Genomic DNA, 56,953 nt, shown 5'->3' on the forward strand with positions numbered 1-56,953 from the left:
TCCACAGACGCCTCACTGTCGCCCTCGATGAACTCGGTGCCGTCGGAGAACACGAAGCGGTCACCCGGTTTCATCAGGACGGGGAGGACCTGGGTACATCGTCCGCCCCGAGCGGAGAAGAAGGTGAACCCCACACCGGCGTCCCAGTAGCGCCACGCCGTCGCGTACTCGCCCGCGTCCGGGGACGATGCGGTACGTTGAGCGAACAGGCCAGTCGTCTGCCCCACATCCTCCGGGCTCAGACCCGGAGCTCTCGCATCGCGGCCATCGAAGAATGTGCTGCGAGAACTCGAGCGACGAGTGGAGAAGTCTCCATTCGGCCCGACTGTATCCCATCCCTCCGCCGCCTCGGGGTCATTAGTGCCCACGAGTACCGTTCCCATCCGGGCCCCCCAAAGGGTGCCGAGCTGGCGCGTCGACAGACCCTGGGGGTGCAAACCGAACACACCTACGGTGTAGTACTCCGGCCGCCGGACGAAAAGGTACAAGTCGCCCTTGGAACCATCATCGAGACGGGTGAAGCGTCGGCTCGTCACCACCGGGAGGTTATCTTCCACCGACCTTCGTTGCTCGCCCGTCGGTCCCTCCGGCGCGAGCGTGCCATACATCCAGGTCCGAGGAGACGTATGAGGCTTGTCCAGTGGTGCTATCGGCTCCCGGCCCGCACGGAAGGCATTTCGCGCCTCGGACTTCTCTTCTGCGGTCGGAAGGAAGACGGCGATCTCGGGCACCTCTTTCAGGAACGCCTTCGCTAGCGCCGCACGATCCCTCAGATCCGCGACGGGGCGCTCGAGGGCGCTCGTCACGTTCCGATTGTGGAGGGCGGGTACATGGGACAGGTGCCGCCCATCCGGCTCCGGAATCAGGGCGTAGCGCATGAATTGCATGTAACGGCGCACCAACGGCACCAAGTCCGGGTGTGCGGTATGCGTGTGCAGCCAAGCCAGATCCGGCATGGCAACGTCGAAGTTGTAGCTGAAATCGACTCCGTATGGTTCATGCATGAATCCGGCGGGAGCGACACCGTGTTTGCATAGGTAGGTGATCCGCTCGTCTATCTGGTCCCGCGACACACCCGCCTCACCCAGAACCTGCAACGAGCGCAACACCCCCACCAGCCCCGCCGCCACCTGGTTGAATGCCCTGATGGGCGTTTGCCAATGGGCAGCTCGCGGGTTCATGAACCACGTGACCGACCGTTTCATGCTGCTGCTGAGCCCGGTCTGACTGGGTCGCGAAACCCCCGCGGCCTGCAAGGCTTCGAGTGTGTGCGCCTGCGCGACCATCCCAAATGTCGTTGCCGCCAACGAGGACTTGCCGTCGTACTCCGGATAGCTGCCGTCGGGCAGTTGCAGTCCCGTGTAATAGCCGACGGCCAGTTCGAGGCGCGAGAGCAAAGCGGCATCTCCGAAGAGCTCGTGACCCGGGCGGTTCCACGGCCGCTCGTTCGCGTAGAACCACGCGAGGGTGGCGACGTGCTCCATGATCCGTGCGTTTGTCGGGCTTCGAGCCCAGGCGGGCCGCCACCAGCCACCGCCCATGAATCCGCGCTGGGAACCCCTCATGACGATATCGTTCGCCATCGGTCCGGCGCTCATCAAGTAGCGGGCGAGCACCTGCTCGTGGTCGGCGAACAAGTCACGATGAGGTGGCGGGAAGCCCTCGACGCGGGGGACACCTGAGCCCGAGGGCGCCGGCGACAGGGGTGCGAGGAACGGGATGGCGGCTACAGAACCGAGCCCGAGCAGCGCTCGCAAGAACGCACGGCGGCCGAAATGAGGGGTAGCGCCGGCGGCTCCGAGCGTCCCCTCAGACCGCTCCATGCCGATTCCATTGAGGGAAACAGGCATTCGGGCCCCGAGAAGGCTCAGTCACCGCAGCCCGGTGTATCCAACGCGACGGCTGTCTCTCGGACCATCGGCGTGTGCCAAACCTCCAGAGGACCGTACTCACGACCGGCCGCACCGGCGAACACCGCGCTCACCGTCCGCGATGTCGCCGGCTCGTTCACGACATTTACCTTGACGGCTGGTCGTCCGAGGTGCTCGACGGGCGCGAACTCGACAGGCTCACCATCGACGGTCACCGATGTCAGCGCCGCTCCGACGGGTCCGTACAGGACGAGATCAGTGCTAATCACGCCCTTCGGGAAGTAGCGACCGGGAGATATGTAGCTCGCGAGGCCGCTGACCTCGCCCGGCTCGAGCGTCGACGTGAGCGTCGACGACACAGTGAAGGAGGGAGCAGCGTCGGCGGACACGGAGCAGACATCGCTCGACACGGCGACAGCGGTATCGATGTAGTAGTCGAGCTTGCCCTCAGTGACGTCGTTCACGTACGAGCCGATCATGGTGACTTCCGCGTTGTCTTCCGGGAGGGCGCCGGCCATTCGGCTGCCCTCTACCACCTCGGCTTCCGCAGGCGAGTTGGGGACATAGAGGATCCGCCCCTCCTGAGCTGCGTGAGCAACCTTATCGACCAGCAGCTTGGGGTCGCGCACTGATGTGACCGAGTCGAAGACGGCCGCGGCTGCCGCAGCGAAGAACGCGTCCTGGCGGCGGTTATCGATCAGACTGTTTCCCGTGTCGAACCGGAAGTAGACCTCGTTCAGAAGAGTGGAGACGACATTGGATGAGTCGAGAGTCGACCCGTCCGGCAACGCAACCGGGCCGGTGGCTTCCATCAGGTAGCTCAGAGCGACAGGATCGATGGAAAGCGTGCCGTCGATGGGAGTGCCGAATTCCTCGGCCCAGAATGCGCCCATGATCCGGGCAGAGTCGGCAAAATCGGGGGTGGTGGTGACATCCTGCATGTACCGGCCAACTTTGTCCCCATAGAGCGAGACGACTGCGGGGTCGAGTTCCACGATCGGGTCGGGGCGCCCGTTGTCGAAGTCGGTGCTCGATGCCTGCTGGGTGATGCTGATCTCCCCGTTGTCCGCGGTGATGAGCACCAGCGCCGCGGGGTTGCCTCCCGTCCCCCGGGACTCGGCGTTGTTCTGCACGAGCACGAGGTAGTTTCGAGGCCCATCGGCGCCAAGCATGCCGGGAAGAATCGCGAGAGTCTTCTGAGCCGGCACGACGATCGGTTCGACCTGCAGTAGCGCGTCGTCCAACTGCGCAACCCCTGACGAGACCTGATCGATCAAACCAGATCTGTCGATCCCGTCAACGGTTGAGCGCGCCCGCGCCAGCGCCGCAGCAGCACGATCGATGACTTCCGAGGCGACGGCGATCTGCCCGACATCGACGCGCCCGTCCACGGGCGTCAAGCTGGCCAGGCTGAATGAAGTAGCGGGCTCGAGCGCTTCGAGGACAAGATCATCGATCGTCTCCGCGACCTCCCGGACGGCCGCGAGGTTTGCGCCCGCGACGGGCACTCCTTCGACGAACCTCCACAAGTCACCGCCTGCTTGCTCTCGAGCCTCGGCGGACAGTTCTCGCAACCGAGCCACCGATGCACGGGCGCCCTCCGTGTCACCGGCCAGAACCTGTTCCTTTGCCGTGGAGGCCAAGGGGATTGCCGATTGCAGAGCATCGCGCGCCGCGAACGCTCGATCGGCGATCGCCTTTCCAACGAGACTCGACACCACGGCGACGGCAACGATGACGAGAAGGATGCCGATAGGCACCCAGAAGCGGAAGCTGCGCAACAGCGGCCGCCTGGGGCGACGGCTTCGTCGGGTCTGTTCGGGCACCCGCCCATCCTAGTTGGACGTTCCTGCCCAGATGAGTGGGCATCGGGGGGGGGCGAGTATCGGCCACGGCTGGGAAGTCCCGGTGGGTCACGTCACGCACGAGCGTGAACATCGACCATCCATCATTGCCACTTTTAACACACTGGACACGCGCTGAAGGTAGCCTGAATGTCCGTCGAGTACCGGACGAGAGGGGCGGTTTGTCGTCTGAAGCGAGCTATGCGGTCCTGCCAGCCGACGAATCGGCCGCCGCCGAGTCGCGCGCGGCCGCCGAGCAGCGACCGCCCTCCCCCACGTCGCCCTCCGCGACCGTGCCGACGCCCCGCGACTGGCGCCCTGCCTACGCTCGGAGGCTACGCATCACGGATTTGATCGTTCTGGTGGCCGTTGTCTTCGGTGCTCAAATCATCTGGTTCGGAACCGGCAACGCGCAGGTTGACATACGGTCCGATGTCCGCCTGAGTGAGCTGTCCTACTGGTACTTCTCCACCGGTTTGGTACTCGCGTGGATGGCCGTTCTCCACCTCATCGATTCCCGAAGCCATCGGATCGTAGGGACCGGGATGGCCGAATACAAGCGAGTGGTCGACGCGAGCTTCCGGCTCTTCGGGTTCATCGCGATCTTCGCGTTCCTGCTCAAAGTCGACCTAGCTCGCGGCTTCCTTCTGATCAGCCTGCCCGCCGGCGTCCTCGCGCTCGTCGTCGAGCGCTGGCTGTGGCGCCAGTGGCTGATCCGCCAGCGGCGGCGGGGCGACTATTCAGCCCGTGTTCTCCTCGTGGGTTCCGAGCAATCGGTGGCGCACATCGCCCGAGAATTGCAGCGAACGCCGCAGGCTGGCTATACAGTTGTCGGCGCATGCGTACCAACCGGGCGTGTCGCGGACACCATCCGAGACACCGCGATTCCCATCATGGGGAACGTCAACACAATCGATCGAGCACTGAGAGTGACGGGTGCCGACACCGTCGCCGTCACCAGCACTGACGATCTGCCTGCGATGAAGGTGAAGCAGATCTCATGGCAACTGGAGTCCGGCCGTCAACACCTCGTCCTCGCGCCGAGCATCGTGGACATCGCCGGTCCGCGCCTTCATACCCGGCCCGTCGCTGGGTTGCCCCTCATACATGTCGAGACGCCGCGCTTCAGCGGCGGGCAACGACTTGTCAAGCGCATGGTGGACCTATCCGTTAGCACGGTTGGGGTCATCCTGATCAGTCCCCTGCTGGCGTTGCTCGCGATCACAGTGCGTCTGACGTCGCCGGGCCCGGTTCTGTTCCGACAGAAGCGGGTGGGCCTGCGCGGTCGTGAGTTCACGATGCTGAAGTTCCGCTCGATGGTAGTGAACGCGGAGCAGATCCTGCCAGATCTGAAGGCCGAGCAGCGGGATGCTGGCAACGAAGTCCTTTTCAAGATGAAGAACGACCCGCGGGTCACTGCGGTCGGACGCGTGATGAGGAAGTTCAGCCTCGACGAACTGCCACAGCTCTTCAACGTCATCGCCGGATCGATGTCACTCGTAGGCCCGAGGCCTCCTCTTCCTCGTGAGGTCGAACAGTACGCCGACCACGTGCACCGCCGCTTCCTCGCCAAACCGGGTATCACGGGGCTGTGGCAAGTGAGCGGTCGGTCCACCCTGTCGTGGGAAGAGTCCGTCCGCCTTGACCTGTCCTATGTCGAGAACTGGAGCCTTTTGGGTGATCTTTTCATCATCATGAAGACAGCCCGCGCGATCATCGCTCCCGGAGGGACGGCACACTGAGCCAGAATCGCTCGGCGTGAGCGCGGTCTCCGCGATCCACGGAGACCGCGCCTTCAGCCGCTACAGCGCCTTCTCGAGCTCGACGAACTCATCGCGTAGCTTGGATCGGAGGTGTTCGACACGGGCGTTCTGCAACGCGAGCTGTTCGCGGCTCTTCGCCAAGAGTTCGTCCCCCACGGCTTCGACCAAGTCCCTCTCCAACTGATCCACGCGCAAGCAGTATCGTTCGGCGTTCACCGAGGCCATGAAGTCTCGACATTTCGGCCGGTACTCGAGGCTGAGGGTCGGTACTCCTGCTGCGACACCCAGCACACACATGTGAAGCCTTGTACCGATGACGAGACGCGCCCCGCCGAGGAGAGCGAGAAGATCATCCGTTGTTTCCGGCCGGTGGTGGCGGAGGGTCGTGTCCGCGAGTTCTCGACGCGCCCGATCGTTGATCGCGACATCATCCGCCTCCATGGAGACGAACTCCACGCGCCGGCCGTCATGGATCAGCCGCCGGAGATACTCGATCACAGGGCCGGACCAGTCAAGCGCGGTTCCACCCCACTGATCCTCACCGTGGGTGAGATTCACGAGGACCGGGCCGTTCTCATCCACCGCGTCGGAGAGCTGGCCCCGCCCGAGGAGGAGCGCCGGGTCCCCTACGAGTTCTGCGGCGACGCCGACCCCGGCAAGCAACTCTTGTGAGCGCGGACCGCGGACCGTGACGCTTTCGAACTGATCCAGAATGAGCGGCCAGCGCGACAGCTCCTCCGCTGAGGTGTAGCTCCTGTCCCCCACGAACTCGGGATCCTCGACACCAGCCCCGAGAAGGACAGCCGTCGACGGGCTCATCCACTCGACGGTGCGTTTGATGTGGTGGCGCCAAATGGTTCGCCCCAGGACCGTGCCGCCCCCGAGGAGCAGAGGTGCACCGCGGTGACGTAGCAACCTCCCCGAAAGCGCGCTCTTGGCTATGTCCGCCTTCCGCACGGGCATATTCCACAGGCGGTGCTCGGGCAGCCTTCGCTCATACACGTCGCGGATCGCATCGTCTCCAAGGTTCCCGTGTCCGGCAAAACCGAGGTAAGTGATCTGTTGAGGCAATTTTCTGTTCCGCTCGTAGATTTCAAGACCCATATGCGAGTACGCGGACGAGGTCTCGCCAGGCACCGCGGCCGCTTTCGTGATAGCGCGCGGCATGACCGAACAAGATGCCCGGATCAGCGCGCATTGCTGCGTCGATGCGCTCGCCCCAGTCGGAAACGTCGGCCTTCTCTCCGACCAGGAGCCGTGTGTCGTCCCCGTACAACTCATCCAAGAAGCCGCCGCTGACGCCGACGACAGGGACACTCGCCTCCAGCGCGCGAACAGCGATGCCCGACTGCCAATAGCGCCGATAGGGGATGACGATCGCGCCGGCGGAGGCGATGAGGTCGGCAAGCTTCTCTTCACCGACGAACTCGTCGCTCACCCGCCACCCGTTGACGTCCGGCCAACCGCGTCCGACGATCTCGGTCTCATAGCCCAGCCTCCGCAGCTGGGGCCCCAGCGACTGCAGAAGCTCGAGATCGCGTGCGGGCTTGAACTGCCCGAGAACCCGGACCACAGATGTGCTCTTGGCGAGACGCTCGACCGGGGGCAGGATCGGATGAGGCACGGCGAAGACGCGTCGATATCCGAACTCCCGTAACTGACGTTCGGCCGCACGGGAATGCGCCACTGCGACCATACCCACGCGGTTGGCCTGCAGAACGCCCGTCCGCACTGCTTTCGCCCCATAGCCGGCCTGCGCACGGATAGGTACAGGGTCGTGATGGATCACCGCGGTCTGCGGCCCGCGGACTCCGAGGGACTCGAGATGCCCGAGCACCGGCCACAACTCGATGGAGGGGCCGCTTACGCGCCGAAGAAGACGAAGATGTCGCACAGCAGCGCGTAGCTTCTGCACCTTCCCCAGCGCCCCGACCTCCGCTGACCGAACAGGCACGTCGTCCCATCGAACATCCGGCAGCGAATCGAGAAGGACGTGGAGCTCATGCGCGTAATGGTGCAGCGCTCGCGGTAGAGGGTTCACCACGTTCAAGGCCGCGCGCTGCCTCGGCTGTTGGGTCATCGGGGGCCTCCAGAACGACGTTGGCGTACGAGCGCCCGAAGCTCTCGGGCAGAATCACGCAGGAAGATAGCCCCGAGAGCGCAGATCAAGGTGCCGACGATCACCGCCCCCACCAGGACGTAGAGGATCGGCGCGGCAGAAAGATCCCACACGCGGTCTACAAGCACATATGCCACAGCGGCCGCCGCTGTCGAGACGAGCGCCGGCCGCATCCAGATCGAGAGGTAACGCATCGGGCTGACCCCGAGCGCGTGCTTCAGTGCGACGAGGCGGACCGGCCACCACAAGATCTGCCGGGCGGCGACGGCGACGGCGACACCGGTAACGCCCGCCGGAAGCGCGGCGACGACGAAGCCGATACCGACGAGGGCCTGCCCGAAGGTCAATGAGAACGCCAAACGGTTTCGGCCGACTGCGAGCAGGGCGCTCCGATCGAATACGGCGATGGCGTTGACCGCGCCAAGTACACAGAGAATCTGGACCAGTAGGACACTTTCGGACCACTGGGGACCGAACACCAAGGGCACCGCCTCCTGTGCCACAGTCGCCAGACATGCGAAAGCTGGTATGGCGATAAGGCAGCTAACCGCCGATAGGCGATAGAGCCATGTACGCAGCTCCTCCCTATCGTCCTGGAGCCGCGAGAAGGTTGTTAGCGAAATGGATGACATCACTGTCGAGAAGAGCTCGATCATGATCGAGATAATCCGCATCGCGAAGAAGTAGTATCCCAAGGCCGTCGCATCGAGGACAGCCCCGACGATCAGCTTGTCGGACTGCGAGTTGAGGAACCCTACGAACTCGATGCCGATGACGCTCAGCCCGGTCGGCCAGAGGTCGCGCGCCGAGTTGAGCGAGAACATGAAACGGGGGCGCCAAGGCGAGGCACGCCAGAGGACCACAACGCCCACCGCTGCGGTAATGAGCACCTGGAGCACCAGACTCCAGACGCCCCAGCCCGCCAGCGCGCCGAGGACAGCTGCGATACCACCGAACGCTGTGGCGACGACGCGACGACGGGCGAGTGCTCGAAACCCGAACTCGCGTTCGAGTAGAGCCTGGGGGATAGAGGACAACGCGTAGAGGACCAGCCCGATCGACATCACCTGGATGACCGGCGAGAGATCAGCCTCGCCGAGTGCGGCCGCGACGAAAGGAGCGCCGACGATCAACAAGGCGGCCAGGACGACAGAACCGACAAGCGATACCCAGAAAGCAGTGCTTGTGTGCGAAGCGGTGATATCCCTTCGCTGGACGAGCGCGCGGCCGAAGCCCTGATCGACGAATATGTTCATGAAAGTCATGAACACGGTTCCGAGCGCCACGAGGCCGAAGTCTTGCGCTTCAAGAAGGCGGCCGAGGACCAGTAGGACGATCAAGGACACCAGCCGGGTCGACCATTTCTCGACGATGGCCCACCCCATGCTCCTGGCGGCGCTACCCCCGACGCTCAACGGTGAGCCTTCAGCGATGGAGATCTCACGAGACGGGCCGCGCCGATCGTCGCGTCGTCATCGATTTTCGCCGCGGGCGCTACCCAGACGAGCGCCAATGCGCCACCGAAGAGGATCATCATTGAGGGGTTCGATTCGAGAGCGTTGAATCCGGCGATGCTGACGCCGAGCGAAATGAGCGCGCCCAGTGCCCCATAGCGATGACGTCTGATGGCCACCGCCACACTCGCGATGAGGAGAACTACGAAAAGCCCTGCCCCGACGATCCCGATACTGACCAGAAGCTGAAGATAGCCGTTCTCGACCAGGATCTGGTAGCTGTCAAGAGCGCGCACCGCGTCCGCAGACGTACCCGGGCCGGTTCCGATCCAACCGCTTCTCGCAGCCGCTTCTAAGGCCAGGGAGATCACCCACTCGCGCGCGTCGGAGGAGGACGATGCCTCGCCCGAGCTCGATCGCTCGGCGAAAGCTCCCGAGGTGGTCGCGAGAGCAACCCCGACCGTGGTCGCCGCGACGAGACCGAGTTTTGCGATGCCCGGAATACTCCGCGCCCTGACGACTGCAAGCATCAGGACGGCGGCAGCGGCGACCACCGTCGCGGCGAGCCCCGACCGGGAGACCGTCGTGACCATGGCAGCGCCTGAGATCGCTGCGACGATGGCGAGGCGCTTCCCCGGTCTCTCGACGAATCGCCCGAGGGCGAGCCCGAAGGCGCTGCTGAAGAACAAGCTCGCGTAGAGCGGATGACCGAACGACGCGTTGACCCGATACACCGACCACCGCTGCGCCTCCTCACCGTCCAGTGATGGGAGGAGCCGTCCATACACGACGTTCTGCTGCAACGCGGCTTCGACGAAGGCGTACAGTCCGAGGAGTACAGCGAGACCCAGCCACGTTGCGACCAGAGCATCGACCGCGTTCCGATCGGCCAACATCGCAGGCGCGGCGAGCAAGAGGAGGAACGCCACAACCCACGTCAGGCTTTGCCCCCACTCTCGCCCGACGAGCGTGACGAAGGCGAGCCATACAGCCAGGAGCACGAGAACAGCCGACAGCCATGCGCGTGATCGACGCTCGCTCGGCTCCGAGGGCCGCGTCAGGAGCATCCGCACCACCCAGACTCCCATGACGAAGGCGAGCGGATACACGATATCGACGCCGAGCACCTCAACTGCGAGCCTGCGCGGCACCAGAGCCCAGACCGCCAGGCACAGCGCCGGCAGGATGTGGATGGGGATGAGGGACAACACGAGCGCCCCGGCGAGGCCGAGGACGACGATCAGCCCCAGCCGACCCATGCCCAGCGCGACAACGACGAGGACGACGACCGCGGCCCCCAGACCCCCATAGATGGTGAGGCGCTTGATCATCGTCGGGACCGGTCGCCCGGGCCTAGCAGCGCCGGGTACCGCGTCTGCGCGTCCTGCGCCGCAGCGAGCAGCTGAGCCTGGAACTCAGGGGAGCGCGTAGCGGGCTGCGGCGTCGGCCGGGCAACCCTGGCTCGCGCGAGTCGGAATTTCAGCTCATCGATGAGGTTGCGCTTGTACGTCGATCGCAACGGGCCGGTGTAATGCCGCACATGATCGTCCAGATCCGGGTCGGCCGTGTTGTTCCAACGCTGGTCGAGGACCTCGACCCCACCGATCTGGTCGGTGACGTAGATCACGTTGCCGTTCTCGTACTTCAGGTTCGCGCGCGCCTCATCCGGAATCTCCTCGACGATGCTCTCCATGACTCGCCGGAAGTACTCGAGCGCCCCGTCGCCGTTTCTCGCCAGGATCACCCCGGAGTTCATGCGGCCGCTTCGCCCAAGCGCCATCGCCACGTCGGCATCGCCCGTGAGCTCAAGCCTGAAGTCGGGCGCGGTCTCCCGGACCTCGGCATCGGCGTCGATGAAGGCGACATGCTCGTATCCGGCTTCGAGGGCCTGCAGCAACAGGGGGATCTTCAACCAAGCGCTGATGGCCGTATCGGGCATACGCTTCGGCTCGGTCACGGCGGCGTACGTCACTCCGAGCCGTGCCGCGTAGGATCGTTGCGATGCGATGCACCGCCTGTAGGCGATGTCGTAGCCGTTCTGGCCGACCGTGTAGATCAGTGCGCTCATGATCACTTTCCTTCCGGGTTGGTGGTGCACCACAGGTCGCGGGGGAAAGCCTCGACCAGCGCGTCCGGCGACCAGAACAGCTCGGGACGCGCCTTACGAACGAGCCGCAGGGACTCCTCGAGATCGCGCGCCATGGCGAAGTCCCCGACGCCCCGTCCCGTCCCGGCGAAATAATCCTGATACTTGAAGGGCAGCTCCACGCCGGACGCGAATCCCACCGTGGGTATACCTAGCGCCTCCGCCAGAACCAGTGCGTGAAGCGACGACCCGACGACCATCTCGCTCGCCGCGATCTCCCTGATCACCTCGAAGGGCTCACCCAGCGGGTCGACGAAACCGTTCACTTTTCTGTACGTGTCTCGCTCGTTGAAGTTCGGAACGACCGCGATCGCTCGACGCTTGTCCGCCGTCCACGCTCTCATCTCCGGCACGAGGTCCGGCAGCAGCAGCGCCGGGTCGCCGAAAACGTCGGGCACGTCGATTCCCATGTCGCGAAGGTACTTCGCAGTGAGCGGTCCCCGGACGGCGCGCACATCGAGGTACGAGAAGTCGTGCTGTTCGCGGCGCTTCTTGCCGTTGACGCCAGATCCCCACACCACGTCACCGTTTCCCGCTTCGTGGAGGACGGAACCGACCGAGAAGAGAGTCGTTGAGCCGCCGCCTGTCGCCTCGTCGGTCAACTCGAACTTCTCTCGCAGCTTGCTCACGACGATTGGCCCGAGCAGGTCACCGAAGTTCGACAGCCGCGGGCCGAATCGACTGACGCGGCCGAGCCGACCGGGCAACAACGACCTCCGAGGATTCCACGCGTACACCTCAATCATGCTCGCGGTCCCCAACCGTCGCGTCTCTGCGGAACAGACGCGAATAGTCTGCACCGATGTTCTTCCAATCGCGGCGCGCGTTGAGCGGCCCAGGGGGTTGCTCGGGGCTCTCGTCGGCAGCTTCAACGGCCGACGCCAATGTGTCCGCGCCGAGCGGTGTCTGATAGGTCAGAACGCGGTCGGCACCGAATTCCTTCTGCAACTCCCGCGCGGTCGCACTGTCCGGGATCAAGAGGCAACGACGCATCGTCAGCGCCAAGAGCGCTGCGCCGGAGTTGTAGAGGTTCGGGTACGGCAGCACGACGAGCGCGGCGCGTCGTATTCGGTGTGTCAACGACCGGTCGTCCATCTCGCCGATCTCGAGTGAGACGTTCGCCGTACCCGCAACACGTTCTCGCAGAGACGACGCATATGCCTCGTCAGTCGGGCGCCCAGCGACTTCGAGGTGCACATCGGGAAGGGACCGGACCGTGTCGATCAGCGACTCGATGCCCTTGTACGCGCGCAACGCGCCGAAGACCAGAACGCGCGACGGCTCGCGTTCCGGTTGAACATCCAGGAGATGAGGTGACACCACCGCAAAGTAGTCGCCGTGAGGAATCACGACATCCCCGGCATGGAAATACGGCGCCGCGGAGTCGAAGTCATTGAGGAAGACACGGTAGTCGGCCACTCGGACGAACCAGTCGAACGCACGTGTAGCCGCTCCCGAGGCCGTCTCGTGCGCCTTGCGATTGTGCACGGTGAGCCCGACTGGCCGCTTCAGCACGCGGCACCGTGCGACTGCCAGACGCAGCAAGACCAGCCGAAGCACCCGCTCTATGGGATTCTGTGCCCGCAGAAGGTATTCGGGCCAATGCGCATGGAAGACGTCGTAGCGTCCGACGAGAGCGCGCGCCCAGGAGAACGGGACTGTAGCGATGTCGGGGTCGAGGCTGTCGACGAGCAGGCCGACGAAGGGGTTCCCCCCAGGGCGCGACGCGTTGGGCAGCATCATCACTGTGGTGGTGCGAGCCCCGTGGCTTCGTTGTCGTGTCACTGCGCGTCCAGATTCGCCTCGATCCACCAAAGCCGATGGCGTCGACCAATCGGTCGACGCCATCGCCGTTTGGGTTCAGCTTAGACCGAGGTCCCGCCCGATCGCGAACATGATCGTCGTCGGCTGTACCGAATCACGGCACGCATGTGACACCGAGAGGCACTTGCTGCGGCGACACGGTGTTGTCGCATTTGACGACGTTGTCCGACTTGGCGAGGTAGACCATGCCCGCCGCCCCCGCTCGCAACGTGACCGAGTTGCCCGCGAGAACATTACGGAACCCCCAGTCCTGCGCGGTGAACATCACCCGAAAACCGTAGGCCCGATCGGTCGTTACGTTGTTGGCCATCACCACGTTGTCGTTTCCCTTGATCTGCAGGGCGGACTCTACCCCCGCTGGCGGTGCACCGGTCGTACTGATCGTGTTCCCGTAGATGGTCGCCCCCGACACCCCCTCCTTGACTTCGATCGCTTCGGCCGTCGCCCCACGGATGACGTTCGAGACGACGGAGACCCCGTTACTTCGGTCCACAGCACAGTCGTTGTACGCACACCAGTTGGCGGAGGAGGTCCCGATGTACACGCCTTCTCCGAAACCGGGGTTTGTGAGACCGGTCCGTGCGATCGTCGACCCGATGAGCGCTCCATCCGTGCTGCTGTTGCGGAAGTGGACTGCCTCATCTCCGATGTCCGAGATCGTCATGTCGGCGAGTGTGACGCGATGCCCCCCGACGACCATCACACCTTTGAGGGAACGGGAGATCGACATGCCCGCGACGACGACGTCTGAACCGGATATATAGAGACCCGTTCCCCGCACGAGCGTGTTCGGACTGATGACAGCGGATGCCGTCCCGCAAATCCAGATCGGGCGAGTCGATGTGCCGCTGGCATCGATTCTGAAACTGCCCTCGTAGGTGCCCGGCGCCAGCCAGATACTCGCGCCCGGAGCGGCTTCGGCGAGCGCCGCCTTGAGCTGCGTCGCCGTTCGAACGGTGACGGTCGCGGCGGGGCAGTCCGCTGCACGTGGGATGTTCGTCGGAACGCCAGCCGTCCCCGTCACGGTCGCGGAGATGCCCCTGGCGGATTCGAGGCCGAACGTGTCGATCGCGGTCACCGCATAACGGAACGACTGGTCGATCGGCAAGCCTAGATCGACATACTGCGTCTGGGTGCCCGGCAGCTCCGCCACCTTCACCGCCGCATCAGCCCCCGTCAGGCGGTACACCCGATACGTCGCGGGGTCCGCGCTCCCCGAACGCTGCCACGTGATCCTCGCGCCGCTCTCGAACGGTTCGGCCACCACCGACGTCGGCGGGCTCGGCGCCTGCGCGGGCGGCACGACGATCGCATCGAGCACAAGTGAGTTGCCCGTGGAAGCGGCGTTCCGGTCCGGCGTCCATCGGATTTCAAGACGATGGGTCCCCGCGCTCAGCGAAGAAGTCTCCCACACGACCTGCTGATATTGATTGGACGCCGAGTAGCGGTCGACGCGCGCGACGCGGCTCCCATCGATGTAGACATCTGCGATCCCAGACTTCGGGCCGGTGCGAGATATCCAACGCACGGAGGTCCCCGAGAAGGAGACTGACACCGAGGCATCGGCGGTGGCGTAGGAAGACGCTTGTCCCGAATCGGCCGAGTGCGCCGTGCGAGTCCATGCACCCGAGAAGGCGAGCTGAGGTGAGTCCTCCTCATATGTGCCGACCCCGACAGCGGCAACCGACTCCGGAACGACAAAGGCATCCAGTGAGAGGGACGGAGCCGATGTTGACACAGCGGAATTGCGTTGCGACGTCCACTGCACCTCGATCGTGTGATCCCCGGCACCCAGGTCAGTCGCCGACCACAACTCCTGTTGGTAGAGAGTGGTCGGCGCGTACCGGTCGATCGTGGCAACGCGACGACCGTCGACGATCACGTTCACGAATCCTGATGAGGGTGTCTTGCGACCGATGACGCTCACGGCGGGGCCCGTGAACCTCAAGGACGCGCTGCCCGATGAGGTGAGGTACGACGATGCGCCGCCGAGGTCGCGGCTGTGACTGGTGCGAACCCAGCTGCCACGGAGAAGCACGTTCGGGGAGTTCTCCTGGTACACCCCGACACCGGCGGCCTGGCCGACCGTCACGGGAACGCTCTGAGCCGGCTGCGACTCGTTGCCGATGTCATCTCGAGCAAGCACCGCGTATTCATAGGTCGACCCCGCTAGTACCTCCGCATCCGAGAAGCCCGCCTCGTCTCCGGCCACGGTACCGATACTCGCCCACTCGCCGCCCGATCTCCGAAGCACCCCGAAAGCGTCCGCGCGATAGCCGGAGGCGGGCTGCCAACTGACCGCGACCGAAGATCCTATGGCGTCGACCTGCACATCCCGGGGCATGGTCGCCTCACCCGAATCGAACACCACGAACCTGTCGATCACCATGGACGGGTTCGTCGCCGACACCAGCGGGTTCTTCTCACCGGTCCACTGCATCTCAACCCTGTGGCTACCCGGCTCCAGCGAGGCCGAGCTCCAGAGAACGACCTGATACTGGGCAGCGGCCGCGTAAAGATCGACGCGTGCGACTTCGGCCCCGTCGACGAGGATGGATGCGACCCCCGCGCTCGGGGTCTTGCGTCCGACGACCGCTATCGCGGTGCCTTCGAAGTCGAGAACTGCGCTTCCCGCAGTCATCGTGTAGGCGGAGCCTCCCCCCGAGTCGCGGGAATGCGACACACGCTGCCACCCCGTTCCAGTCAACGAGACGACGGGCGAGGACTCTTGATAGGTTCCGGGGGCAGCTGATGCCGGCGTTCCCACCGCTGCCCTCGAGGGCGCCGCCATTGCGGGGCCGCTCATCGACCCGACCAGAATCGACGAGAGGAGAACCCCTACTAGGGCCATCGATCGACGCTTCATGTCACTCCGCTCGCTCGCCACGCGGATGCCCGAACTCGCGTGGGCTCAATGCTGCGAGGACCTAGGCGATGAAGCTAACCCGGCCCCGGGAATCGGTCACCATCCTCTCAGACAGGGTTGATCCGATCCAGAGCTAGGCGCAAAGCGGCTCTCTGCGACAGGAGGTCAGCGGCCGATGAGCGACTCGATCGCACTCCGATACGCCGAATTGATCCCCACCCAGGTGTACATTTCGCGAGACCGGCGCAGCGCCCGCTCCGACAGCCGCGCCTGGCTCTCGGCGTCAGTCATGAGTCCCGCAACGCTAGCTGCTATCGACGCGGGCGTCGGATCGCAGAACAACGCATCGTCCCCGAGGACCTCGCGATTGTAGACCGTGTCGCGCGCGACGATCGGCGTGCCGGTAGCCATCGCCTGCACCAGGGTCGGGTTCGTACCGCCGACGCTGTGCCCGTGGAAGTAGACACCAGCGTGCTGCCAGAGCGAGAGCAGACGGGCATCATCGCTGATATGACCGAGGACATGCACATCGGGGTGCTCGGCAGCCAGAGCATGGGCCTGCTCGTCCAGCGGCCCACCATAACCGGATGACCCAACGATGACGACCGGGTACTTCTCTGCGATGATCTCCGCGGCGTCGAGGAACTCCGGGATCGTGTTCTCGGGAACGAAGCGGGCGACGACGAGAACATAGCCGCGGTGTTCGAGGCCGGGCTCGATCGGTAGTTCCGGTGGCACATCACCGCCGTACGGGATGAAGACGCCCTCGCGCCCGAACTCGCTGTTCCAGCGTCTTTCGATCTCACGCGAGTCGAACACCAGGTTGTCAGCGAACTTTGCCGTGAACTTGGCGCCCATCTTGAACATGAACTTCGCCAGGCGCCCCCACTTCGCGCGGTCCCACTCGATTCCGTCCACGTTGACGAGGGTCTTGATGCCGCGCATTTTGAGAAGCGGCAGAAAATAGCCATTGGCGACGTTCATGACCAGCGCAACATCGGGCTTATCTTTCAGCGCGTGCAACGATGCGGTCAGGCCGTAGGACAGGGTGCTAAGCGACTTGCTCTCGACCCCGCCGGTGACCACGGTGCGGATCCGCGCGTCACGTTCGGGGTCATCGTCCTTCGTCGCACCTTTGCGGCCGTAGACGATCACGTCCCAGCCCTCATCAGCAAGATACGGCGAGAGCTTCCGGACTGCGGTTTCGAACCCGCCGTAGTAGCTCGGGTACCCGCGCGTACCGATGATCGCAACAGATGAAGCCATGCCGTTCGATGCTCCCACTCATGCTCGGATGAAGTGCACCGCTGCCGTCGGGATGCCCGCCAACCCTACCGTGCGCTCGCTTACACCGCTCGGCATGCCACACGAATCGCGCTGCTATGCGTCGTGTTCACGGCTCGCCCGCCGCACCTACCTTGCTAGCCTGCCGCGCAGGAGGCACCCCCATGACTGACGAGCTAGACCACGACCTGCTCCAGGCTGTTTCGGCGTACTTGAAGCGCGTCGCGGCATCCGATCGGGATGAACACGCGGTACGGCGCACACCGCTCGGAGACACGATCTCCGAGCACTTGGGCGCAGATGCCTCGCAAGTCGCGGTCGTCTCCGAGTCCATCGCCGACCACCGTCTCGTCGACGCCGATATCGCTCTCGAGACGCTGACCGGCACCCACGGCTCGTTGATCGGAATCGGTGGTGGCGAGCAACGACTGCATCAGAGCTTCGCCGAACTCATCGCAAACCCGTACGCGCGTTTTCAACCTGGGCCGGTTGACTACTCAGAACGTGCCAGCGGCCCCGACAGCACTCGTCGTGTCGTCGCGATGGGCATCTGGCTACTGACATTCGCCGGCGAACCGCTCGCGATCCTGCAGCGTGCGGCATCTCCCCGTTCCGGACGCGACTCGGCGGCGCTCGAGATCGTCGCCAACGATCACGAGGTCACGGACGCGTTCCTCAGACGTCTCCGAGAGCTGATGATCGAAAAGAGCGTGCTGCGCGGCCAGGTGCTCTCCTTCCAGCCGACGCAGTTCGGGCGCGAAGCGGGGGCGACCTTCCTGCCGCGACCGAGGGTCTCGGCAGACGAGATCGTCCTGGCGGACGGTGTGCTCGACGAGGTCGTGCGCCACGTCGTCGGCATCGGCGATCACCGGGACGAGTTACTCCGCAAGGGGCAGCATCTCAAGCGCGGCGTACTGCTGTACGGCCCTCCGGGAACCGGCAAGACACTCACCATCCGGCATCTCGCAAGCCGCGCGACGGAAGCGACCGTCGTGCTGCTGACCGGCGACAGCATCCGGTTCATCCCATATGCGACAGAGATCGCGCGCACATTCCAGCCCTCGATCGTCGTTCTCGAAGACATCGACCTCGTCGCGATGGAGCGACACACGTCTCCGCAGCCGCTGCTGTTCGAAGTGCTCGAAGCGCTCGACGGGCTTGCGGGCGACGCGGACGTCACGTTCGTGATGACGACGAACCGGGTCGAGGTCCTCGAGCCCGCTCTCGCGGAGAGACCGGGACGCGTCGACCTCGCGGTCGAGATCCCCCGCCCCGGTCGCCGTGAGCGCGAACAGTTGCTGCGCCGCTACGCCGGAGGTCTGCCCTTCTCGGATGCAGCGATCAGCTCGGCCGCTGCCGCCACCGATGGTGTCACGGGGTCCTTCGCGAGGGAGCTCATCCGCCGTGCTGTGCTCGCCGCCGCGATCGAAGGCCAGCCTGTGACGGATGAGCATCTCACTCGCGTGCTCGACGAGCTCATGGATTCACGCCAGCACCTCACACGGCGGATGCTCGGTGCCGAGGCGGGCGGCTGAAGAGGCCGTCGATGGGCCGGCCACCGGTCAGCGCACCTCCGCCTCGAGCCGTGCGGTGGAACGCGAGCGACGTCAGCGCGCGACCGCTCCGGGCGACCAGCCGTTCCGGTTGCCCGAGACCTGTCCGCTCTGCACGATCAGCCGCTCGACGAGCGGGATCTGCGCGGTGGGGATGCTCACCCGGCTGCGCAGCATCGCGATGCCGACGAGCGCGATGAACCCCGAGAGCATCTTGTCGATGACCGACGTGAGGATGTTGGCCGAGAAGGCCGCGGCGACGACGGGCAGGCCGAGTCCGGCGATCGACGAGGTGACGTTGTCGGAACCGTGGCCGGAGTACCCGCCGAACATGAGGACGCCCAGCGGAGCACCCACCAGCGAGCACGCCACCGCCACGAGCAGAGTGAGGTTGACGTAGCGGAAGAGGTCGGCTCCCATGCCGAACCGACGGATGCCGTACCCCCATACGAGCGCTCCGGCGACGTTCACGAGCGCGAAGGGAGCCGCCCCCGGAGCGCCCACGACGAAGCCGAACACGTTCGTGCTGAGCCCGACGACGACTCCCGCCCAGGGACCGAAGACCATCGCCGCGACCGCGGTGCCCGCCATGTCGAGGTAGATCGGCAAGTGGAGCAGCTGCACCGTCGACATGCCGATGAAGTTGACGATAAGGCAGCCGAACATGATCAGCGCCTGCGTCCGCCGGGAGACGAGCGGGGGCGGCGCTGTCAGCGAGGTCGGCGCGACCGGTGATTCGCTCGCGGGGCGGGGACGCCGCGGCGGCGAGACCCGAGGAGCCACATCATCGGGCCGGCGTGCCTTCTGATAACGACGGATCCAGCGGTCGGCCTCGTCTGAATCTGCGCCGAGCGCCAGCACGATGTCGCGCAGCAGCCCGATGTCGACCCGGGCCCGGCCCGGCCGGAACGCGTCGTACACCGTGGTACGCGGAGGCGTGGCAGCCGCCGGGTTGACGCCCCTCTCGACGCGCAGTTGTGCGATGCGACGGACGAGTTCGGCGTACGACACCGGCCCGGCGGCATCCTTCAGCGCGAGCAGATCCCGCGCGATCGCGTCAAGTGAATCGGGCTCGCCGAATCGCGTGTCATCGTCCTGCACGTGCGCTCCCCCGCCCTCGAGCGGATGCATGTCGCAAACCGCATACGCGCGGCGGATCCCCTCGCCCCGCGGCGATCACTCTATCGACACTGGCCGCCGGGGTGTTCGGGATTGTTCGCACACGCGCGTTGCGGGGCCGAACGGCCCGCGTCGTCGGGCGACCGATGCCAGCGTAAGAGCGACGGCTCGCCGACTGGGGCGCGGGTCGCGATTCGCTCTCGATGAGGATCCATGAAGAGAAGACATCCCTCCCTCGCCGCGGCCTCGGCCGCCCTGATCGCAGCGACGCTCGTCGTCGCCGGTATAGCGCTCCCGGCGCATGCCGACGAACCGGCCGGAGGCGTTGATCCGGCGGGGCCGACCGCGGCAGCCGAAATCGAGGTGGCAGGTGCCGAGGTGGTGGCTGAGGCGCTGGTTGCGGACCCGGAAGCCGCGGAGCCGGTTGGGGAACCGGATGCCGCGGAGCGCGTCACCGCCGAAGCATCCGCATCCGCACCCGCACCCGCACCGGAGTCCGCTGAGCCCGCGGCAGCCAGTGCGGTGCCCGGCTACGTGAATGACGACGGGTCCGGCGCTGGCCACGATGACGACGACAGTGTCGCCGATCTGCCGCCGCAGACGGGAGTCACGATCAGCATCCGGGTCGATGGCGCAGAGATCGGCGTCGGCCCGATCGGCGAGCGCGGACCGATCGAGCGATACGAGCTCATCGTCCGTCCCATGGACGGCGGCGAGCCGATCACGCGCACCTCGACGACCCGGACCGTCTTCATCCTGACCGGGCTGAAGCCGGGCACGTACGAGATTGAGGCGAGCCTGCACAACAGTCACGGCTCGACGGGCGCCCGCGACATTCGGTTCGCGGTGCCGGAGGTTCCCGGCGAGCCGACGGTGACGATCCGTGACAGTAGCCCCACGGCGCTGCTCGGCGAGATCTGGGCGGCCCCGCTGCAGAACCCGTTCCCGGAGGGGGTCTGGCCGTTCTATCTGCCCACCACCTACACCGCGACCCTCACGGGCGGCGGCCGCACCGAAACGCGCGAGGTCGACGACGTGCAGGGTCTCGGACGCTTCGGGTTCACCGGCCTCGAGCCCTCGACGACATACACGCTGACGGTCGTCGCCCGGAACGCCGCGGGGCAGAGCGCGCCCGTCTCGGTGCAGGCATCCACGAGTCCCGTCACCGGACCGGCCGCGCCCGATCCCGACGCGCTGACCGGCGATAACCGCGGCGGGGTCGTCGTGAACGGCGCATCCGTCCCCGGCACCACGGTGACGGCGAACGTCGGACGCGAGCTGGCGGGTATGGCGGTCCACGGGTGGCTGTTCTCCGAGCCGCGATATCTGGGCGTGGCCACGGTCACGGCAGACGGCATCGCGACGTTCGCCCTTCCCGCCGACATCCCCACGGGCGCCCACCGCCTCGCACTCACCGCGGACGACGGCAGCACGCTCGGCTGGAGCCCTGTCGAGGTGCGCGCCGCTGAGGTGACCACTCCGCCCGCGACCGGTGGCCCGGGTGGGCCTGGCGCTGGGGCCGGAGCGGGTGCCGGGTCTGGGTCTGGCGCTGGGGTTGACGGGTCTGGGGCTGGGGTTGACGGGTCTGCGTCGGAGGGCCGAGACGGCGCGAGCTCGGCTGCGGGTTCTGTCGCGTCGGCGGCGAAGACGCGCGCTCTGGCATCGACCGGCGGTGCGGCGCCGTGGGAGCTCGCTGTGTGGGCTGCGGCGCTTCTCGCGGCCGGCGGGCTGGTGATCGCGAGACGACGAGTCGTCGACTGACGCTCATCGAGAGAACGATGTGCGGGGCACCGACCATGGGGGGCGGTGCCCCGCACATGCTTTCACTGCGCCCTTTCGCTTCGCCCGCATCTCGCTGCGTGCGCCGTCCGACAGAGGCCGCCGATTCCTCCACAATTCGACAACGAGAAAGTTCTCCACCGATGTACGGATATTCGATGTTAATGTCCGACCCCCTGGGCAGAATGGGAACATGGCATCGAACGGCGACAACTCATACGATCCGCAGGCCGGCTCGTCGGCGTCGCCATACGCCGGTGTCGTCGACCGGGTCTCCGAAGCAGACGAACTGCTTCACGCGGCCCACATCGCGATGACGCGCGCTCTCGCCGAGGCGGGGCGCAGCGCCCTCCGGCAGGCAGCGCGCTCGCGAACGCGGCCGCGCGGTATGGGCTCCGACATGGAGATGCGCTCGATCGCCGCCGAGGTCGCCGGGGTGCGACGCTCGCACGACCGCCGCGCGCAGATCGAGATCGACCACGCACTGACCATCATCGACGACTACCCCGCTGTCTTCGAGGCGTGGGAGCACCAGCGCATCACGCGCGACCATGTCGATGCGGTCGTCCGGATGGGATGCGGCCTCGCCGACGACATCCGCGACGACTACGCGCTGCAGGCGATCTCGATCTGCGAGCGTGACATCGCGTCACGGGTGCGCGAGGCGCTCCGCAACCTGGCTGCCCGGATGGGATCCGAGTCCTTCGCCGAGCGGCACCGCACGGCAACGGCGAAGCGACGCGTCTGGGTGACCCACGGCACCGACGGCATGTCCGAGCTCGGCGCCACCCTGCCGACCGTCATCGCCGCAGGCATCCACGACCGCCTCACCGCCATGGCTCAGTCCGTCAAGGATGCGCGCGCCACCGACGGGTCTCCACCTGCGGATGCTGCGCCGGGAGATGCCGTTGCGGGTGATGGTGCCGCGGGTGCGGAGTCTGCGGATGCCGCGGCGCCCGACGTTCGCACGATGGATCAGCTGCGCGCCGACATCCTCGGCGACCTGCTGCTCGGCGGCGCTCCGGCCGTCGACGCCACCTCTGGCAGCGACGCCGCGGGGCCGCTGGGTGCGATCCGGGCGCAGGTACAGGTGACGCTGACCTCTGAGACGGTGACCGGCGCCGACGAGGCCCCCGCCGAACTGGTAGGCGCCGCGCTCATCGACGCCGACACCGCCCGCAAGCTCGCCGGCCGGGCGAGAATCTGGAACCGGCTCTTCATCGATCCCATCACCCGCACACGGGTCGAGGTCGACACCTACCGACCCACCGCGGCGATGAGCAGACTGCTCAAGGCGAGAGATCAGCACTGCCGGTTCCCCGGATGCCGGAGGGCGGCGATCCGCTGCGAGCTCGACCACACCATCGACTACGCCCTCGGCGGGCACACCCACATCTTCAACCTCGCCCACCTGTGCCAAAGACACCATTCGATGAAGCAATTCACGAAATGGGAAGTCAGACAGATCGGCGGCGGGGTTCTCGAATGGACCTCACCCCTCGGCCGGATCTACCGAGAAGACGTGCCGGTTCCGTCCGTGTGCTTCGTTCCCGATCCCGCCGGTCCGCCACCCGGGGCAGGCAGGGACGAGCCACCGCCCTTCTGACCCGGGCTCTTCACAAACTCGCCGGCGCCGCTCGGCGCGGCCGTCTATGCGATCCGGAGGCGCTCCGCTTCAGCAAGCACGACGGGATCCTCGCATCCGCGCGCGAAGCCGGCGATCCGACGGTCGATGTCGCGCTGCAGGATGACGCTGCCGATGCGCTCCGCGAGCGGCGCGAGCCACGCGGGGCGGCAGGCGAAGTTGTAGCGCCACACGGCCAACGAACGCGATGGGTCGCCCTCGACCGGACTGAACCGCCACCCGCCGCCCATACGCGCGAAGAACCACGAACCTTTCGTCATCTTCATCCCGACGTTCGACGGCGGGTTGTACGAGACGTACTCGCTCTCCATTGCCAGCCCGAAGCGCTGCACCGTGTACGTGCGGACGCCCTTCGCGGGCCGTTCCGCCCCGATCAGGTGCTGTCGCCGGATGAATGGATCCCACCGCTTGCGCACCGCGCCCTGCGTCTGCGACACCGCGAACGCGACGTCGGCGGGCACAGGCACGACGCAACGCGACTCGACGACCGGCACTCTCCCACCGTGGCACGGTCCGGCGCGCATACTGATAGAGCAGCACCACCGTCCCGCCCCTGAATCAACGGAGAATCATGCGCAGCGTCCCCCTCGGTCGGAGCAACATCCAGGTCCCCAACGTCGTCGCGGGCATGATGAGGATCGAGGAGCTCGCCGACGACGACATCCGAGCCCTCTACGACCGCTGCCGCGAGGTCGGTGTCGACTTCTTCGACCACGCCGACCTCTATGGCTCCTCGCGCCACGCGTGCGAGCGGCGCTTCACCGAAGCGCTCAAGCTCACGGCATCCGAGCGCGACGAGATCACGTTGCAGACCAAGACCGGCATCGTCGCCGACGACTGGCACTTCGACCACTCGTACGAGCACATCGTGACCTCCGCCGAGGAGTCGCTCGAAGCGCTCGGCACCGACCGCATCGACGTGCTGCTGCTCCATCGTCCCGACGCTCTCGTCGAACCCGACGAAGTCGCCCGCGCGTTCGACCACCTCGAGTCATCGGGCAAGGTGCGCGCCTTCGGCGTCTCGAATCACACGCCCCGTCAGATCGACCTGTTGAAGACGGCGGTGACCCAGCCGCTCGTCGCGAACCAGGTGCAGCTGTCGATCACCCACTCGACGATCATCGCCCAAGGGCTTGCGTCGAACATGGCCGGCGAAGACGACTCGATCACCCGTGACGGCGGCGGACTCGTCGACTACTCGCGTATCAACGGCATCACGCTCCAGGCGTGGTCGCCGTTCCAGAAGGGCTTCTTCGACGGCGTCATCTTCGGCGCTGAGGAGTACCCCGTGCTCAACGCCAAGCTCGACGAACTGGCCGCCAAGTACGGCGTCACCCCGACCGCCATCGCGACCGCATGGATCACCCGCCACCCCGCCGGGATGCAGGTCGTGCTCGGCACGACGAATCCTCAGCGCGTCGCGGATGCCGCCGAGGGCAGCGACATCCCCCTGACGCGGGGCGAGTGGTACGGACTCATCCAAGCCGCCGGGCACAAGGTGCCCTGAGCCCGGGGAGCCCTGCCTACTCGCAGCCGATGCCGTCGCCGTCGCGGTCGAGGTGCCGCCCGTAACCGGGGTCACCCGCCCGGACGGGGGCGGCACCTGCATTCCGGGCCGCCGTGCAGTTGTCGTAGTACACGGATGCCGGCGCCTGCGCGGCGGGCGCCTGAGCAACAGGCGCCTGAGCAACGGGTGCCTGCACCGTCCGGGCCGACAGCTGACCCTCGAGATCCGCGATCCGCGCGGCGCGGGCGTCGAGCTCGGTCTGCGACGCCGTCGCCGCGGTCTGCATCTCGGTCACCTGGTCGGTGGCGGTCTTGAGCGACGCAGTCGCCGTGGCGAGGTCCCCGAGCGCTCGGTGGAGATCCGCGCGGGCCTCGGTCAGCGCGGTGTCGTTCTCGACGGCCACGGTCTCGGCGTCGGCGACGTCCGTCTCAAGCGAGGACACCTGATCCTTCAGCGACGTCACCTCGGACTGGGCTCCGGCGCCGCCGGCCCCGCCGCCGAGTAGCAGTCCGGCGACCAGCGCGGATGCCGACGTGATCAGCGCCGCCTTGCGCGACATCGGACGCGCCAGGAACGTCGGCTTGCTGTCGGTACGCAGGCTGGATTCGGACATGTACTTCTCCCCCATCGCCGCGCCCCCGCGCAGCCCCGCCGTCATCATCGCGGGCCGAGCGTCACTGCACCACGGCCGCTCGCCCGAGCGTCGCAATGCGGATCGGCGGCGTCGCGTTACGCTCCGGTCAGGTCCCGCAGAACGTCTGGTAGCCGGCCGCGAAGTCCGGACCTGCGGGCTGAGCGTACCGCTCCGCGCCCGGGCGCGCTGTGAACGGCGTCGACAGGACCGTCGTCAGCCAGCCGAGCGGCTCGAGGTCCCCGGAGGTCGCCGCGGCGAGCGCCTCCTCGACGAGGTGGTTCCGCGGCACGTAGATCGGATTCGCGGCATCCATCACGTGGGCGTCGGGATCGTGGGCCCGCCACCGGCCCAACCAGCCGGCCAGCGCCGCGTCCCCGCCGAGCGCCGCCTCGAGACCGGCGGCGTCGCCTCGCGCGGCATCCGCCAGCGACCGGAACGTCGAGGTGTAGTCCGCGCGCTTCCGCTCGAGCATCTCGTGGAAGTCGCCGGCGAGCGCCTCGACGTGCTCATCGGAGATTCGCGCTTCGGCGAGGCCGAGCTTGCGCCGCATGCCGGCGGCCCGTGCCTGGGCGAACCGGGGCCGGAACTCCGCCAGCACGCCCTGCGCCAGCTCGACCGCGCGTTCGAGCTCGTCGTCGAACAGCGGCAGCATCGCCTCGGCGAGCCGGGCGAGGTTCCACTCCGCGATGTACGGCTGGTTGCCGTACGCGTAGCGCCCGCCGGTGTCGATCGAGCTGTAGACGGTCGCCGGGTCGTACGCGTCGAGGAACGCGCACGGACCGTAGTCGATCGTCTCGCCCGAGAGGGTCATGTTGTCGGTGTTCATCACGCCGTGGATGAAGCCGACCAGCATCCATCGGGCCACGAGGTCGGCCTGTGCTCGAACGACCGCGCGGAACAGCCCCAGCGCGGCGATCTCCTCGCCCGCCGCCTCGGGGTGGTGCCGCGCGATCGCATAGTCGACGACGGAACGCAGCACCGCGATGTCGCCGGTCCCCCGCGCGAACTCGACGCTGCCCACGCGCAGATGACTCGATGCGGTCCGCACCAGCACGGCGCCCGGGAGCGCCGTCTCGCGCTGCACCTCGCGCCCGGTCGCGACGACGGCGAGCGAGCGGGTCGTCGGGATGCCGAGGGCGTGCATGGCCTCGCTCATGACGTACTCGCGCAGCATCGGGCCGACGGCGGCGAGCCCGTCACCCGCGCGCGCGAAGGGCGTCGGCCCGGAACCCTTGAGGTGCATATCGCGGAACGAGCCGTCGGGTGCGGTCAGCTCGCCGAGCAGCAGCGCCCGGCCGTCACCCAGGCGGGGCGAGAACCCCCCGAACTGGTGACCGGCATACGCCTGTGCGACCGGCTGCGCACCGTCGGGCAGCGCGGCGCCCACGAGGAGGTCGACCCCCGCGGGGCTGCGCAGGAACCCGGCATCCAGTCCGAGCTCGCCGGCGAGCCCCTCGTTGAGCACGAGCAGCCGCGGTTCCGGCGCCGGGTCGGCCGACCACGGCCGCGCGAGCGCGGGCAACGCGTCGGCGAAGTCGTGCGACAGCGTGAGCGTGACGGGATGCATGCACCGAGGCTACGCGCGCTGCGACGACCGAGGGCCGCGCTGCGACACCGTCGTTCACGGGAGCGGTTTACACATCCGTCATGCGTTCTTGATAGGAATGTGTGGCGGTCCGCTCGGGGCCGCGGAGAGCGAGCACCATGCGTCTGTCGGTCATCGGTTGCGGTTACCTCGGAGCGGTCCACGCCGCGGCGATGGCATCGATCGGGCACGAGGTCGTCGGGATCGACGTCGACGAGCGCAAGATCGCCTCCCTCTCGAACGGAGAGGCACCGTTCTTCGAGCCCGGTCTGCAGGAGATCCTGAGCGAGGGTCTCGCGTCGGGCCGGCTCCGCTTCTCGACCGACATGGCGGATGCCGCCGGCGCCGCCGTCCACTTCATCGGCGTCGGCACCCCGCAGCAGAAGGACGGCTACGCCGCCGACCTCACCTACGTCAACGCCGCCGTCGACGCGCTCATCCCGCACCTCGCCGAGGGCGACATCGTCGCGGGCAAGTCGACGGTCCCCGTCGGCACCGCCGCCACGCTCGCCGAGCGCGTGACCCCCACCGGTGCCACGCTCGTCTGGAACCCGGAGTTCCTGCGCGAGGGCTGGGCGGTGCAGGACACCGTCGACCCCGACCGTCTCGTCGCGGGGGTCCCCACCGGCGCCGAGGGCGAGCGCGCCGCCGACATCCTGCGCGAGGTGTACCACCCCTCGGTCGCCAAGAACACGCCGTTCATCGTCACCGACCTCGCCACCGCCGAGCTCGTCAAGGTCGCCGCCAACGCCTTCCTCGCGACGAAGATCAGCTTCATCAACGCCATGGCCGAGATCGCCGAGGTCACCGGCGCCGACGTCACGACGCTCGCCGACGCGATCGGGCACGACGCCCGTATCGGCCGCCGCTTCCTCGGAGCGGGCATCGGCTTCGGCGGCGGCTGCCTGCCGAAGGACATCCGCGCCTTCTCGGCCCGCGCCGAGGAGCTCGGCCGTGGCGAGTCCGTCGCGTTCCTCCGCGAGATCGACGCCATCAACATGCGCCGGCGCGATCGCGCCGTCGACCTCGTGGTCGACGCCTTCGGCGGATCGGTGTTCAAGAAGAACATCACCGTCCTCGGCGCCGCCTTCAAGCCGCACAGCGATGACACCCGCGACTCCCCTGCCCTCGACGTCGCCGTCCGGCTGCACGGCCTCGGGGCGTGGGTCACCGTGACCGACCCCGAAGCGATCGAGAACGCCCGCCGCATCCACCCGCAGCTCAACTACGTCGAGGACCGCGACGAGGCGCTGCGCGCCGCCGACGCCGTCATCGTCGTCACCGAGTGGGATGAGTACCGCCGTCAGCTCGACCCGGCCCACGCCGCGACCCTCACCTCCGGCCGGCTCATCGTCGACGGCCGCAACTGCCTCGACGCCGCCGCCTGGCGTGCAGCCGGCTGGGACTACCGGGGTATGGGGCGCCCCTGATCCGACGTCGCACGGCCCGATGTTCCCGGGACGCCCAGCAGTCGCCACCCGTTGCGTCGCGGGTTCTCGACGCGGATGTCGGAGTCGCGCAGCTCCGTCGGCGAGGGCAGGTTCTCGATACGGAGCGCACGGCGAAACGCATCGATGCTGTGGAAGCCGGCCCGGCTGGCTACCTCGGCGACCGTGAGCGCGCGGTCGCGGTCGGCTCGCAGCAGCTGCACCGCGAGGTCCAGTCGGAGCCGCCGCAGCTCGCCCGAGGGCGATGTCGCGTGCGCCTGGAAGGCGCGCTGCAGGTGCCGCATCGACACCGCCAGGTGCGCCGCGATCGACTCGGGCGTGACGGACGGGTCGGCGCGGGTCGCCGCCATCATCGATGAGGCCTGCGAGAACAGCGACATCGGTATCCGTGAGCGCACCCATTCCCGGGCCGCGCGCTCGGCGAACAGGCTGTCGATCATGTGCTCCGCCGCGCAGGCGAGAGAATGCTGCGTCGCCGCGTCGACGCCCGCGTCGGTGTCGAGGAGCGACTCGAGGTAGCGTCGCGTGGGTTCGACGAGATGCGTGTCCGGGAGGACCCTCGCCGGTTCCTCCCGGGCTGACACGTTCACGACGAGGAGGGTGATCTCCTCCTCCCACCACGCCATGTGCGGCACGCGCGTCGACAGGAAGATCGCTTCGCCCGTCTCGAGCCGCCGCGCAGGCTCGGTGATCGGAGCCCGACTCATCAACGCGCCGCCGTCCGAGGGGAACACGACGAGCGCTGATTCCTCTCGCAGCGGCGAAAGCGTGACCGCCCCCGGGCCCAGCTGCACGCGACGCAGTTCGATGTGAGCCACGCGCACACCCTGGGTCGAGATGACGTCGAGTCGTCGCGGACCTCGCGACCAGCTATCGGATGCACCGTCCCCAGCGATGAGATCACGCACGGCTGCCCCCTCCCGTTCTCCTCATTGTCACCACCCCCGCGGTGCACTCCCCGGCGACCGGGCGACGCGTGTCGCACGACGTCACGCAATTGTCGCTGAGCGCCACCCCGCAGCTGCTCCATCGAGCGCACTCGCCCCCGGGGCGGGGAGTCGCGTCTGACGCCTAGCGACCGATGTGTGACGGATGCCGCCGGATTCCGTCATTCTCGTCACCGCTCCATCGCGTAAGCGCAACGCTTCGGGCAGACCCGATGCACGTTCACCAGGAGGACACCATGTCGCTGACCGACGGCCCTGCCGACAACGCTCCCGAAATCACCCCCGCGCCCGACGCCGGCGTGAACCGCCGGACGCTCATGAAGGGTGTCGCGTGGGCTGCCCCCGTCATCGCCCTCAGCGTCGCCGCGCCGCTCGCATCCGCCTCCGTCCAGAACGCGGGACTCGCGTGGACCGACGATGAGACGGGTCTGCTGAGCCTGCGGGTGCTCGACGGCGCCAGTGCCGTCCAGGCCGGTGCGCTCATCACCGTGCCCACCCAGTTCACGATCACCAACGGGGCCGGAGCCATCGACGACACCGCGACGATCACGATCGTCGTCGGTCGCCCCTCAGGGCTCAATCTGCCCGTCGGCCGCGCCCGTGGGTTCGGCGTCGCCACGCTGGGGGGCACCGATGTCGCAGCGCAGAACGCGGTCAGCTAAAACACACTGCTCGGGGCGCGCGTGGGCTTCCCGGTGACCACCCTCGTCACGACCCGTGCCGTGTCCGTGCCCTCGAACGGGACGCTGAGCATCCCCGTCGAGTTCGGCCTGTCCGGATCCAACTCCGGAATCGCGGTGAGCGCGCTTGCAACCTTCCCGGTCACGCTGACGGTGGCCTTCGCGAGCGGCCCCACGTACCAGGCTCAGACGTCGATCAGCGTTCCGCTGGGCGCCGGCATCCTGTGACCACGAGCACGCGGGCACGCCGCGGACACGATGGACACACGTCGTGGTGGCGTCGAGAGTACGGCGGACTTCCCGGCTGGGGGCTGGCCGTCATGCTCACCGCCATCGCGAGCACCCTCCTGTTCTCCTTCGCGATCATCCTCGACTTGTAACCCGCCCGACATCCGATCAGGCCCGAACCGGGCGTACCGTTGCCGCCATGAAGCGATCACGGCGTTCCGATTACGGCAGCCAGTCCTGGTGGACCCGCGACTACGGCGGACTTCCGGGCTGGGCCATCGTCGTCGTCGTGGTCGTCATCGTGGCTCTGGGAGTGTTCGTCACGACGCTTCTCCTGACGCCGCGGTGACGGCCGTGACCGCATGAGAGGGCGCGATGTCGCCCCAGCACTGCCTGGCGAGGCGATCGTGTCGCTCAGACGCTGATCGGCTCTCGGATCTGTCGCAGGGACGCTGATCGGAAGGCGCGGGCTGTCGGGATAATGAGCCCCACCACCGACCCGAGAGACACATGCCCCCACATCAGACAGCGCTGAACCTCGCTCTTCGCAGCGGCGTCGACCTCGGTCATGCGTGGGTGCAGGAACTCGCCGACGGCCTCGGTGTCCGCGTGCTCTTCCTCAAGGGGCCGACGCTGTCGCGACAGGGACTGCGCGCCGAACGCACGTCCTCCGACGTCGACGTCCTCGTCGAGCCGGTCGGTTTCGATCGGCTCTGCGCCGAGATCGTCGCGCGCGGATGGCAGGAGCGCCCGGCACCGCTCATCGGACGGCTCACGAGCGTCCATTCGCGCACGTTCCTCCACCCCTACTGGCCGTGCGACCTCGACGTGCACCGCCACTACCCGGGCATGCTCGTCGACCCCGGTGCCGCATTCGACGCCCTCTGGGCCGAGCACGAGACCAGCGTGTTCGCTCAGCGCTCCTGCACCGTGCCTTCGCGCCTGTCCAACATCGTCATTCTCGCGCTCCACTCCCTGCGCGGCACTCGACGACAGGCTCGTCACGCCGCCGAACTCGATGCTCTTGTGAACGTCGTCCTGACACCCGCTGAACGGGCGCACCTGCCCGGACTCGCGTCGAGGACCGGAACGACAGTGACGCTGGCTGAGGTGTTCCGGCGCATGGGCGTGGTCGTGTCCGTCGATCCTCACGAGCGTGAGTCGGCTGCAGCGCGTCGGTGGCGCGAGCGAGTCGCTTCGGGATCGTTCGGATCGTACTTCTGGTTTGCGGCTCTGCGCGACGCTCGCGGCCTGGACCGAGCCGTCATCGCCTCGCGCGCGATCTGGCCGAACCGCTCCGATCTCCTCCTGAGCCGGCCCGAGACCGTCGACACGACAGTCGGGCGCGCCGTGGCGCGCCTGCGGCGCTGGGGTCGCGGAGTCCGCTCCGTGCCGCGAGCACTGGGGGCCATGACGCTGAACACTCGAAACACGAGCATCGAGCCGGGGGGACCACGGTGGAACTGAGAGATTATCTGCGGATCCTGCGGGCGCACTGGATCGCGCTGTCGTTGTGCCTCATCCTCGGCGTCGTCGTCGCGTTCGCCTGGACGCTGATCCAGCCCAAGGTCTACACCGCCGATGCGAGCGGCTATGTGACGCCGGTCAAAGCCGAGGGGCAGAACGACAGCAGCTCGGAGTACGTCAGCGACAACCTCGCGAAGTCGAAGGTCAAGTCCTACGTCGACGTCGGCACCTGGCGCGCCGTCGGCGAGCATGCTCGTGAAGAGCTCGGCCTGGATGTGAGCCCGGAGAGCCTCGTTCGCCGCGTCTCGGTCTCGAACCCGCTCGACACCGTCGTCATCAAGGTAGACGCAACGGGGCCGACCCCGGAGGCGGCGCGCGACCTCGCGGGGGCTTGGATCCGCGGCATGCAGATCGAGATCGAGAACATCGAGTCCGGCGGCACGGGTGTGAACCCGGGCATCACGCTCGTCACCGCCGACTCGGCGCGTCTTCCCACCACCCCCAGCTCCCCGAACGTCCGCCTCGCTTTGGCCATCGGTGGCCTCGTAGGCCTCGTCGTGGGCATCGGTTACGCTCTGCTGCGATTCACGCTGGATCGCCGCATCCGCTCCGCCGAGGGCGTCGAGCGGGAGACGGGGCTCAACGTCGTCGGCGCGATCCCCGAGGAGAAGTCCTTCACCGCCGAGAACCGGCTGATCCCGTTCGACGGAGCGAACACGTCGTCGAGCAGGAACGTGCACCTGTACGCGGTCTCCGAGGCGGTGCGCGAGCTGCGCACCAACATCCAATTCATGGACGTCGACAATCCGCCCCGCATCCTGGTCGTCACCAGCCCCCTGCCCGGTGAGGGCAAGTCGACGACGGCCGCGAACCTCGCCATCACGCTCTCGGCCAGCGGGCAGCGGGTCGTCCTGATCGACGGCGACCTGCGCCGGCCGATGGTCGCGACGATCTTCCACCTCATCGGCGACGCCGGCCTGACCGACATCCTGGCGGGCCGTGCCACGTTCGACGACGTCGCGCAGCCGGTCGGCCGGTCGGGCTCGCTGCGGGTCGTGGCTGCCGGCAAGATCCCGCCGAATCCCAGCGAGATCTTGGGATCACAGCGCATGCGCGACCTCATGGAGACCCTCAGTCGCGACGCCGTGGTCATCGTCGACGCACCGCCGCTGATCCCGGTGACGGATGCCGCGGTCCTCACCAACCGCACCGACGGGGCGATCATCGTCACCACCGTGGGCCGCACCACCTTCGACGCGTTGAAGAAGGCGCAGCAGAATCTCGAGCGCGCCGGCGGCCGTGCTCTCGGTGTCGTCCTGAACCGTGTGCCGCGCAAGGGCAGCGGCGCGGCGTACTACGGCTACCAGTACACCGGCGCCTACTACCGCACCGAGGATGCCGACACCGTGCCGGATCTGGCTCCGACGCCGGCGACCGCAGCGGTTTCACGTGTCGTCACGGTCGGCGGGCAGGTCCTGCCCGATGGGCGGCGAGCACGCCGCGCCCGGCGCTGAACCGTGACGGCCTCGCCCGACGCCGCCCCGGCACGCCGACGTTGGCGACGTGCAGCGAGCCATCCACTCGCACACCTCGCGGCGGCAGTGCTGGTGATCGCGCTCGTGCAGTCGTTCGCCGTCAAGGTGTACCAGGTGCCTTCCGCCTCGATGGAGCAGACCCTCATGCCGGGCGATCGCATCCTCGTCGACCGTCTCGGCATCGCCGGCCCTCCGAGCCGCGGCGACGTCGTCGTGTTCGAGCGCCCCGAGTCATGGCGCGACGCACCACGGGGAGAGAAGAGCCCGTGGCGCGCGGCCGCCGGGTGGTTCGGCGACGTCTTCGGCTTCGGCCCGAGCAACGGCGACGCACTGGTCAAGCGAATCGTCGCCGGCCCCGGTGAGACGGTCGCGTGCTGCGACGCCGTCGGCCGACTGACGATCGACGACGAGCCGCTCGACGAGCCCTACGTCACGCACGATCTTCCGTTCGAGTCCGGTGTGCTCGATTGCGACACCGCCCCCCGTTCGTCGCGCTGCTTCCCTCCCATCCACCTCGGTTCCGACGAGTACCTTCTTCTGGGCGACAGCCGCGCGAACTCCGCCGACTCGCTCGCGGCGTGCCGAGGCGGTGCCAGCGCCGACACCGCCTCGTGCGCACGACCGGTGGATAGAGAACAGATCATCGGCGAAGCATTCTTCCGCTTCTGGCCGGTGACCCGATGGGGGATGCCGTAGGCGTCGGCCTCACGCGGGTGCCGCGGGCGCCGCGAGCGCGGGCAGAGCATGCAGACCGCGCCGGTCGGTGCGCGGGGCCCGGCGCTGCGCACGCACTCGGGTCGGCGAGGGCTCCCCTTGCAGCCGGAACGCTCGGCGGAGATCGTCGGCGCTCGTGAAGCCGGCGAATCGCGACACCTCCTCGACGGACAGCACGTCGTAGCGTTGTTCCGTCAGCAGCTGCACGGCGAGCTCGACGCGAAGGCGACGGATCTCCATAGCGGGCGAGGTGCCCTGCTCGGAGAACGCCCGCTGCAGATGCCGGGGGGACACCGCGAGCTCGGCCGCGAGCGACGGCACCGTCAGCTCGGAGTCGGCGCGCCGCGAGGCGATGAGGGCGAGGGCGCGGCGGTAGAGCGAGGGCTGCACCTTGACCGGCCCCGCTCCCACGCTCGCTCGCTCGAGGAACAGGCTGCCGACCATCTCCTCGCTCAACCGCGACAGGGCGTAGGTCGCCACACGTCCGGGCCGGGCCGCCCCGGACAGCAGGGAACGGAAGTAGGCGGTCGCGGGGGTGACCAGCGCCGAGTCGCCCGCGAACAGCGGTCCGTCGCTCTCGTCGAGAGGAGCGCCGAAGGCGGCGACCACGGCCTCGGGTGCCGACACCACGATGACCTCAGCCTCATCCGACCAGGCGAGCAGATAGTCGGAGCGCGAGCGCAGGAAGAGACCCCGGCCAGCGTCGGCACGATGGCGTCGGCGCGAATCGAGCGTCGGTGCGACACTCACGCTCCCGGCCGCGACGAGCATGCAATGCAGGACGGGGGACTCACTCGTCGGCACGACGCGCTCGGCGCCGCGTGCGAGCTCGTATCGCTTCAGCACGACCGACTCGAGGGCGAGAGTGTCGGCTGGGCGGCCCGCGAAGGGTTCGCCCGGCCGACGCGACGAGGGGGGCGGCGTTCCCGGCGCACTCGGGTAGCGCTCGTAGCTCACGCTGCACCTCCCCCCTCGATCGCCTCACAGCGTAGGAGCGACCGATCGGTCCTCCCGCACTGGATCCGCGGGCGCGGACTACGCATTCGGGGCACAGCCCGCACCCGCGGACGCTACGGTCATGACTACTTAGAGAATCCCCGCACCCACCGGGACGGTGACGCTCGAGGTGGCTGTGCGGGTCAGGCCGTTGCCGAAATCGACGACGATCGTGACCGGGAAAGTCGCGAGAGCCGAGATGGAGACACCGGTCGAGTTGCCCGCGAGACCGAGCACGAACGGCACTGTCTGCGTTCCGTTGGAGGGAATGTTCACGGGGAGAGTCGTCGTGAAGGTCGTCAGCGGGAAGCCGTACTGGCCGACGATCGCGGCGCTCTGGTACACCGCCGTCCGCTGCCCGGCTGTCGACGGCACGCCGTTGAGGCTGTAGACGCCGAAACCGCGCGCGCGTCCGACGGGCAGGTTGATACCGGCGGGACGTCCGACGGTGACCGTCACCGTCGCGGTCTGGTTGATCGCACCCGCGCCGTTGGTGATCGTGAACTCCGTCGGCACCGTCGTCAGCGCGGTCGCGGTCAGCGTGCCCCCGCCGTCCAACAGGTTCAGCGAGAGCAGGCCCGTCTGGGTGTTCGTCACCGCCAGGCCGGAGTTGTTGACGGATGCCGCAGCCAGGGGTGCTGCGACCGCAACGGCCATCACCGGGACGGCCCACGCGGCGCCCTTGATGATCGTGCGACGGTCGATGCCGTCGGACTCGCGGCGGGCGGGGGTGACGTCGGTCACGGGATCTCCTCAGGTCGGAATGAGAGGTTTTCCCGTACTTTTTCGCCGCCCACGAACGTCGTCGATGGCTGCGCCGGCATCCGTCGCTCAGGTCACGATCGGTGTCGCGAAGTGTCGGAGTCGGAAGCCGCGCGGGTGTGCCGGAGCCCCGTCAGGGCAGATACGGCTCGGCGAGCCCGCGCTCGGCGAGCGACCGCAGGAACGCGCGGACGTCGCGATCGATCTCGGTGCCGTCGACGTCGCCGCGTTCCGCGATCACCCGCACCAGCGACTCCGCAGTCGCACCGCGCGCGGTCGTCAGAGCCGACCAGATGATCGCTGCCGTGTCGCGCAATGCGACCGGCTCGGGAGATCCGCCGCGCGCGAGCGACAGCGCGACGAATCCGTCGTCGCTCGACGTCCAGGCGGCATCCGCCCGGGTCCGCCAGGACGGCTCGCGCACCACGACGTCCGCGGCACCGAGCGCGTCCAGCGCGGCGCCCACGACAGCCTCGACGTCGCCTCTCGGCGGCGCCCCGTGGGCCGCGACCACCGCCTCGGCGAGTGCTCGGGCCGAACGTCCGTCGGCCGCCCGCCAGAGGGCCGGGCCGATGCCGTCGATGATGTGGAGCGTCGCTCCGCCCGCGGGCTCCGGCTGCAACAGGGCGAGCCGCTCACCCGCACCGTCCGTCGGCGAGCCGAGCGCGATCGCGTCGAGATGGGCACCGCGCCACCAGGTCGTCCCTGTTGCCGGGTCCAGGTCGGTCTCGACCTCCGCCGTGAGCGGCTTCGCGTCCGCGACGGGCAGCGTCGCCACGACGTCGCCCCGCCGGAACAGAGGCGCCAGGGCCGCGGCGAGGGTCTCGGCCTCACTGTAGGTCACGCGATGCACCCCGCCGATGGCGGCGACGTGCGCAGCGATCCGATGAAGCGGCGCAGGCAGGTCCGCGAGATAGCTGGTCTGCTCGACGAGCTCGGGAAGCACGTCGCCCAGCGCACACGATTCCAGCACCGGAACCTCGGGCCCGCCCGGTACCCGGTGGAGCAGGACGATCGCGCTCAAGCGCAACGGTCGTGCCGCCAGGGGGCGCAGCCCGAGCTCGGATGCTGAACGCTGGGCCTTGTCCCCTGCCGGATCCTCGATGATCGACAGCGGCTTGCGGTAGGGCAGCACCGTCCCGTCGTCCGTGATCCCGACCGTTTCGTCGGTCACGTAGCCGTAGTGGGCGGCGAGCGCGCGCGTCGCGGTCGTCTTGCCCCGCCCCGACGGCCCGACGACCGCCACGACGTTTCCCTCGTCGTCGGCCAGACCACCGGCGTGCAGCATCCATAGCTCACCACGCCTCGCCTCGATCGCGGCCAGCGTCACGGCCTGCGACAGCGCGGCGAGCGCGCGCCGCAGCTCGCCGCGCGTCAGCGCAACGCTGCGGTGAGCCGCCGGCAGGGAATCGTTTGGAGTCGCCTCGGCGTCGCGCCATGCCCGGACGATCGCCTCGATGTCGCCGTCCGCGCGGTCATCGGCGTCGATCCGCACCGCGCATCCGAGCGCGGAGACGAGAGGAAGCGGCGACACCCTCGTAGCCTATGGTCGATCACACCGTCACCGCATCGGATTCCGGACGCGCGCGATGCGCGGACACGACGGACACCCCGACAAGAAGAAGAGCAGTCGCCAGGAATGCGAACGCGATCACGGCGGTGATGTTGCCGTTCAGCGTGACCGCGGACCAGGTCGCGAGATCGACGGGGGCGAGCTCGAACGGTGTGTGGTCCAGCACGACATCGACGACCGGCCCGGCTGACACGGCCAATGCCGCGCCGATGACGCAGGCGCTCGCTCCTCGGAGCAGTCCGCGCAACGGCAGATACCGGAGCACCCCGACGACGAGCAAGGCGATGGCCGCGCCGAACCCCACCAGCGGAAGCACGATGCCGCCGAACGCATCGGCGTCGCCGGCCGCCCACAGGACCACCGCGAGGAACGCCGTCACTGCCGCAGCATCCGCGAGCACCGCGATCACGGCGGCGTGTCGACGCAACCCCGGCGACCCGAACGATCGCAGCGCGAGCGGGCCCCAGATCACGACGACCGCGAACAGGATCGCAGCGCCGGTGACGCCGAGGAACCCCGCCGAGGTCAGCGCCTCGATCGAGGCGAGCAGCAGGCCGAGCGAGCCGAGCGCCGCCGCGAGAGTCGTCCAGCCGCGCCGCCCGGTCACGAGCAGGGGCAGCGTGGTGAGCGAGAAGGCCAGGGCGACCGCCGCCGCGACGATCCAGAACCACGACAGCGTGTGCTCGACCGCGAGGTTCGTCACGAAGGTCGCGACCAGCGCGACGGCGTACGCACCGATCGTCGTCCAGAGCACGGCTGCCCGCCACCGGCGATGCACGCGGGCCTGGTGCGCGTCGAGACGTCCGCGGTCGTCTGCGCTCGCGCTGACGAGCTCGCCCTCGGTCACTCCCAGCGCTCGTGCCAGCGGGCCGAGCGTCGCGAGGTCGGGGTACGACAGCCCGCGCTCCCACTTCGACACCGCCGACTCGGTCACGAAGACGCGCGCGGCGAGCTCCTTCTGCGTCAGCCCGGCCGCCCGCCGGGCGCCGGCGAGGAAGCGCCCCACGTCGCCTTTGTGTGTTCCGACCTCGGGCGATCCGGCTTCATGCGTTTCATTCACGTCGCTCAGTGCACCATCACCGGGCTCGACGCACCAAGCCGACACGGCCCCGACACGGCCCGGGCGCGGCTCGACCATCTGGCCAGCCCGGAATCACGCGGATCGCGCGCCTCAGGGCAGGCGCACCGAGTCGGTCTTCGGGTGCTCGCGCGGCATCCGGTCTCGGTCGTACGTGATGGCGGAGTAGCCGTGCGGGATCGGCTGCCCCTCCTCGTCGACGCTCACGAACACGAGCCGCTCGATCGAGAGGATCCGCTTGCGCGTGATCATGTTGCGCACGACGGCCCGCATCGTCAGCGAGGTGCGCCCGAAGTGCGTCGCCGTCAGTCCCATCTCGATGAGGTCGCCCTGCAGCGCCGACGACTCGAAGTTGATCTCCGAGATCAGCTTGGTCACCACTCGATAGTTGCCGAGCTGGATGATCGCGTAGATCGCCGCTTCTTCGTCGATCCAGCGGAGAAGGCTTCCACCGAAGAGCGTGCCGTTGGCGTTGAGGTCTTCCGGTCGCACCCACTTGCGCGTGTGGAAGTTGATGCCGCCCTCTGACCAGGGCCATTCGGAACTCGTCTGATCGCTCACGTTCATCCAGCCTAGCTCGCCATGATCGCACGGTCCGGGCGTCGCGTCGACCGGTTCCCCGCGCGCGACGGGCGGCGGATGATATGGGCATGGACAAGCCTGCGAAAGACTTCGACGCTCACGAGGTGGCGGAGGAGGTCGCCGAGCGCGTCAAGAAGCGGATGCCGGATGTCGACGACGATCTCATCCGCCGCGAGGCGGCCGCATCGGTCGAGAGCCACGCCGACGCACGCGTGACGGACTTCATCGGCATCATCGCAGAGCGCGAGACCCGCGAGCGCCTCGCCGACATCGCCGATGAGTCCTCAGGCGCCGCCTCCGACTGACCAGGCCGCCTCGATGCGGGCGATGCGCCGCTCCAGAGAGGCGAGCGCCCCCGCGACATCCACCGAGGGGCTGATCGTGTGCACCGCGATCAGCCGTCCGTCGATGCTGGCGGTGAGACTGCCCGGCATGAGATTCGCCACGAGCGCCAGCGCCGCGCGGCCCGCCGACGTCTCGAGCATCGTCGTATGCGCGACCCACTCCGGATCGATGTCGGGCCCTGGCAACCAGATCGCCCGCCGCGCGACATCGATCCCGCCGATGATCGAGCGACCGATCACCCATGCGGCCAGCTCGACAACCCCGAGCGCTCCTCGCGCCGAGCGGGTCAGCCCGGCCCGGCGCCTCGGTATTCCCGTCAGGGCATACGTGGTCGCAGTGACCGCAGGGACGGCGACCACGCCGTAACCGAGCGCCGCCAGCGACGCCTCGGTCGCCGCGATCCAGACGGCAGCGATCACGACGATCCGGCACAGCACGGAGACGATCACCGTTCCCACCCGTCCGGCCGTCATGGCACCATCACCGCCGCCAGAACCGCGACGAGCACGGCACCGCCCAAGGCGAGGGCGATCACCGCACCCGAACCGGACCAACTGCCGATCGCCCGCTGCGCGCGGTCGAGACCCGGTCCCGCGCTCGGACCGGCGGCGATCCGGGCGACGACGGCATCCCGCACCTGTCCCAGGCCGTTCGACGCGACGGTGAGACCGCGCAGAACGATCCGCGCCGCGCGCTCCTCGACCACCACGATGTCACCGGGGGGCACGGTGGGTGAGCGCTCCGGTGCGCGCCGCGTGACCCCGAGGGCGATCGCGGCGCCGGCGAGTCCGAGCAGCAGCGGCCACGTCTGCGCCCAGACGGCCGACGGATCGAGCCAGCCTGGCACGCTCAGCGGCGGCGCCCATGCTGACGCGAGCGCCGCGACCGGCACCACCGCGAGCACCGACAGGGCGACCCACGCGATGCCGCGCATGCGCGCCGTGGGCTTCGGCGTGCGCTCGCGCCGCGCCAGCGTGACGGCGAACCGAGCCAGCAGCAGCGTCGACCCCACGCCGAACCACGGCAGCACATCGGCGACGCCGAGCGCGGGCAGCCACGGCACCGGCACCTCGCCGACGGCCTCCTTCGCGACGTACTTCGCGATGAACCCGCTCGTGAACGGTGCGCCCACGAGCGCGAGGGACGCGACGGCGAGCGCCGCCGTGACGCTCCAGCGCGGCAGCCGTTCGCTGTCCCACGCCTGCACTCCCAGGAACAGAGCCCCCTTCACGAGCCCGTGCGAGACGCTGTAGACCACAACGGCGGCGATGCAGGCCGGCGCGAGCGCGGGGGCGACGAGGGCCGCACCGATGACGGACGTGAGGAAGCCCATCTGGCTGATGCTGCTGTAGGCGAGGATGACCTTGGGATTGCGCTGCAGCACGCCCGCGGGCACCGCCAGCAGCCCGCCCACGAGGCCGAGCACGAGGAACACCGCGCCCCACGTCGGCTCGCCGGTTCCCTCACCGAGCGGCAGGAAGCGCAGCCACCCGACGATGCCGGCCTTCAGCATCGCTCCCGACAGCACCGCGCTCGCGGGACTCGGGGCTGCCGGATGCGCGAGCGGCAGCCAGACGTGCAGCGGGACGGTGCCCGCCTTCACTCCGAAGCCGATCAGCAGCAGCAGGATGATCGTCCCCTGCGCGGGCGAGGCGGAGACGGCCGCCGGAGCCTCCCCGACCGTCGTGACGCCATCCGCGGCCAGCAGCAGCAGCGCCGCGAGCACGGCGCACTCCCCGAACACCGTCAGCACCAGATAGATGGCGCCGGCACGCCGCGCGCTCGGCGTCCGGTCGTGCACGACGATCGCGTACCCGAGGAAGCTCATCGCGGCGAAGGCGAGGTAGAACGTCACGAGATCGTCAGCGAGGAACACCGCGATGTTGCCGGTGAAGCACAGCAGCAGGAAGGCCGTCAGCACATGCGGACGCTCGGCTTTCGACCGGACCACGAACGACAGGGCCATGCCGTAGAGAACGACCGCCATCAGCACCAGGGGCCGTGCGACGGCGTCGAGCCGGATGGAGGTGCCGAGCAGCATCCACGGGATCTCATGGCGGTCGCCGGCGTCGAAGACCGCCGCCATACCGGCGGGCAGCACGGCGAGCCAGGAGAAGCGGGTGATCGCCTCCCGCGTCCGGCGCGCCCGCGTACCGCCGACACCGCTCAGCACGGCGACGAGCACCGCGACGAGCAGCGGCGACGACAGTGCGGGGAGGAAGATCACAGCCACGCTCCGTCCGCGATGAACCGTGCCAGCGACCATGGCGAGAACTCCCAGCCCGCGGCGACGCCGAGTCCGACGACGGCCGCGGCTGTGATGAGGGTGGGAACGAGCAGCGCGGCGGGCGCTTCGAGGCGCCGCGCGTGGTCGCCCGGCTGGGTCAGCCGGGGCGCTCGCTCCGCCGACGCGGCGGTGGCCGCAGGCTCCGTCCACATCGCGATGATCACCGGCAGGAAGTACCCGGCGTTGAGGATCGTGCTCGTCAGCAGCACCGCGATGACCCAGGGCTCGCCGGCATCGAGGGCGCCCACCCCCAGCGCCCACTTCGAGATGAACCCGGCGAAGGGGGGCAGCCCGATCATCCCGAGCGCCGCGATCGTGAAGGCCGTCGCCGTCAGCGGCATCCGCCGTCCGACTCCGGAGAGCTCGCTGATCCTGTGGATCTTCAGCTCCTCGGCGAACAGCCCGGCGCAGAAGAAGAGGGTGATCTTCATGAACCCCTGATTGACCATGTGCACGATCGCGCCGGCGGTGGCCATCGGGGCCAGCAGCGCGGCCCCGAGCGCGATGTAGGCCACCTGAGACACGGTCGAGTAGGCGAGGCGCTTCTTCAGGTCGTCCTGGGTGAGCGCACGGAGCGAGCCGTAGACGATCGTGATCGAGGCGACGACGGCGAGCACCGCGAGCAGGCCGAGATCGGCGAACAGCTGGAAGCCGAACGTGTCCTCGACGACCCGGATGATGCCGAAGGCACCGGCCTTGACCACCGCCACCGCATGCAGGAGGGCGCTGACGGGCGCCGGGGCGACCATCGCGACCGGCAGCCAGCCGTGCAGAGGGAACAGCGCGGCCTTGACCCCGACCCCCGTGAGCAGCAGTGCGCCGATCGCGGTCGCCGTCGCGGGGTCGCGCGCGGCGAGCGCCGCGACGGCGGGGACGCCCCCGGACACGAACTCGACCGGACCCACCTCGAGGGTCAGCCACGCGACGCCGAGCAGCAACACGACCCCGCCCACGAGCGTGTAGCCGAGGTAGGTGCGCGCTCCGCGCGTCGCCTCGGGCGTGCCGCGGTGGGCGACGAGCGGATAGGTCACGAGGGTCAGCAGCTCGAAGAAGATGAGGAAGGTGAAGAGGTTCTGGGCCAGGGCGATGCCGGTCGTCGCCGTCACGCACAGGCTGAAGAACCCGAAGAACCGGCTGCGATTCGGGGCGCCTTCGAGGTAGCCGATCGCGTAGACGGTCGTGACGAGCCAGAGTCCCGACGAGAGCGCGACGAAGAACAGTGAGAACGTGTCGGTGACGAAGACGATCTCCAGCCCGGGGATCCACTCGAACGAGGAACGGAGCTTCTCCCCCGACACGACGATGGGGATGAGCACGACCACGATCGCCGCCTTCGCGATCGCGCCGGCGAGGTTGAGCGCCGTGCGCAGCCGCCGCTGCTCCTCCTTCAGGCCGAAGATGACGAGCGCCGGCACCAGCGAGGTCAGCAGCAGCACGACCGGGATGAGGCTGGGCGAGACGACGGAACCCGGGATCATGGCGCCGCCCCCTCGATGATGGCCACGAGAGGCCCCGGGAAGACGCCGATGACGACGGATGCCGCGGCCAGGACGAACGGCACGATCCAGAGCGTGCGCCTCGGCACGCCGTTCGGGGGCGGCGGGTCATCGCCCGGCGGGGCGAACATCGCTCGGAGCATCTTCGCGACGTACGCGAAGGTCAGCAGTCCGCCCGCGAGCAGCACCGCGACCCACCACCAGGCGCCGACCGCGAGCGAGGACTCCAGCAGCTGCCACTTGCCCACGAACCCGAGGGTGGGCGGCAGGCCCGCCAGGCCGACCCCCGCGATCCCGATCGTGGCGGCCGCGAGCGGCATCCGGGCGAGCGCGCCCCTCAGCCCGCCGAGGCGGTCGCTGCCGTACGCGACCACGAGCGTGCCGGCCGCGAGGAACATCGCCGCCTTCGCGAGCCCGTGCGCGACCGCGAGCACGACTCCGCCGCTCCAGCCGGCCGCGCCCGCGTCGTCTCCGTGCGCGCCGCCATCGAGCATGAGCGGCAGCATCAGCACGAGGTACCCGACCTGCGCGACCGTCGAATAGGCGATGACGGTCTTCAGCCGATCGCGACGCAGCGCCATGAACCCGCCCCACAGGATGCCGGCGGCTCCGGCCGCGGCAGCGGTGTTCGCCAGCACGGGCCCGAGGGCGGTCTCCGGACCGATCGCGGCGAACATGCGCCACAGCACGAACAGCGACGCCTTGATCACGAGCGCCGACAGCAGCGCGCTCACCGCGGCGGGGGCAGCCGGATGCGCGACCGGAAGCCACGAATGCAGCGGGAACAGCGCCATCTTCGCCCCCATGCCGACAAGCGCCAGGGCGAGCACGGCCGCCGTGACGGGACCGTCGTCGACGCGACCCGCCGCCAGAGCGAGGTCGAGCGTCCCCGCCTGCCCGTAGACGAGCGCGACCGCCAGGAGGTAGAACAGCGAACCGGTCACCGCCACGAACAGATACCGCAGTGCCGCCGCACGCGCCCGCGCCCCTCCCAGGGCGACGAGCGCGACCGCGGCCAGGGTCAGCAGCTCGAGCAGGACGTAGATCGTGAACAGGTCCGCGGCCACGAACACACCCGAGATCGCGGCCATCGCGAAGAGCGCCAGCGGCCAGAAGCTGTCGGCGCCGATGAGACGTGGCTCTGCCGAGCCCATGACGAAGGCGGCGAGGAACACGACATGGGCGAGGGCGAGCATCGCGACCGACGCTCCATCCGCCTGCAGCGCGATGCCCAGTGGGGGGATCCATCCCGCGAGCTCGGTACGCACAACGCCGGTGTCCACGACAGCCGGCCACAGCGCCATCACGACGGAACCGCTCGCGACGACGGCCACGACTCCCACGGCAGCGCGGAACCGAGCGGGAACGAGCGCGGCGACCACAGCGGCGGCCACCGGCACGAACAGCAGCAGCGGGATCATCCGTCTCCCTGCTCGTTCTCGTCGGTGGTGTCCTCGACCCGGCGAGCGAGCGCGAGAGCGAGGCCTGTGATCGCGGCCATGACGACGATCCCCGTCAGGACGAGCGCCTGCGGCACGGGATCGGGCGCGCCGCCGTCAGCGCCCGCTGCGCCGCGGTCGGCGAGAGCCAGCAGCACGAGCATCACTCCGCCCGAGGCGACGTTCAGCGCGACGATGCGGCGGATGAGGTCGCGCACCACGAGGTGCGCCGTGGTGCCGATGACGAACACCACGACGCCCGCACCGAGGAAGAGCAACGTCGCGTTCATGCGCGCTCCTCATCCACCGCGCCGGCGGGACTCGCGCTGTCATCGACCGCGCCGGCGGGACTCGCGCTGTCGTCGACCGCGCCGGCGGCGAAGAAGATCTCGCTGAGCGCGACGCCGATCCCGGCGGCGAGCACCGCTTCGATCGCGAGGATCGCCCCGCCCGCCCACGCGGTGTCGAGCCCGAGCCAGGCGCCCGTCACGACGAGGCCGATGACGGCGAGGGCGACGAATGCGAGCAGGCTCGTGCCCACGATCGCCGTCGCGACGGGGCGGGAGACGGCGGCGGCTCGGATGCCGCACAGCCGCGCGATCACGAGAGCCGCGGCGATCAGCGCGCCCGACTGGAACGCCCCGCCGGGCTGAACGCTGCCGGCCACCAGCACCCAGATCGCGAGCACGAGGACGACCGGCACGATCACGACGGCAAGAGCCCGCCGCACCGGATCAGTCGGCCTCACGGGCCGCAGCCGCTCGCCGCCGACCGCGCCCGCGGCCACCGCGGCGACGACGAGCACGGCGATCTCGAGAAGCGTGTCGAGGCTGCGATAACTCAGCAGCACCGCCGTGACGGGGTGCGAGACGCCCGCCGCGTCCGTCGCCGCGACCGCCTCCCGGCCCAGGTCGGCGGGTACGGCGCTCACGCTGCGTACGGCCAGCAGCAGACCGACCAGACCAGCCGCACCCCCTGCGACGGCGACCCCGATCGTCACCGCCCGACCCCGCGATTCGGCGCTCGGTCGCGGCGGTGCCCGGCGTTCGAGCGCGTCGACCAGCAACGCCCCGGCGATACCGCCGCCCAGCGCCGCCTCCGCGAGCGCGACATCGGGCGCATCGATGCGGCCCCACAGCACCGCCAGCAGGATGCCGAACACGAGGAAGGCGGTCGTCGCGGCGGCCCGGCCCCGCACGAGCACCGCCACCGAGGCGACGACGACGACCGCCCCGACAGCGAGCAGATCCAAGAGGTCGACGTTCATGAGCCGCCGTCCGCGTCGCTGCGCCGCTTCCGGCGCTCACTGCCGGCCAGCAGGTGGGAGTTGCCTGCGGTGCCGAGGAGCGCGAGCATCCAGATCAGCAGCAGCTTCGCCGCGACCCCGACGATGCCGAGCCCGTCGCCGCCGCGGGCGATCGCATCGACGATGAGGGCGATGACGATGAACCCGAGGCCGAGGTTGTCGGCCTTGGCGACAGCATGGAGGCGGGTCGGAAGATCCGGAAAACGAAGCAGCCCCAGCGTGCCGACGACGACGAACAGGCATCCGACCGACAGCAGGCAGATCACAAGGACGTCCAGCACCCCGACGTTCGCTGCGGTCACCGCTCTGCCCGCCGGGTGTAGACGACCACGACGACCGTTGCGAGGGCGACCACCGTGACCGCGACATCACGAAGAGCCGCGACGCCCAGCGCCGAGGCGAGGACGACGAAGAGCGCGGCGCCGCTCGTGCCCAGAAGCACGAAGGCCGTCAACCGGTCCTCGGGGCTCGGCCCGCGCACCGCACGCCAGAGTCCCACGACGATGCAGACGAGCAGAACGGCGGCGACCGCATGCAGCGCGATGTCCACTGCGGTCATGGCGTCTCCCCTCCGACGTCGTCACCACTGACGATATCCGGAATGCGAAGCCGCCCCGGTGCGGGGCTACCGGCGGTCGTCGGTGGTCTGTCCGTAAACGTTCTGATACCGGTCGTACAACGCATCGATCGCGTCCTGCGGGATCGGGAGCAGCTCCCCCGCCTGCCGGGCGATGTGGACCGTGCGAGCCACGTCCTCCACCATCACCGCAGCCTTGACCGCATCCTTCGCACTCGACCCGATCGTGAACGGCCCATGGTTCTGCATCAGCACCGCCCGAGAACGATGCCCCCGAAGCGTCTGCACGATCCCCCGGCCGATCGAGTCATCACCGATGATCGCGAACGGCCCCACCGGAATCGGACCCCCGAACTCATCGGCCATCGCCGTGATCACACACGGAATCTCCTCACCCCGCGCCGCCCACGCCACCGCGTACGTCGAATGCGTGTGCACCACACCACCCACCTCGGGCATGTTCCGATACACATACGCATGAGCGGCCGTGTCACTCGACGGCGACCGATCACTGCCCGGCGTCCCCGGCACCACATTGCCGTCCAGATCGCACACGATCATGTTCTCCGGAGCCAACTCGTCATACGACACCCCCGACGGCTTGATGACCATGAGGTCGTCGGCGGGGTCTGCGCCCAGGCGCACCCGACCCGACACGTTGCCGCCGGTCCACACGACCAGCCCGTAACGCACCAGCTCCGCGTGCAACGACGCCACCTCGGCCCGAACCCGCGCCACCGCTTCGTGTTCCATCGGACTCCTCCGCCTCTCGGGATGCCGGATCCGCCTTCGGGACCGGCGCTCGACATGTTACCGGTAACACCATGCGGGTCACGGAAACAGCCTCTCATCTGGAAGAGTTGTCGGAATGGGTGACAACGTCTTCCTCGGTGCCGTGGCGATCGGCATCGGCGCGGTCGTCGGGATCGTGCTGTTCGTTCCCTTCGTCGCAATCCAGTACCGGCGCGCGGGCCACCTCACCGCGGGGCAGCTCGTGCTGTGGAGCGCGGCCCTCGTGTACTTCTTCGCCATCTGGACGTACACCCTCCTGCCTCTCCCCGATCCCGCCGGCATGCGCTGCGCGGGGGTCAACCTCAACCCCCTCGAGCTGGTCGACGACATCCGAGGTGCCGGGCAGCGCGCGGGCGGCAGCACCCGGGCGTTCCTCACCGACTTCGCCTTCTTGCAGCTCGCGCTCAATGTCCTGCTCTTCCTGCCGCTCGGCTTCTTCGTCCGCGTGCTCGCCCGCCGCGGCATCCTCGTCGCACTCGCCGCCGGCCTCGGGATCTCCCTCATCGTCGAGTTCACTCAGCTCACCGGTGTCTGGGGCGTCTACCCGTGCGCCTACCGCGTCTTCGACGTCGACGATCTGCTCACCAACACCCTCGGCGCGGTCATCGGCTCCATCCTCGCCCTCCTCGTGCCGCGCCGGCCGGTCTCGGATGAGCCCGACGCCCCGCGGCCCGTGACCCGGGGCCGCCGCATCCTCGCGATGGTGTGCGACCTGCTCGCCTACGCGCTCGTCGGCATCTTCGTCAGCGTCGGCATCCAGGCCGCCCTCGTCGTCACCGGCAACCGCGACGTCGCCGTCGAGACCGACCTCGCCGGTCAGGTCGGCTCCGTCGCCGCCCTGATCATCGTGGCGGGATGCGTCCTGGTGTCGGGGCGCACGATCGGCGACCTGACCGTGCGCCTCCGCTACGCGGGAGGACCGGCCCCCGCCGGCGTGACGCGGCTGACCCGGCTCATCGGCGGCATCGGCGGATATGCCCTGTTGGACCAGCTCCCGGGCCCGTGGGGCTTCCTCACCTTCGCCTTCCTCGTGACGGCCACGATCCTCGCGTTCACGACCCGCGCCGGCCGGGGCCTGCCCGGAGTCCTCGGCGGCCAGGAGCTGCGCGACAGCAGAGAGCATGGTCCCGCAGGACGAGTCGAAATCACCCGTACGGGGGACGCGCGCCGACGCTGAGGTCCGTACCGTCGAGAGCATGGACGTCGAAGCACTCGCCCACACCGCCACCGGCGCTCTCGTCGGCATCGCCCTCGGATTCGTCGTGGGGCTGCTCACCCTCAACCCGATGCTCGGCGTGATCGTCGGCGGCGTCGCGATGATCGTCCTCGCGATCGCGGCCGTCATGCTGCTTCCCCGCGGCATGTACCGCTGAGCGGGTCACGCCCGCTTGACCCTCACGCGACGTGAGGGCAGAGAGTGGTCGCATGACCGACCAGCACACCCCGTATTACGACGCGTTCGAGATCAGACCCGTTCCCCCGCCCGGACCGGATGCCGTCGCCCCCGAGCCCTACCGCGGCATCTACGGGATGCCGGCGTTCGTGACCATCCCCACGCATGACCTGTCGACCTCGACGCAGTTCTGGACCGCGGGCCTGGGGTTCTTCGAGCTCTTCACGATCCCGGGAACGCTCGTGCACCTCCGCCGCTGGGCCTTCCAGGATGTCCTCCTCGTCGCCGCCGACCCGGCTACGCTGCCCGCGTCCGAACCACCCGCGCTGACCTACAGCTACGCCTGCATCCTCACCGAGCTCGACGGCATCGCCGCGGACTGCCGCGCCCTGGCCCCGGGGGCGGTGGGCGATCCGCGCGACACCCCATGGAACAGCCGCGAGGTCGAGATCCTCACCCCGGAGAACGCCCGTATCGTCGTCACGGCGGCGAAGCCCTACGAGCCCGACAGCGCAGCGGCACGCTCCCTCGCCGCCATCGGCATCACACCCTCGCAGGAGCACCCATGAGCGACATCAGCACGGACGGGGTGACGGTCGGGCGCGCGGCATCCGATCTCAGGGTCACGGTGCGCACCCTGCACCACTGGGACGAGATCGGCCTCGCCTCGCCCTCGCTGCGCACCGACGCGGGATACCGGCTGTACACCGCCGACGACATCGCGCGTCTGCAGCGCATCGTCGTGTACCGGGAGGTCGGACTGGGGCTCGACCAGATCCGCTCGATTCTCGACGAACCCGATCGCGACACCTCCGCCGCCCTGCGGGCGCAGCGCGACGAGGTGTCACGATCGCTCGCCCGGCTCGAAGACCTCCGCGCGGGTCTCGACCGGATGATCGAGGCGCACGAGCGCGGCGTCCTGCTCACGGCCGAGGAGCAGCTGTCGATCTTCGGCCCCGACTGGAACCCCGACTGGCCCGCGCTCGCCCGGCGCCGGTACGGTGATTCCCCGCAGTGGCAGCAGTACGCCGAGCGCGCCGCCACCCGCAGCCCCGACCAGTGGCGCGCGGTCACCGCCGCGATGACCGCGCTCGAGGGCGACCTCGCCGCGGCGGCGGGCGCCGGCATCGAGCCCGGCGCTGCCGAAGCCGATGCGCTCGTCGAGCGCCACCGCGCAGCGATCAGCGAGTACTTTCCGGTCAGCCGGTCGATGCAGGTGTGCCTGGGTCGGATGTACGAGGCGGATGCCGCATTCGCCGCGCACTACGACCGTCTCAGCCCCGGCCTCGCCTCGTGGCTGCGCCGCAGCATCGACGAGAGCGCCCGCGCCCGCGGCATCGACCCCGACACCGCGGTATGGGAGTGACGACGCGGGAGTGACGGCTCAGCGCCGTCCGCCGGTGAACGCGCGCCACATGACGGCGGCGTGCGACTCCTTCGCGTGCTCGACGCCGACCTCGTCGCCCTCCCGCGCGCTGAACCATTCCTGCACGCGATAGCGGGCCGCCCGCCACATCAGGGCGATCCCGCCGTACGCCGGGCGGGGCACGCGTGCCTCCTCCTGCGACATCTGACCGCGGCGCGGCAGGTCGCCCGCGACGAAGGCGTCCATGAGCTTGGCTACGCCGATCGCGTTGCCGTTGATGACCGAGTGCGCGGCACCGTGGATCTCCCACCGCCACGCGTCGTGCGCGACGGACAGGAGCTCCGAGTGGAAGTACCGCGGCGACGAGAAGTCGCGCGCGCCGCGAATCAGCAGCACCTGCGCAGAGACGTCCGCCAGGCGGTCGCGCAGCGGATACCGCATCATGTGCGGCAGCACCCGCATGAAGTATGCGAAACCGCAGAGCAGGTAGGCGCTGACCGCCAGCAGCACGAGACGGAACGGCTCGAACAGCGACGACTGCGCGAACCGGATCCCCTGCAGCACCACCGAGCGCTCGCGGTCGTTCACGACCGGCCCGATGAGAACGGCCTGACGGATGGCGGGGCGCCGCGCGAGCACCTCCGTCACGATCTGCGTGCCGAAGGAGTGCCCGAGCAGCACCGGGTCCTCGAGCTCGAACCGGTCGAGCACCGCCTCCACCTGGTCGGCGAAGAACGACACCGACGGCTCGTCGCGCGGCGCACGCTGGCCCGCGAAGCCGGGGAGGTCGAGCGCGAAGACCCGCGCGTTCTGCGCGAGCAAGGGAGCGAGCAGGTCGAAGTACGTCGCGGCGACCCCGATCCCCGCGATCAGCACGAAGACCCGCTCCGCGTCCGCCGACGAGGCGGTCTGCACCCGCGTGACCCGCGTGCGCACCCCGTCGAACGCGACCGTCTCGACGTCGATGTCGGCCGGCTCCATATCATCTTCACCGCCGCGAGCGCGCCCCTCCACCATGTCCCTACCGTCTCACACGCCGGCTCGTGCAGACTGTGCCGATGACCCTCACCTTCGCCATCGTCGGCAGCGGCTGGCGCAGCGACTTCTTCCTGCGCGTCGCCGCCGCCCTGCCCGAGCGGTTCCGCGTCACCGGTCTCGTCACCCGCAGCGCGGCGACGGCGGCCGAGACCGAGACGCGCTGGGGCGTCCGCGGCTACCCCGACCTCGACACGCTCCTCGCCGACGGCACCCCCGACCTCGTCGTCGTGTCGGTGCCGCGCGACGTTGCGCCCGGGATCATCGTCGACCTCGCCGGCCGCGGCATCCCGGTCCTGACCGAGACCCCGCCCGCGGCGGGGATCGACGACCTCGTCGCCCTGTGGGAGCACCTGGCCCGCCCGGGGATGCCGACCGTCCAGGTCGCCGAGCAGTACCACCTCTCACCGCTGCTGTCGGCGCAGCTCGCGGTCGCCCGTTCCGGCCGGCTGGGCATCCCGTCGTACGCACTCGTCGCGCAGTGCCACGACTACCACGGCGTCAGCGTCATGCGGCGGGCCCTCGGGATCGGCGCCGACAAGGTCGAGATCTCGGCATCCGTCTTCCGCTCCCCGCTCGTGGCCGGCCCCGACCGCGCCGGCGACCCGACCGCCGAGCGCGTCGTCACGGCGACGCAGACCACGGCACGGTTCGCCTTCGACGACCGCCTGGGCGTGTACGACTTCGCGAGCGAGCAGTACTTCTCGTGGATCCGCGGCAACCGCCTGTTGATCCGCGGCGAGCGCGGCGAGATCGAGAACGGCGAGGTGCGCCGCCTCCGCCGGTTCGACGAGCCTGTCTTCGACTCTCTGCGACGGGTCATGACCGGCGAGGGCGGCAACCTCGAGGGGATGTTCCTGCGCGGCATCCTCCTCGGCGAGGAATGGCTCTTCCGCAACCCCTTCCTGCCCGCCCGCCTCAACGACGACGAGATCGCGATCGCGCGCATGCTCGATGGCATGCCCCACGCCATCGACGGCAGCGCACCGGTGTATTCGCTGGCCGAGGCGAGCCAGGATCACTACCTGGCGCAGCTCTCGCAGCAGGCGGCCGAGACCGGTAACACCGTGCGCTCGACGCGTCAACCCTGGGCCGATGTCGTCGACGCGGAATTGCATGCCCGGGAGGCCAGCGGGTAATTTTTCGGTATGCCGAAAAATCGACATCGTCGCCTCTCCGCCCTGGTCGCCCTCGGCGCGGTGACCGCACTGCTCGCGGGCTGCGCGACGGGCTCGAACGCCGACGTCTCGGGCGAGCCGTCCGAGGGCCGGCCCGTCGTGCTGACGACCTTCACGGTGCTCGCCGACATCGCGCGCAACGTCGCGGGCGACCGGCTCGATGTGCGCTCGATCACGAAGGCCGGAGCCGAGATCCACGGCTACGAGCCCACCCCGCGCGACATCGCGGCGGCATCCGACGCGGATCTGATCCTCGACAACGGGCTGGGCCTCGAGTCATGGTTCGCACGGTTCGTGGAGACCGCCGAAGCACCGCACGCCGTGGTCTCCGACGGCGTCGAGACGATCGACATCACCGGCGACGCCTATGCCGGCAAGCCCAACCCTCACGCCTGGATGAGCCCCCTGAACGTGCAGCTGTACGTCGACAACATCGTCGCGGCGTTCAGCGAACTCGATCCCGCGGGCGCCGACGCCTACGCCGCGAACGGCGCGGCATACAACGACGAGCTGCAGCGGATCCACGACGATCTCGTCGCCGACCTCGCGACGGTTCCTGTCGAACAGCGGGCGCTCGTCACATGCGAGGGCGCCTTTTCGTACCTCGCCCGCGACGCCGGACTCACCGAGGCCTACATCTGGCCCGTCAATGCCGAGCAGCAGGCGACGCCCCAGCAGATCCGGCAGACGATCGAGTTCGTCCAGGACAACGACGTGCCCGCCGTCTTCTGCGAATCGACCGTGTCGGACCGCCCGATGCAGCAGGTGGTCGAGGCGACGGATGCCGTCTTCGGCGGCACGCTCTACGTCGACTCGCTCTCCGAGCAGGGCGGACCCGTGCCGACCTACCTCGACCTCATCCGCCACGACGCCGAGACGATCACGGCGGCGCTGACCGGGAGCGCCGCGTGAGCACCGCGAGCGGCGCATCCCCCGGGATCGAGGTCTCGGGGGTCTCGGTGCGCTACCGCGACATCGTGGCGCTCGACGACGTCGATCTCACCGTCACGCCCGGACGGGTCACCGCACTGATCGGCATGAACGGCTCGGGAAAGTCGACGCTGTTCAAATCGATCACGGGCCTCGTGCGCCCCGCGAGCGGACGGGTGAGCATCGCCGGGCAGACTCCCGCCGCCGCTCGCCGTCGCGGCCTCATCGGGTACGTGCCGCAGAGCGAGGACGTCGACTGGACCTTCCCGGTGTCGGTGCGCGACGTCGTGATGATGGGCCGGTACGGACGCCTGGGCCCCACCCGGCGCCCGCGCCCCGACGACCATCGCGCCGTCGACGCCGCGCTCGAGCGCGTCGAGCTGAGCGAACTCGCCGACCGTCAGATCGGCCGACTGTCGGGCGGACAGCGCAAGCGCGCGTTCGTCGCGCGCGGCATCGCTCAGGATGCCGGCATCCTGCTCCTCGACGAGCCGTTCGCGGGCGTCGACAAGAAGTCCGAGGCGACCATCGTCCGCTTGCTGCGCGAGCTCGCCGCCGACGGCCGCACCGTGCTGGTCTCCACCCACGACCTCCACGCCCTCCCATCCCTCGCCGACGAGGCGGTGCTGCTGCTGCGCCGCGTCGTCTTCCAGGGAGCCGTCGACGAGGCGCTCCGCCCCGAGCTGCTCGCGCGCGCCTTCGGCCTGACCACCGAGGAGCGCCCGTGACCGTCATCGACATCCTGCTCGAGCCGCTGCAGTACGAGTTCATGCTGCGCGCCCTGTCGGCCACGGCCATCGCCGCGATCGTCTGCGCCGTGCTGTCGTGCTGGCTCGTCCTCATCGGCTGGTCGCTGATGGGCGACGCCGTCAGTCACGCCGTGCTCCCCGGCGTGGTGCTCGCCTACGTCCTGGGCGCCCCGTTCGCGATCGGCGCCCTGGTGTTCGGCTTCGTCGCGGTCGCCCTCATCGGCATCATCCGGGGCACGACCCGGGTGAAGGAGGATGCCGCCATCGGCATCGTGTTCACGACGCTGTTCGCGCTCGGCCTCGTGCTCATCTCGGTCACGCCGAGCCAGACCGACCTCAACCACATCCTCTTCGGCAACGTCCTCGGGGTCTCGGCGGGCGACCTCGTGCAGATCGGCGTCCTGGCCGCCGTCGCCTTCGCGGTCCTGTTCATCAAGCGGCGCGACCTCACCCTGTTCGCCTTCGACCCGATCCACACCTTCGCCATCGGGCTCTCGCCCCGCCTGCTGTCGGGCCTCCTGCTGGGCGTCCTCGCGCTGACCGCGGTCGTCGCGCTCCAGGTCGTGGGCGTCGTGCTGGTGGTCGCGATGCTCATCATCCCGGGAGCCACGGCGCACCTGCTCACCGACCGCTTCGGCCGCATGCTCGTCATCGCCCCGGTGCTCTCGGCGGCATCCTCGATCGTCGGCATCTACTTGAGCTACTGGGTGGACGCCTCGTCGGGCGGACTCGTCGTGCTCGTGCAGGGCGTCGTGTTCGCCGCGGTGTACCTCTTCAGCCCGAGACAGGGGATCATCGGGCGTCGGATCGCCTCGCGCAAGTCCGTCGCCGAATCCGTTCCCGCTGGCTAGCGTGCCGCTATGAAGATCAGCGAGATCCACTGGAACGACGAAGCCCGCCAGAAGGTGCTCGACGACGCCGACCGTGTCCTGCAGGATGCCGTCGCCGCCGTCGCCGCGACCGACGACGCGAACGACGCCGACAAGGCCTACGCCGCGCTCGTCAGCCACATGAAGGACAAGTTCATCGACTGGGAGCCCGGCCCCGACGTCCGCACGTACGCCGACGCCCTCGCCGCCGGCGAGATCGAGCTCGAGCAGGCCGGCTGACCGGCCGGATGTCCCGGGATCGGGCCCCGCTGCTGCAGATCAGCCGCATCTACGCCGAGGAGGCCGCGCTCGCGCTGCCCCGCGGGCAGGAGATCGTGGCGCGGTGGCCCGATGCCGAGATCGTACCGATCGACTCGCACTGGCTCGTTCCCGAGATCCACGGCGACGAGACGAACGTGCGCCGCTGGGTGCGGATCAAGACCGAGGCGCTCGTGCTCGGTGTGAAGAAGTCGGTCGCGACCCGGCTCAACGGCCGCTCGGCCGATTTCATCGCGCCGTCGACGGCGAACGGCTGCGCCATGGCCTGCTCGTACTGCTACGTGCCGCGCCGCAAGGGATACAGCAACCCCGTCACGGTCTTCGCCAACATCGACGAGATCTCCCGCCATCTCGCCCGCCACATCTCCCGGCAGGGACCGAAGACCGAGCCGAACCAGTGCGACCCCGAGGCGTGGGTCTACGACATCGGCGAGAACAGCGACTGCTCGGTCGACGCGATGATCAGCGAGAACGTCCGCGACCTGTGCGAGCTCTTCCGGATGTCACCGACGGCCAAGGCCTCGTTCGCGACGAAGTACGTCAACCGCGACCTGCTCGACTGGGACCCGCTCGGGCGCACCCGCATCCGCTTCTCGCTCATGCCGCACGACACGGCGAAGGTCACCGACATCCGGACCTCGCCGATCTCCGAGCGGATCGCCGCGATCAACGACTTCGTCGATGCCGGCTACGAAGTGCACCTGAACTTCTCGCCCGTCATCCTCACCCCGACCTGGGTGGCCGACTGGACCGCGTTGCTGCGGGAACTGGACGACGTGCTCTCCGACCGCGCGAAGACGCAGCTGGCGTGCGAGATCATCATGCTCACCCACAATGAGGGCCTGCACGAGGTCAACCTCGGCTGGCATCCGCGCGGCGAGGACCTGCTGTGGACCCCGCGCATGCAGGAGACCAAGCGCTCTCAGAACGGCGCGATCAACGTGCGGTACCGCTCACCGCTCAAGGGCGAGGCCGTCGCGGCACTCTGCGCCCTCATCGAGCGCGAGCTGCCGTCGTGTCGCATCCGCTACGCGTTCTGACCCGCTCCCCCGATGCCCCTCCCTTGCGCGGACGCGCGGATCTGCGCCACCCTGGCGGGGTGTATCTGCTGCTGCCCCTGCTCGTCCTCGTCCTGATGGTCGCAGCTCTCGTCGACGCCATCACCCGCCGCGACGACCAGGTCAAGCACCTGCCGAAGTTCGCCTGGGTGCTCTTCATCGTCTTCCTGCCGCTCCTCGGATCGGTGCTGTGGTTCGCCCTCGGACGCGAGTGGGACACCGCACCGCGAGAGTCGATGAGCTTCGGCGACCCGCGCCGGTGGTCCCGCGACGAGCCGGCGCCCGCTGCCCCGGCCAGCCGCCCGCAGCCCCGCGACTACCGGTCGACGGCGCAGCAGCTCGCCGACCTCGAGCGCGAGATCGAGATCGCCGAGCTCGAGGCCGAGATCCGTCGCCGCCGCGCACAGGGTCTTCAGTCGCCCGACGCCGGCTGATCCCGCCCGACGACCCACCGACGGGCGATGAGCCAGCCCGCCGTCGTGCCGAGGGTGTTGGCCACGACGTCCCACGCGCTCGCGGTCCGCTCCGCGAGCAGCACACCTTGCGCCGTCTCGATCACGACGGAGATGACGAGGCCGGCGGGGACGACGTAGGCGTGCCAGCGGGGCCAGCCGAGCGCCGCGCACCATCCGAACGGGATGAAGAGGGCGATGTTGGCCGAGAACTCGATGCGGTCGTATGTCAGCCACGGCACGGCCGAGGTGATCGCCCGGAGGATCGGGCCGGCGTCGCGATCGACGGGCGTCGGCCAGAACGCGATGAGCGCGAGGACGACGACGTAACCGATCAGCAGAGCTCGTGCGCGGCGGGTCACCGAACGATGACGGTCGGAGAACCGACGTGGGCGGCGA

58 protein-coding genes (2 of these 58 cut by a window edge) are annotated in these 56,953 nt (G+C 68.7%); 25 read left to right on the plus strand and 33 right to left on the minus strand.

Annotation, left to right across the window (positions count from 1 at the left end):
- A protein-coding gene (locus tag C1N74_RS13630) for a hypothetical protein (RefSeq protein WP_137750729.1) crosses the window boundary here: on the minus strand, nt 1-1,850 show its 5' portion. 466 nt of this gene lie to the left of the window's left edge; the window shows 1,850 of its 2,316 coding nt (coding positions 1-1,850); the start codon lies at nt 1,848-1,850; its stop codon lies off the left edge, out of view.
- A 17-nt stretch (nt 1,851-1,867) separates the two neighbouring features.
- Nucleotides 1,868-3,697, minus strand: coding sequence for a DUF4012 domain-containing protein (locus C1N74_RS13635; protein ID WP_137750730.1), 1,830 nt, complete (start codon nt 3,695-3,697; stop codon nt 1,868-1,870).
- A 311-nt stretch (nt 3,698-4,008) separates the two neighbouring features.
- On the opposite strand from C1N74_RS13635, the gene C1N74_RS13640 reads away from it, so the two are divergent.
- A complete protein-coding gene (locus C1N74_RS13640; RefSeq protein ID WP_137751027.1) occupies nt 4,009-5,457 on the plus strand; it encodes a sugar transferase in 1,449 nt (482 codons plus the stop codon).
- A gap of 60 nt (nt 5,458-5,517) precedes the next feature.
- On the opposite strand, the gene C1N74_RS13645 is transcribed toward C1N74_RS13640, so the two are convergent.
- From C1N74_RS13645 to C1N74_RS13680, 9 genes are all read right to left on the minus strand, one after another.
- Complete coding sequence (locus C1N74_RS13645; protein ID WP_181405542.1) at nt 5,518-6,615, minus strand: polysaccharide pyruvyl transferase family protein; 1,098 nt, start codon at nt 6,613-6,615, stop codon at nt 5,518-5,520.
- Nucleotides 6,572-7,558, minus strand: coding sequence for a hypothetical protein (locus C1N74_RS16440; protein WP_181405543.1), 987 nt, complete (start codon nt 7,556-7,558; stop codon nt 6,572-6,574). The genes C1N74_RS13645 and C1N74_RS16440 overlap by 44 nt, the downstream gene beginning before the upstream one ends.
- Nucleotides 7,555-8,982 (minus strand): lipopolysaccharide biosynthesis protein, encoded by a 1,428-nt coding sequence (locus tag C1N74_RS13650; RefSeq protein WP_137750732.1) that lies wholly within the window; start codon nt 8,980-8,982, stop codon nt 7,555-7,557. Before C1N74_RS13650 ends, C1N74_RS16440 begins: the two co-directional genes overlap by 4 nt.
- 26 nt (nt 8,983-9,008) lie before the next feature.
- Nucleotides 9,009-10,382, minus strand: a complete 1,374-nt coding sequence (locus C1N74_RS13655) for an O-antigen ligase (protein WP_137750733.1) — start codon at nt 10,380-10,382, stop codon at nt 9,009-9,011.
- On the minus strand, nt 10,379-11,119 hold the full coding sequence (locus C1N74_RS13660) for a glycosyltransferase family 77 protein (protein ID WP_137750734.1): 741 nt from the start codon (nt 11,117-11,119) through the stop codon (nt 10,379-10,381). The genes C1N74_RS13655 and C1N74_RS13660 overlap by 4 nt, the downstream gene beginning before the upstream one ends.
- Before the next feature lie 2 nt (nt 11,120-11,121).
- Nucleotides 11,122-11,943 (minus strand): polysaccharide pyruvyl transferase family protein, encoded by an 822-nt coding sequence (locus C1N74_RS13665; protein ID WP_137750735.1) that lies wholly within the window; start codon nt 11,941-11,943, stop codon nt 11,122-11,124.
- Nucleotides 11,936-12,940, minus strand: a complete 1,005-nt coding sequence (locus C1N74_RS13670) for a hypothetical protein (RefSeq protein WP_137750736.1) — start codon at nt 12,938-12,940, stop codon at nt 11,936-11,938. Before C1N74_RS13670 ends, C1N74_RS13665 begins: the two co-directional genes overlap by 8 nt.
- Before the next feature lie 175 nt (nt 12,941-13,115).
- The gene (locus tag C1N74_RS13675; protein WP_181405544.1) at nt 13,116-15,662 is read right to left on the minus strand and encodes a right-handed parallel beta-helix repeat-containing protein; all 2,547 of its coding nucleotides are present in this window, start codon (nt 15,660-15,662) and stop codon (nt 13,116-13,118) included.
- 390 nt (nt 15,663-16,052) lie between these two features.
- On the minus strand, nt 16,053-17,153 hold the full coding sequence (locus C1N74_RS13680) for a glycosyltransferase (RefSeq protein WP_137750738.1): 1,101 nt from the start codon (nt 17,151-17,153) through the stop codon (nt 16,053-16,055).
- A 182-nt stretch (nt 17,154-17,335) separates the two neighbouring features.
- On the opposite strand from C1N74_RS13680, the gene C1N74_RS13685 reads away from it, so the two are divergent.
- Nucleotides 17,336-18,706 carry an ATP-binding protein gene (locus C1N74_RS13685; protein WP_137750739.1) on the plus strand — a complete coding sequence of 457 codons (1,371 nt, stop codon included), beginning with the start codon at nt 17,336-17,338 and terminating at the stop codon, nt 18,704-18,706.
- Between the two features lie 72 nt (nt 18,707-18,778).
- Here the strand turns inward: C1N74_RS13685 and C1N74_RS13690 are convergent, their stop codons facing one another.
- Nucleotides 18,779-19,855 (minus strand): ECF transporter S component, encoded by a 1,077-nt coding sequence (locus tag C1N74_RS13690; protein ID WP_071919082.1) that lies wholly within the window; start codon nt 19,853-19,855, stop codon nt 18,779-18,781.
- 201 nt (nt 19,856-20,056) lie between these two features.
- Here C1N74_RS13690 and C1N74_RS13695 point away from each other — a divergent pair, with 201 nt between their 5' ends.
- On the plus strand, nt 20,057-21,604 hold the full coding sequence (locus tag C1N74_RS13695; RefSeq protein ID WP_137750740.1) for a fibronectin type III domain-containing protein: 1,548 nt from the start codon (nt 20,057-20,059) through the stop codon (nt 21,602-21,604).
- Nucleotides 21,605-21,815: 211 nt separating this feature from the next.
- A complete protein-coding gene (locus C1N74_RS13700; RefSeq protein WP_258317929.1) occupies nt 21,816-23,228 on the plus strand; it encodes an HNH endonuclease signature motif containing protein in 1,413 nt (470 codons plus the stop codon).
- 44 nt (nt 23,229-23,272) lie between these two features.
- Here C1N74_RS13700 and C1N74_RS13705 read toward each other — a convergent pair whose 3' ends face one another.
- Complete coding sequence (locus C1N74_RS13705) at nt 23,273-23,761, minus strand: SRPBCC family protein (RefSeq protein ID WP_023954159.1); 489 nt, start codon at nt 23,759-23,761, stop codon at nt 23,273-23,275.
- Nucleotides 23,762-23,838: 77 nt separating this feature from the next.
- Between C1N74_RS13705 and C1N74_RS13710 the strand changes: the two genes are divergently transcribed.
- On the plus strand, nt 23,839-24,774 hold the full coding sequence (locus tag C1N74_RS13710; protein WP_137750741.1) for an aldo/keto reductase family oxidoreductase: 936 nt from the start codon (nt 23,839-23,841) through the stop codon (nt 24,772-24,774).
- 16 nt (nt 24,775-24,790) lie between these two features.
- On the opposite strand, the gene C1N74_RS16690 is transcribed toward C1N74_RS13710, so the two are convergent.
- Nucleotides 24,791-25,387, minus strand: coding sequence for an excalibur calcium-binding domain-containing protein (locus tag C1N74_RS16690; protein WP_258317930.1), 597 nt, complete (start codon nt 25,385-25,387; stop codon nt 24,791-24,793).
- Nucleotides 25,388-25,514: 127 nt separating this feature from the next.
- Complete coding sequence (locus C1N74_RS13720; protein WP_137750742.1) at nt 25,515-26,975, minus strand: YdiU family protein; 1,461 nt, start codon at nt 26,973-26,975, stop codon at nt 25,515-25,517.
- A gap of 137 nt (nt 26,976-27,112) precedes the next feature.
- Between C1N74_RS13720 and C1N74_RS13725 the strand changes: the two genes are divergently transcribed.
- Nucleotides 27,113-28,423 carry a UDP-glucose/GDP-mannose dehydrogenase family protein gene (locus tag C1N74_RS13725; RefSeq protein WP_064955439.1) on the plus strand — a complete coding sequence of 437 codons (1,311 nt, stop codon included), beginning with the start codon at nt 27,113-27,115 and terminating at the stop codon, nt 28,421-28,423.
- Here the strand turns inward: C1N74_RS13725 and C1N74_RS13730 are convergent.
- Nucleotides 28,399-29,259 carry a helix-turn-helix transcriptional regulator gene (locus C1N74_RS13730; protein ID WP_137750743.1) on the minus strand — a complete coding sequence of 287 codons (861 nt, stop codon included), beginning with the start codon at nt 29,257-29,259 and terminating at the stop codon, nt 28,399-28,401. The two genes, C1N74_RS13725 and C1N74_RS13730, sit on opposite strands and share 25 nt — an antisense overlap.
- Before the next feature lie 365 nt (nt 29,260-29,624).
- Between C1N74_RS13730 and C1N74_RS13735 the strand changes: the two genes are divergently transcribed.
- The 7 genes from C1N74_RS13735 to lepB all read left to right on the plus strand — a co-directional run bounded on the left by C1N74_RS13735 (nt 29,625) and on the right by lepB (nt 33,994).
- A complete protein-coding gene (locus C1N74_RS13735) occupies nt 29,625-30,050 on the plus strand; it encodes a hypothetical protein (protein WP_137750744.1) in 426 nt (141 codons plus the stop codon).
- Between the two features lie 33 nt (nt 30,051-30,083).
- Entirely contained in the window at nt 30,084-30,296 is a 213-nt protein-coding gene (locus tag C1N74_RS13740; protein ID WP_137750745.1) for a hypothetical protein, read from the plus strand.
- Complete coding sequence (locus C1N74_RS16445) at nt 30,293-30,448, plus strand: hypothetical protein (protein ID WP_181405545.1); 156 nt, start codon at nt 30,293-30,295, stop codon at nt 30,446-30,448. The genes C1N74_RS13740 and C1N74_RS16445 overlap by 4 nt, the downstream gene beginning before the upstream one ends.
- A gap of 47 nt (nt 30,449-30,495) precedes the next feature.
- Nucleotides 30,496-30,645, plus strand: a complete 150-nt coding sequence (locus C1N74_RS16450; protein WP_023954151.1) for a hypothetical protein — start codon at nt 30,496-30,498, stop codon at nt 30,643-30,645.
- 161 nt (nt 30,646-30,806) lie between these two features.
- Entirely contained in the window at nt 30,807-31,763 is a 957-nt protein-coding gene (locus tag C1N74_RS13745) for a nucleotidyltransferase family protein (RefSeq protein WP_137750746.1), read from the plus strand.
- The gene (locus C1N74_RS13750; RefSeq protein ID WP_064955443.1) at nt 31,754-33,277 is read left to right on the plus strand and encodes a polysaccharide biosynthesis tyrosine autokinase; all 1,524 of its coding nucleotides are present in this window, start codon (nt 31,754-31,756) and stop codon (nt 33,275-33,277) included. The genes C1N74_RS13745 and C1N74_RS13750 overlap by 10 nt, the downstream gene beginning before the upstream one ends.
- A 3-nt stretch (nt 33,278-33,280) precedes the next feature.
- Nucleotides 33,281-33,994 carry a signal peptidase I gene (gene lepB / locus C1N74_RS13755; RefSeq protein WP_137750748.1) on the plus strand — a complete coding sequence of 238 codons (714 nt, stop codon included), beginning with the start codon at nt 33,281-33,283 and terminating at the stop codon, nt 33,992-33,994.
- 9 nt (nt 33,995-34,003) lie between these two features.
- Here lepB and C1N74_RS13760 read toward each other — a convergent pair whose 3' ends face one another.
- From C1N74_RS13760 to C1N74_RS13780, 5 genes are all read right to left on the minus strand, one after another.
- Entirely contained in the window at nt 34,004-34,969 is a 966-nt protein-coding gene (locus C1N74_RS13760) for a helix-turn-helix domain-containing protein (protein ID WP_103842894.1), read from the minus strand.
- Nucleotides 34,970-35,098: 129 nt separating this feature from the next.
- Complete coding sequence (locus C1N74_RS13765; RefSeq protein ID WP_064955446.1) at nt 35,099-35,752, minus strand: hypothetical protein; 654 nt, start codon at nt 35,750-35,752, stop codon at nt 35,099-35,101.
- A gap of 151 nt (nt 35,753-35,903) precedes the next feature.
- Nucleotides 35,904-37,304: a PqqD family peptide modification chaperone gene (locus tag C1N74_RS13770; RefSeq protein WP_137750750.1), complete on the minus strand. Its 1,401-nt coding sequence runs from the start codon at nt 37,302-37,304 to the stop codon at nt 35,904-35,906.
- A gap of 19 nt (nt 37,305-37,323) precedes the next feature.
- The gene (locus tag C1N74_RS13775; RefSeq protein WP_205630177.1) at nt 37,324-38,349 is read right to left on the minus strand and encodes a helix-turn-helix domain-containing protein; all 1,026 of its coding nucleotides are present in this window, start codon (nt 38,347-38,349) and stop codon (nt 37,324-37,326) included.
- Between the two features lie 165 nt (nt 38,350-38,514).
- Nucleotides 38,515-38,988 (minus strand): acyl-CoA thioesterase, encoded by a 474-nt coding sequence (locus C1N74_RS13780; RefSeq protein ID WP_023954135.1) that lies wholly within the window; start codon nt 38,986-38,988, stop codon nt 38,515-38,517.
- Nucleotides 38,989-39,071: 83 nt separating this feature from the next.
- Here C1N74_RS13780 and C1N74_RS13785 point away from each other — a divergent pair, with 83 nt between their 5' ends.
- Entirely contained in the window at nt 39,072-39,308 is a 237-nt protein-coding gene (locus C1N74_RS13785; protein ID WP_036304776.1) for a three-helix bundle dimerization domain-containing protein, read from the plus strand.
- On the opposite strand, the gene C1N74_RS13790 is transcribed toward C1N74_RS13785, so the two are convergent.
- From C1N74_RS13790 to C1N74_RS13830, 9 genes are all read right to left on the minus strand, one after another.
- Nucleotides 39,288-39,821 (minus strand): Na+/H+ antiporter subunit E, encoded by a 534-nt coding sequence (locus C1N74_RS13790; protein WP_137750751.1) that lies wholly within the window; start codon nt 39,819-39,821, stop codon nt 39,288-39,290. The two genes, C1N74_RS13785 and C1N74_RS13790, sit on opposite strands and share 21 nt — an antisense overlap.
- A complete protein-coding gene (locus C1N74_RS13795) occupies nt 39,818-41,581 on the minus strand; it encodes a proton-conducting transporter membrane subunit (RefSeq protein WP_137750752.1) in 1,764 nt (587 codons plus the stop codon). Before C1N74_RS13795 ends, C1N74_RS13790 begins: the two co-directional genes overlap by 4 nt.
- Nucleotides 41,572-43,113, minus strand: coding sequence for a complex I subunit 5 family protein (locus C1N74_RS13800; protein WP_137750753.1), 1,542 nt, complete (start codon nt 43,111-43,113; stop codon nt 41,572-41,574). Before C1N74_RS13800 ends, C1N74_RS13795 begins: the two co-directional genes overlap by 10 nt.
- Nucleotides 43,110-44,552: a complex I subunit 5 family protein gene (locus C1N74_RS13805; protein ID WP_137750754.1), complete on the minus strand. Its 1,443-nt coding sequence runs from the start codon at nt 44,550-44,552 to the stop codon at nt 43,110-43,112. The genes C1N74_RS13800 and C1N74_RS13805 overlap by 4 nt, the downstream gene beginning before the upstream one ends.
- A complete protein-coding gene (locus tag C1N74_RS13810; RefSeq protein ID WP_023954123.1) occupies nt 44,549-44,860 on the minus strand; it encodes an NADH-quinone oxidoreductase subunit K in 312 nt (103 codons plus the stop codon). The genes C1N74_RS13805 and C1N74_RS13810 overlap by 4 nt, the downstream gene beginning before the upstream one ends.
- Complete coding sequence (locus C1N74_RS13815) at nt 44,857-45,837, minus strand: hydrogenase subunit MbhD domain-containing protein (protein ID WP_137750755.1); 981 nt, start codon at nt 45,835-45,837, stop codon at nt 44,857-44,859. Before C1N74_RS13815 ends, C1N74_RS13810 begins: the two co-directional genes overlap by 4 nt.
- Nucleotides 45,834-46,178: a monovalent cation/H(+) antiporter subunit G gene (locus C1N74_RS13820; protein WP_023954119.1), complete on the minus strand. Its 345-nt coding sequence runs from the start codon at nt 46,176-46,178 to the stop codon at nt 45,834-45,836. The genes C1N74_RS13815 and C1N74_RS13820 overlap by 4 nt, the downstream gene beginning before the upstream one ends.
- Entirely contained in the window at nt 46,175-46,435 is a 261-nt protein-coding gene (locus C1N74_RS13825) for a multisubunit Na+/H+ antiporter MrpF subunit (RefSeq protein WP_023954117.1), read from the minus strand. The genes C1N74_RS13820 and C1N74_RS13825 overlap by 4 nt, the downstream gene beginning before the upstream one ends.
- Before the next feature lie 66 nt (nt 46,436-46,501).
- Complete coding sequence (locus C1N74_RS13830) at nt 46,502-47,206, minus strand: L-ribulose-5-phosphate 4-epimerase (protein WP_023954115.1); 705 nt, start codon at nt 47,204-47,206, stop codon at nt 46,502-46,504.
- Between the two features lie 115 nt (nt 47,207-47,321).
- Between C1N74_RS13830 and C1N74_RS13835 the strand changes: the two genes are divergently transcribed.
- The 4 genes from C1N74_RS13835 to C1N74_RS13845 are packed head-to-tail and all read left to right on the plus strand — an operon-like array spanning nt 47,322 to nt 50,004.
- A complete protein-coding gene (locus C1N74_RS13835) occupies nt 47,322-48,422 on the plus strand; it encodes a VanZ family protein (RefSeq protein WP_137750756.1) in 1,101 nt (366 codons plus the stop codon).
- Nucleotides 48,423-48,441: 19 nt separating this feature from the next.
- On the plus strand, nt 48,442-48,618 hold the full coding sequence (locus C1N74_RS16455; protein ID WP_157096452.1) for a hypothetical protein: 177 nt from the start codon (nt 48,442-48,444) through the stop codon (nt 48,616-48,618).
- Nucleotides 48,619-48,670: 52 nt separating this feature from the next.
- Complete coding sequence (locus C1N74_RS13840; protein ID WP_137750757.1) at nt 48,671-49,207, plus strand: VOC family protein; 537 nt, start codon at nt 48,671-48,673, stop codon at nt 49,205-49,207.
- Nucleotides 49,204-50,004: a MerR family transcriptional regulator gene (locus C1N74_RS13845; RefSeq protein WP_114598447.1), complete on the plus strand. Its 801-nt coding sequence runs from the start codon at nt 49,204-49,206 to the stop codon at nt 50,002-50,004. Before C1N74_RS13840 ends, C1N74_RS13845 begins: the two co-directional genes overlap by 4 nt.
- An 18-nt stretch (nt 50,005-50,022) precedes the next feature.
- Here C1N74_RS13845 and C1N74_RS13850 read toward each other — a convergent pair whose 3' ends face one another.
- Entirely contained in the window at nt 50,023-50,985 is a 963-nt protein-coding gene (locus C1N74_RS13850; RefSeq protein ID WP_023954105.1) for an alpha/beta fold hydrolase, read from the minus strand.
- Nucleotides 50,986-51,062: 77 nt separating this feature from the next.
- Between C1N74_RS13850 and C1N74_RS13855 the strand changes: the two genes are divergently transcribed.
- From C1N74_RS13855 to C1N74_RS13885, 7 genes are read left to right on the plus strand one after another with little or no spacing between them, the layout of a single operon-like run.
- Nucleotides 51,063-52,178 carry a Gfo/Idh/MocA family protein gene (locus tag C1N74_RS13855; RefSeq protein ID WP_137750758.1) on the plus strand — a complete coding sequence of 372 codons (1,116 nt, stop codon included), beginning with the start codon at nt 51,063-51,065 and terminating at the stop codon, nt 52,176-52,178.
- 9 nt (nt 52,179-52,187) lie between these two features.
- The gene (locus C1N74_RS16530; protein WP_137750759.1) at nt 52,188-53,129 is read left to right on the plus strand and encodes a metal ABC transporter substrate-binding protein; all 942 of its coding nucleotides are present in this window, start codon (nt 52,188-52,190) and stop codon (nt 53,127-53,129) included.
- Nucleotides 53,126-53,875 (plus strand): metal ABC transporter ATP-binding protein, encoded by a 750-nt coding sequence (locus C1N74_RS13865; RefSeq protein WP_023954099.1) that lies wholly within the window; start codon nt 53,126-53,128, stop codon nt 53,873-53,875. The genes C1N74_RS16530 and C1N74_RS13865 overlap by 4 nt, the downstream gene beginning before the upstream one ends.
- A gap of 5 nt (nt 53,876-53,880) precedes the next feature.
- The gene (locus C1N74_RS13870) at nt 53,881-54,747 is read left to right on the plus strand and encodes a metal ABC transporter permease (RefSeq protein ID WP_375538059.1); all 867 of its coding nucleotides are present in this window, start codon (nt 53,881-53,883) and stop codon (nt 54,745-54,747) included.
- 9 nt (nt 54,748-54,756) lie between these two features.
- Nucleotides 54,757-55,005 carry a hypothetical protein gene (locus C1N74_RS13875; RefSeq protein WP_023954097.1) on the plus strand — a complete coding sequence of 83 codons (249 nt, stop codon included), beginning with the start codon at nt 54,757-54,759 and terminating at the stop codon, nt 55,003-55,005.
- Between the two features lie 8 nt (nt 55,006-55,013).
- Nucleotides 55,014-56,084 carry a spore photoproduct lyase family protein gene (locus C1N74_RS13880; protein ID WP_137750761.1) on the plus strand — a complete coding sequence of 357 codons (1,071 nt, stop codon included), beginning with the start codon at nt 55,014-55,016 and terminating at the stop codon, nt 56,082-56,084.
- A 59-nt stretch (nt 56,085-56,143) separates the two neighbouring features.
- A complete protein-coding gene (locus C1N74_RS13885) occupies nt 56,144-56,536 on the plus strand; it encodes a PLD nuclease N-terminal domain-containing protein (protein WP_023954095.1) in 393 nt (130 codons plus the stop codon).
- On the opposite strand, the gene C1N74_RS16460 is transcribed toward C1N74_RS13885, so the two are convergent.
- Together C1N74_RS16460 and C1N74_RS13895 are read right to left on the minus strand one after the other, a co-directional pair.
- The gene (locus C1N74_RS16460) at nt 56,515-56,916 is read right to left on the minus strand and encodes a VanZ family protein (RefSeq protein WP_181021944.1); all 402 of its coding nucleotides are present in this window, start codon (nt 56,914-56,916) and stop codon (nt 56,515-56,517) included. The two genes, C1N74_RS13885 and C1N74_RS16460, sit on opposite strands and share 22 nt — an antisense overlap.
- Nucleotides 56,913-56,953, minus strand: the 3' end of a protein-coding gene (locus tag C1N74_RS13895; RefSeq protein WP_064955461.1) for a universal stress protein. It continues 667 nt past the right edge of the window; the window shows 41 of its 708 coding nt (coding positions 668-708); its start codon lies off the right edge, out of view; its stop codon occupies nt 56,913-56,915. Before C1N74_RS13895 ends, C1N74_RS16460 begins: the two co-directional genes overlap by 4 nt.

The organism is Microbacterium sp. SGAir0570, from assembly GCF_005491085.2.
GTDB lineage: Bacteria > Actinomycetota > Actinomycetes > Actinomycetales > Microbacteriaceae > Microbacterium > Microbacterium arborescens.

Bases quoted from the DNA above. Each gene is read 5' to 3' on its own strand.
- C1N74_RS16440 (WP_181405543.1), bottom strand. From the start codon at position 7,558: ATGACCCAACAGCCGAGGCAGCGCGCGGCCTTGAACGTGGTGAACCCT.
- C1N74_RS13650 (WP_137750732.1), bottom strand. From the start codon at position 8,982: ATGGGGTGGGCCATCGTCGAGAAATGGTCGACCCGGCTGGTGTCCTTG.
- C1N74_RS13655 (WP_137750733.1), bottom strand. From the start codon at position 10,382: ATGATCAAGCGCCTCACCATCTATGGGGGTCTGGGGGCCGCGGTCGTC.
- C1N74_RS13660 (WP_137750734.1), bottom strand. From the start codon at position 11,119: ATGAGCGCACTGATCTACACGGTCGGCCAGAACGGCTACGACATCGCC.
- C1N74_RS13665 (WP_137750735.1), bottom strand. From the start codon at position 11,943: ATGATTGAGGTGTACGCGTGGAATCCTCGGAGGTCGTTGTTGCCCGGT.
- C1N74_RS13670 (WP_137750736.1), bottom strand. From the start codon at position 12,940: ATGATGCTGCCCAACGCGTCGCGCCCTGGGGGGAACCCCTTCGTCGGC.
- C1N74_RS13675 (WP_181405544.1), bottom strand. From the start codon at position 15,662: ATGACTGCGGGAAGCGCAGTTCTCGACTTCGAAGGCACCGCGATAGCG.
- C1N74_RS13680 (WP_137750738.1), bottom strand. From the start codon at position 17,153: ATGGCTTCATCTGTTGCGATCATCGGTACGCGCGGGTACCCGAGCTAC.
- C1N74_RS13685 (WP_137750739.1), top strand. From the start codon at position 17,336: ATGACTGACGAGCTAGACCACGACCTGCTCCAGGCTGTTTCGGCGTAC.
- C1N74_RS13690 (WP_071919082.1), bottom strand. From the start codon at position 19,855: ATGCATCCGCTCGAGGGCGGGGGAGCGCACGTGCAGGACGATGACACG.
- C1N74_RS13695 (WP_137750740.1), top strand. From the start codon at position 20,057: ATGAAGAGAAGACATCCCTCCCTCGCCGCGGCCTCGGCCGCCCTGATC.
- C1N74_RS13700 (WP_258317929.1), top strand. From the start codon at position 21,816: ATGGCATCGAACGGCGACAACTCATACGATCCGCAGGCCGGCTCGTCG.
- C1N74_RS13710 (WP_137750741.1), top strand. From the start codon at position 23,839: ATGCGCAGCGTCCCCCTCGGTCGGAGCAACATCCAGGTCCCCAACGTC.
- C1N74_RS16690 (WP_258317930.1), bottom strand. From the start codon at position 25,387: ATGTCCGAATCCAGCCTGCGTACCGACAGCAAGCCGACGTTCCTGGCG.
- C1N74_RS13720 (WP_137750742.1), bottom strand. From the start codon at position 26,975: ATGCATCCCGTCACGCTCACGCTGTCGCACGACTTCGCCGACGCGTTG.
- C1N74_RS13725 (WP_064955439.1), top strand. From the start codon at position 27,113: ATGCGTCTGTCGGTCATCGGTTGCGGTTACCTCGGAGCGGTCCACGCC.
- C1N74_RS13735 (WP_137750744.1), top strand. From the start codon at position 29,625: ATGTCGCTGACCGACGGCCCTGCCGACAACGCTCCCGAAATCACCCCC.
- C1N74_RS16450 (WP_023954151.1), top strand. From the start codon at position 30,496: ATGAAGCGATCACGGCGTTCCGATTACGGCAGCCAGTCCTGGTGGACC.
- C1N74_RS13745 (WP_137750746.1), top strand. From the start codon at position 30,807: ATGCCCCCACATCAGACAGCGCTGAACCTCGCTCTTCGCAGCGGCGTC.
- C1N74_RS13780 (WP_023954135.1), bottom strand. From the start codon at position 38,988: ATGAACGTGAGCGATCAGACGAGTTCCGAATGGCCCTGGTCAGAGGGC.
- C1N74_RS13785 (WP_036304776.1), top strand. From the start codon at position 39,072: ATGGACAAGCCTGCGAAAGACTTCGACGCTCACGAGGTGGCGGAGGAG.
- C1N74_RS13790 (WP_137750751.1), bottom strand. From the start codon at position 39,821: ATGACGGCCGGACGGGTGGGAACGGTGATCGTCTCCGTGCTGTGCCGG.
- C1N74_RS13800 (WP_137750753.1), bottom strand. From the start codon at position 43,113: ATGATCCCGGGTTCCGTCGTCTCGCCCAGCCTCATCCCGGTCGTGCTG.
- C1N74_RS13805 (WP_137750754.1), bottom strand. From the start codon at position 44,552: ATGATCCCGCTGCTGCTGTTCGTGCCGGTGGCCGCCGCTGTGGTCGCC.
- C1N74_RS13810 (WP_023954123.1), bottom strand. From the start codon at position 44,860: ATGAACGCGACGTTGCTCTTCCTCGGTGCGGGCGTCGTGGTGTTCGTC.
- C1N74_RS13815 (WP_137750755.1), bottom strand. From the start codon at position 45,837: ATGAACGTCGACCTCTTGGATCTGCTCGCTGTCGGGGCGGTCGTCGTC.
- C1N74_RS13825 (WP_023954117.1), bottom strand. From the start codon at position 46,435: ATGACCGCAGTGGACATCGCGCTGCATGCGGTCGCCGCCGTTCTGCTC.
- C1N74_RS13830 (WP_023954115.1), bottom strand. From the start codon at position 47,206: ATGGAACACGAAGCGGTGGCGCGGGTTCGGGCCGAGGTGGCGTCGTTG.
- C1N74_RS13835 (WP_137750756.1), top strand. From the start codon at position 47,322: ATGGGTGACAACGTCTTCCTCGGTGCCGTGGCGATCGGCATCGGCGCG.
- C1N74_RS16455 (WP_157096452.1), top strand. From the start codon at position 48,442: ATGGACGTCGAAGCACTCGCCCACACCGCCACCGGCGCTCTCGTCGGC.
- C1N74_RS13840 (WP_137750757.1), top strand. From the start codon at position 48,671: ATGACCGACCAGCACACCCCGTATTACGACGCGTTCGAGATCAGACCC.
- C1N74_RS13845 (WP_114598447.1), top strand. From the start codon at position 49,204: ATGAGCGACATCAGCACGGACGGGGTGACGGTCGGGCGCGCGGCATCC.
- C1N74_RS13850 (WP_023954105.1), bottom strand. From the start codon at position 50,985: ATGGAGCCGGCCGACATCGACGTCGAGACGGTCGCGTTCGACGGGGTG.
- C1N74_RS13855 (WP_137750758.1), top strand. From the start codon at position 51,063: ATGACCCTCACCTTCGCCATCGTCGGCAGCGGCTGGCGCAGCGACTTC.
- C1N74_RS16530 (WP_137750759.1), top strand. From the start codon at position 52,188: ATGCCGAAAAATCGACATCGTCGCCTCTCCGCCCTGGTCGCCCTCGGC.
- C1N74_RS13875 (WP_023954097.1), top strand. From the start codon at position 54,757: ATGAAGATCAGCGAGATCCACTGGAACGACGAAGCCCGCCAGAAGGTG.
- C1N74_RS13880 (WP_137750761.1), top strand. From the start codon at position 55,014: ATGTCCCGGGATCGGGCCCCGCTGCTGCAGATCAGCCGCATCTACGCC.